Here is a 55781-nt window from a genome sequence, read left to right as displayed (position 1 = left end):
GCGCCTGGCCCTGGCCAGGCAACTCAACGACGCACCGCTGCTGCAGGACCCGCAGTTCGCCGCGCGCGTGGCGGATATCGAAATCGAGTTGATGGCACTGGAAATGACGGCCTTGTCGCTGGTCGCCGAAGGGGCCAGCAGCAAGATCGGCCCCGAAGCTTCGCTGCTCAAGGTCAAGGGCACCGAGATTTCACAGGCCATCAGCGAAATGCTGCTCGAAGCCAGCGGCCCCTCGGGCCTGGCGTTCGATCCCGACTATCTGCATAACCGCAAACCCGCGCCCGACTCGGGCGAGGACGCGATCGCGGCGCTCGCTGCGCATTACTTCAACCTGCGCAAGATCACCATCTTCGGTGGCTCCAACGAAGTGCAGCGCAACGTGATTTCCAAAATGATTCTGGGACTGTAAGGAGAACACCATGGACTTTCGTCTTTCCGAAGAACAGCAGCAATTCTCCGAATCCCTGCAGCGCTGGATCGAACGCGATTACTCCTTTGAAGAGCGCAGGAAGATCATCTATTCCGATGCCGGCGTATCGAGCCAGGGCTTCAACGCGCTCGGTGATCTCGGCGCGATTGCGCTGGCCATTCCCGAAGACGCCGGCGGCCTGGGCGGTAACTCCGAAGACCTGATGATCGTCATGAAGGAGCTCGGCCGCGGCCTGGTCATCGAGCCCTACTTCGCGACGATTCTGGCCTGCGACTTCCTGCGCCGAGGCGGTCAGAGCGCCGTGCTGCAAGAGGTCGCAACAGGCAGCGTCACGCTGGCCTGCGCGCTCAATGAGAAGGAAGCAGGCCACGAACTCTTCAACATCACCACGCCGGCAAGGAAGGACGGTGACGCCTATGTGATCAATGGCGCCAAATGCGCCGTAATCCACGGCGCACAGGCCAGCGGCTGGGTGGTCTCGACACGCACCAGCGGCGCTGCGCGTGACGAGGAAGGCATCACGCTGTTCTACGTGCCGGCCAACCTTGAAGGCAGCAAGGCTGTCGACTACCGCACCTTCGACGGGCAACGTGCGGCAAACATCGAATTCAACAATCTGCGCGTACCGGCGTCTTCGATGATCGGCGAGGAGGGCAAGGGCTGGGAGATCCTGGACGCGGCCGCCGATTTCGGCGTGACCATGCTCTGCGCCGAGGCCGTGGGCGCAATGGAAGCCGCGAATGCGCAGACGCTCGAATATCTCAAGACGCGCAAGCAGTTCGGCGTGCCCATCGGCACCTTCCAGGTGCTGCAGCATCGCATGGCGGACATGTTCATCCACGCCGAGCAAGCCAAGTCGATCACCGTGCTGGCAGCGGTCAAAGTCAACACCGCGCCTGCCGAGGGGCGCAGAAAACTGGTGTCCGCGGCCAAGGTGCGCGTGGGCAAGGCATTGCAATTCGTGGGCCAACAGGCCATACAAATGCACGGAGGCATGGGCATGACCAACGAAATGCCCATTTCACACTATTTCAAGCGGCTCACCGCCATTGAAATGACGTTGGGAAACACTGACTTCCACCGGAGTCGATTCATCCGTCAGCCCGATTTCATGGCTGCCTGATTCCTGCGCCTCGTCACTAGATCCAGTCCGTTTCGGTTGCAAGCCAGGTCTTGCAGCCTGGACTGGATTTTTTTATTCGGTCTATTCCTTTTCCAGGGGTTCTGAAATGAAAAAGTTCGTAGTGAGTTCAATGGTTTTAGCAGTGAGCACAGGAGCAGTCCATGCGCAGTCCTACCTCACATTGTCCGGCTCGGTATATGGCGGCCTGGGGTTCAACTCGGGAGGATCCGCGCTGCGCACGGCTTTGGCCGGCACCTCGTCTTTCATGATCAGCGGCAAGGAGGACATGGGCGGCGGGCTTTCCGCCCTGGTCAAGCTCGAAAATGGCTTCAATGCCGACACCGGTACGACCGCCAGCAGCACTTTCTTCGACAAGCAAGCGTTCCTCGGCCTGCAGGGCACATGGGGCACGGTGCGCATGGGCCGACTCTATACGCCCTCCTTCGCCACCCTGGCGCTGGTCGGCGACCCGACCGCAACCTACGGCGTATTCACCGCGACCAATCTGATGGAAACCCATGGCGTGCGCCTGAACAACGGCATCATCTATAACAGCCCGGGCTTCAACCCCTGGACCTATGCACGCAAAGGGTTCTATGGGGCATTGGCCCACTATTTTGGCGAATCGCCAACGGGAGGTGCGTCACGGAACAGCGCGACGGGTTTCAGCCTCGGCTATGGGCAAGCTGGGCTGAGCGTTGAAATATCCCACCATCAAAGCAATCTGTACACCAATGCCACGCTCGATGTCGATGCCAAAAGCACGATTTTTGCGGCCAACTACAAGTGGGCCCAGGCCAGACTTTTCTTCGCCTACTCCGACAACTCGGCGCGCAACGTGATCACCCAGGCAAAAACCAAGGACAACACCGATATATTGCTCGGCATCTCCTACCCCTTGAGCAGCGGAACGCTGTCGGCATCCTACATCCGCAAGGACAACCAGTTGCTGCCCGGAAATGACGCTTACCAGATCGGTGCGATGTATGAGCATTTCCTGTCGAAACGATCGAAAGTGACGCTGGGTTTCGCAAGAATCCACAACCGCAATCCTGCACGGCCGCACCGTATCAGCAATGGCTATGCGGGAACCACGGCCGTGACCGCCGGAACCACCGCGATCACCCTGGGGATGACCCACCGGTTCTGATCATGGGTCAACATGGGCAGATTCATCTGGCCATGTTGCGCGAATATTCAACCGCTCAACAATCCATAATAAAGCGGCCGGATATAAAGACTGTCCACGTTGACATTCTCTGAACCAGGCACCCATTTATCCAGTGTCAACGATCCGTTGATCATTCCGACGATCATCATCGACGCCACGGATTGATGGGTCACCCGGACCGACCCATCCATCATTCCCACGGCCAGGAAATCGGTGAGATTCTGGAGCAGCTTGCGCAACGGCTTGATCTTTTCATGGAAGTTGCTGTAGTCGGATATTTCGCTCCAAGCCGAGACCCGCAGTAATGGACCCTGCTCGGAGAAATGGTATCTGAGCAATGCGCGGGAAATCCCGCCAAGTTTCTCTAGGCCATTGCCCTGGTGCTGGTGCACGGTTTCCTGAAATCCTTCCAGCACGGCATGCGTGCGCTCCATGCACTCGGCGAAAAGATCTTCCTTGCTTGGAATATGGTGGTAAAAAGACCCCTTGGTGACACTCAATCGCGCCGATATCCGGTCGATGGACGCGCCGTTATAGCCCGCTTCATTGATCAGATGGATAGCGGCCACCAGAAATCCATGATTGGGTGATTCGGGTATCTTGAACTCCGACAGCTTACGATCAATGGCATTGTTCTGCCACGGCGCATCATGGACCGCGAGACCATTGAGCATCACGTCTGTGATATAGAACTGGATTCTTTCGTAATTTTCCAGGCTGTAGCTTCCCATCCATATACGTGACCATTGGATCTGCGCAAGAAACAAGTGCGTCCTCAGGGTCAATATCATCCGGTTTTCGGAATTTATCTCTCCCTCGGCAAGCAGTCCCCGCACCCTACGGAACATGTTTTTATAACCGTCAAAAATAATCTTTGTATAAGAGCTGTCCAATTCTGCAGCATCGCGAAATGTCATGATCGCGGGGTAATTTCCTTTCGCGCAGTCGGACAGCTTCTTGATAAATTCTTGAATGAAGCGCTTAACTCTTTCAACCGGCGTTTTTTCACTTTCCGCCATTTCGGTAATCATGTCGAATGTCTTGACCGTATGCATCAGACATTCAAATACGAGATCTTCCTTTTTTTTGAAATAATAAGTGATGCTATTCGTGCTCAAGCCAACCTGCTTTGCCACCTCAGACAGCATTGCACCTTTTATCCCATTTTCATCAAAAAGCTTGGACGCAACATTGATGATCGCCTCACGCTTTTTCATATAGCGTCCGGTATTGCGCTCCGCGGTGCCGCCTGATTCAATATTCATAATATTCTCGATAAAACCACATGAAAACATGCCGGGAAAGAGACAGCTTCTTATGAAAGCGCTTTTCCATGGAATCGTACCGGGGCGTGATTTTCCATTGTGTCGTGAAAGCCCCTTTGCACCAGCCAGCAGCACTGAGGCGCTGCGCCACCGGAAAAAACATGGAGCCAGGATGGATGCGCGGCCCGGGCCGCCGGGCAACGGGACATGCTCCTCTTGCGCGCCAGCACTGCTCCCTTGCCCGCTATCGCCCTATTTTAGTTTTTTGGGTATTTGTTTTCGTCATTTTTTTCAAACATCCACCAGAAAAAATTACAAATTTTTGTCAAAACGTATATTTTTTAGAGTGACGGCAATGGATGTGGTGGGCCTTGAAAAAGAGCGCAAGAAAAACGAGGTGGACATTACGGCGCTGCCCGGTACATGTGCAGCGCGATATCGTTCTGCCGCCGGCACAATTTCCCGCTGGCGTTGTCGGTGACGGGGTGCGATACCACGTCGGCACGCGGGTGTACCTGTGATCGCCAAGGCCCACAGCGCGCACCTGGGCACTTCCGAACTCGTTGGTCGTGCGATCCAGCAGGCGGTCCAGGACCTCGGCCTTGCCGAAAGTGTGTTTTCCTTGCTGATCGGCGCCGGGCGCAAGCTGGGCGAGGCGCTGATGGCGCAGATCAACCCGACGGACTACGCCGACGCACGGCGCCTGATCCCGGTACTCGAACGCAAGGCGGGTCACATCCTGGCCAACGGCTTCCCAACCGGCGTGGAAGTGTGCCATGCCATGGTGCACGGCGGGCCCTTCCCCTCGACGTTGAACACCCTATTCACTTCCGTGGGTGCGACCGAGACCAATCGTTTCCTGCGCCCGACGAACTGCTGTCGGCGGCAGTGCAAGAAGCGAATCCGCAGGGGCTTTCCGGGGTCGTCAACGGCGCGCTTGAGAAGGCCTGAGCGCGCCAGGCGGCACTGCGAACCTGCCTGCGGGGCCACTCAAGGGCCCCGCGTGCCGCACCTTGGCATCATAAAAAAACCCTGTAAGTCAATGACTTACAGGGTTTCAATTGGTGGGTGATGCAGGGTTTGAACCTGCGACCCCTGCCGTGTGAAGGCAGTGCTCTACCGCTGAGCTAATCACCCGAAATCTGTCGTTGCTGGCGGCTTGCCAGTCGATTCCAAAATTCTACCAGCGCCGCGCAGGGCGGCCGGGAAAAAACCGCATATTTTTGCATCTGCGAGCGCTTTGGCCATGGATTGGCCCCTGCGCAGGCGCGCAAGGCCGCGCCCTGCAGCGGGCGGACAGCCTGGTCAGAGCGGCATTCTGCTCCTGTCCAGCGGCTCCAGCGCCGGCCGGTCGAACGCCGTCACCGGCGGCAGCTCACCGGTAAAACGCTCGAGCTGCACCAGGCAGGTCTGCGCGGCGCAGCCCTGGGACAGGCGCGAAGCGCCTTGGTCGCAGGTCAGCACATTGGGATTGCCGTGCTTGTCCAGAGCAAGCGCTTCACCCACCGCCACCGGATCCCACCAGGCCCCGGTAGCCATGCGGACCACACCGGGCATCACCGTCTCGTTCACCACTGCTCCCGCCAGACAGGCCCCGCGGGCATTGAAGACCCGCACCACGTCTCCCGCAGAAATGCCGCGTGTCTTGGCGTCGTCCGGATGCAGCACGATGGGCTCGCGCCCCTGCACCTTGTTGGCCAGGCTGTAGACGGAAAAATCCAGCTGGCTGTGCAGCTTGGTGTGGGGCTGGTCGGAAATCAGGTGCAGCGGATGAAGGGCTGCGGCGGCCGCGCCCAGCCACTCGCGCGGCGCCTGCCACACCGCATGGCCGGGACAGTCGTCATAGGCAAAGCCCGCGATCTGCGCGCAGGCGATCTCTATGCGACCGCTGGGCGTCCTGAGCGCATGGGCGACGGGGTCTGCGCGGAAGGCTTCGAGCATGACGACAGGCCGCTGCGCCGCAGGCAGCCGGAACTCGCCGGCGCTCCAGAAGGCATCGAACGACGGCAACTCCACACCCAGGGGCCGGGCGCGCTCGGCCGACTCCTCGTACATATGACGCAGCCATTGCGCCGCGCTGCGGCCTTCGGTGAATGCCTGCCCGGCGCCCAGGCGCCGGGCCAGCGCCGCAAAGATCGCATAGTCGTCCCGCGCCTGGCCCGGCGGCGGCATCACGGCCTTCATGGCCACCATCAGCGGCTCGCGCGTGGCAAAGCCGATGTCGTCGCGCTCCAGCGTGGACGTGGCCGGCAGCACGATGTCGGCCATCTTGGCATGCGCATTCCAGACCTGCTCGTGCACGACGATGGTCGACGGCTTGCGCCACGCGCGCGCCAGCCGGTTCAAGTCCTGGTGGTGGTGAAAAGGGTTGCCGCCAGCCCAGTAGATCAGGTCGATGTCGGGATAGACATGGCTTGCGCCGTTGTAATCGAAGCGGGCTCCGGGGTGCAGCAGCATGTCCGCGATACGCGCCACGGGAATGAACACCGACACCGCATTGCGGCCTTGCGAAAGCGTAGGCCCGGGGAACTTCGGATGCGGGCTGCCCATGAGATTGGCCGGCCCATAGGCCACGCCCAGGCCTCCCCCGGGCAGGCCGATCTGGCCCAGCACCGCGGCCAGCGACAGCGCCGCCCAGTAGGGTTGTTCGCCATGGTCGGCCCGCTGCAGGGACCAGGCAATATTGACGAACGAGCGGGTGCCAGCCATGTCCAGCGCCAGCTGGCGCAGCACCGGCGCGGGAATGCTGGTAATGCCTTCGGCCCATTCGGCGTTCTTGGCCACGCCATCGCTTTGGCCGCTCAGATACGCCCACCATGCATCAAAGCCCACGCAGTGGCTTTGCAGGAACGATGCCGCATGGCGCTGCGCATGCACCACTTCGAAGGCCATGGCCAGCAACGCCGCCGCGTCGGTATTGGGACGGATGGGAATCCATTCAACACTGCCTGCAGGCGCATCGAAATTGTCGCTGACCGGGCTGATGTTGACCATGCGGCAGCCGGCGCGGGCCAGGCCCGCAAGGCCAGGCCGCACGCGGTGTTCCGCGGCCCCGCCAGCGCTGACCTGCGCGTTCTTCGCGGGTATGCCGCCAAACGCCACCAGCAGCCGGGTGTTCGCCTGCATCACGTCCCAGCCATGGTGCATGGCCATCAATTCATCCATGGGTGCGATGACATGCGGCATCAGCACGCGGGCCGCACCCAGGCTGTAGCTGTCCACGCTGCGCACGTAGCCCCCCACCGCGTTGAGCATGCGATGGACCTGGCTCTGGGCATGGTGAAAGCGCCCGGCGCTGGACCAGCCGTAGGAGCCGCCGAAGATCGCCTGGTTGCCATGGCTGTCGCGCACCCGCTGGATTTCGCCGGCCACCAGGTCCAGCGCATGCTCCCACTCGAGTTCGACAAAAGGCTCGCGTCCGCGCAACTCGGGCCGCGCCCCCGGGCCGTCATACAGCCAGCTGAGGCGAACCGCGGGCCGGCGCACCCGCAGCGGCGAACGGTAGGCATCCCACATCGCCAAGCCTATGGGAGAAGGATCGGGGTCTTCAGGCAGCGCCTTAAGCCCCCGGACCTGGCCCTCGCGCCGGTCCACCTCATACACGCCCCAGTGGGCAGAAGTCAGCTCGCGTCGTTGTGTCATCGTCTGTGCTCCGGACACTGCATGTGCCGCGCCGCATCCTATAACGATTCCACATTTCGAAATAAATGTTCTATATCATAGAACTATAGAGCACACCGTCGCTGCGCCTAGCGCCACAGGGGAACCGCATACCGTGCGCCCAATCGCTCCGATATCTGCGCCGCGGCTTCCACGACCAACGGCGCAAATTCCTTGATCTGCGCGGCCTTGAAGCGCTCCTTCGGCCCGGACAAGCCCAGGGCGGCGACCACATGGCCGCTGACATCGGTCACCGCAGAAGCGATGCCGCAGACGTTCTCGTTCCACTCGCCCCTGTTCACGGCATAGCCCTGGGTGCGCACGCGCGCCATCTCCTGCAGGAACTTGTCCGTATCGACAATGGACTGGGGCGTATGCGCCACCAGGGTCCGCGCCATGGCTTGCAATGCCTCGGCGGAACGGAACGCCAGCATGGCCTTGCCCGTGGCCACGCAGGACGCGCTCGCCCGGCCGCCGATCTGCGTATAGGCGCGCACCGGGTTGGGACTGTCGAGCTTGTGCACGTAGACCACCTCGTCGCCGTCGAGCACCGAAAGATGGACCGTCTCCCGGGTCTGCGTCAGCAGCCGTTCCATCACCTGCTCGGCGTGCACGCGCAGATCCAGCTTGGATAGAACGGCCGACCCCAGCTCCCAGAGCTTGATGGCCGCGGTGTAGCGCCCGCTGGTTTCATCGCGCACGATGTAGCGCGTTTGCGTCAACGCCTGCAGCAGGCGGTGCACATTGCTCTTGGCCAGACTCAGCTGCGCAGCAATTTCCGTCAGCCCCAGCGCGCGATCGCTATGCGCCAGCAGCTCGATGATGGACAGTCCCTTGACGAGGGTGTTGTTCATGAAAGTCACCCCAATTGAATCGCCACAAAGCCACCCTCTCAGGACTATTCCCGATGAATGTTCATAGCATTTTCAAATTATAAAACGTCGGTTCTACATTTTGGAATACTCCGACTGATCGTTCCTTGGCGGCTGCCTGCCCGGGCCGCCATGCGATGGCCATGCGCCCCGGTCCCAACGACACCGCCGCCCCTCGAGGAATCGGCGATTGCCTCCATCAACAGTTCCACATTACAGAACTGTTGTTGCCAATTAAAGAACTACATAAGATGGCCTTCACGAGCAATGCGAAAGCCTTGCAGACCATTCTTGACTTCTTTTGGCCGCCTCATATCTCATGAAAAACAACGGAAATGCTGTCCTGCCCCTGTCCGGAGTGCGCGTCGTCGAGTTCTGTTCGACCGCCTCCGGACCCTTCTCGACCATGCTCCTGTCGGACATGGGCGCCGATGTGGTCAAGATCGAGCCGCCCGCAGGCGACGGCCTGCGCCAGTGGCCGCCGCTCAACGCGGGCTATAGCGAGAACTTCGCCGCGCTCAACCGCAACAAGCGCTCCGTGGTGCTCAATCTGAAAAACCCCGACGATCTGGCCCTGGCGCGCCAGTTGATCCTCGAAGCCGACGTGGTCGTCGAAAACAACCGCCCTGGCGTGATGGACCGGCTGGGTCTGGGCTATGCGAGCTTTGCCGAAGCCAGGCCGCAACTGCTGTTCTGCTCGATTTCAGCCTACGGGCAGAGCGGCCCGCGTTCGGGCGAAGGCGGCTTCGACCTCACCATCCAGGCGGCCGCGGGCGTGATGAGCATCACCGGCGAGCCCGGCGGCGCCCCCGTCAAATGCGGCGTGCCGCTGTCCGACTTCGCGTCCGGCCTGTATGCGGCGTTTTCCATTGCGGCCATGCTGGCCCAGGTGCGCGCCGGCGGCAAGGGCGCGCACATCGACATCCCCATGTTCGGCTGCACGCTGGGCATCGCGGCGCTGCAGACCAGCGAGTTCTTCGGCAACCAGCGCAGCCCCGTCAAGCTCGGCTCCGCCCATCCGCGCAACGCCCCCTACCAGGCGTTTCGTGCAGCCGATGGCTATTTCGCGATTGCCGCGGGCAACCACAAACTGTGGCTGGACGTCTGCCGCGTGGTGGATCTGCCCGAACTGCCCCAGGACCCGCGCTTTGGCAGCACCACCGATCGCGCCCAGCACCAGGAAGCGCTCAAGGACATCCTGGAGCAGGTATTCACGCTGCAGCCCGTGGCGCACTGGATCGAAGCCTTCAATGCGGCCGGCGTACCCCACGCCCGCATCAACGACTATGCGGCGGCGCTGGCCGACGCGCAAACCGAGTACATGCAATGGGTGCAGCCACTGGAGCTGCCCAATGGCCGCAGGACGCAGACCTTCGCCTCGCCCGTGCGGCTCAACGGCCAGGGCTTTCCCATCCGCAGCATGCCGCCCGAACTGGGCCAGCACACCGAGGAAGTGCGTGCGCAATTTGCCGGGGTGTCCGTCTGATGGCCCGCAACCGTTTGCTTCATTTTGTGGCGGCCATGACGCGTCTGGTCGAGGCCCATCCCGGCAATGAAGCGCTGCTGATGGCGGGCGCCCTGCCGCTGATGCGCGATCTCGTGTCCGCCGACGACTGGCTGCCCGAGGCCATGGCCGCGGCCCATCCCCGGTACTACCAGCAGCATCTGCTCTACGGTGACCCGCTGGACCGTTTTTCCCTGGTCAGCTTCGTCTGGGGTCCGGGCCAGAAAACCCCGGTCCACGACCATACCGTCTGGGGCCTCATCGGCATGCTGCGCGGCAGCGAATGCGGCCAGGCCTATGCGCGCAGCGCCGACGGCACGCTGGCGCCCTGCGGGCCCGAACTGCGCCTTTTACCCGGCGACATCGACCAGGTCTCGCCCACCTTCGGGGACATCCACGTCGTGCGCAACGCCCATGACGACCGCTGCTCCATCAGCATCCACCTGTACGGCGGCAACATCGGCCGCATCGCGCGCCATGTTTTCATTCCCGACACCGGGGAAGTCAAGCCCTTTGTCTCAGGCTACTCCAACCAGCTCGTACCCAATCTCTGGGCCGGGGAGCCGGCATGAGCGATCCCACCTTGCTCCATGCCACACGCAGTGGCGCCACGCTGCATCTGAAGCTGAACCGCCCCGACAAAGGCAACGCGCTGTCCGCCGAACTGGTGGGCGCGCTGACCGAAGCCTTGCAGACGGCCTGCGCCGACGATAGCCTGCGCCTGCTGGTACTGGCCGGCGAAGGGCGGCACTTTTGCACCGGCTTCGACCTGTCCGGCCTGGACAGTGAAACCGACGATAGCCTGCTGGCCCGCTTCACCCGCGTCGAGCTGCTGCTGCAGATGGTGCATGCCGCGCCATTCACCACGCTCGCCCTGGCCCATGGCCGCACCATGGGCGCCGGCGCCGACCTGTTTGCCGCCTGCAGCGAGCGCTGGGTCGTGGGCGAAGCACAGTTCGCGTTTCCCGGCACGGGCTTTGGCCTGGTGCTGGGCACTTCCCGCCTGGGCGACCTCGTCGGTGCTGCGCAGGCCGCGCAGTGGCTGCAAGGCGGCACGGCCGTCGATCACCACGCCGCACTGCAGGCGCAGCTGGCTACCCGCCTGGTGTCTGCCGAAGGTCTGGGCGGCGCCCTGAACGCCTTGCAGGAACGCGTCCAGCGGCTGGATACCGCCACCCAACACGCCATCCATGCGGCCCTGGCCCCCGCGCGCAGACCCCGCGGCGATGCGGGCGATGCACAGGACCTCGCGCGCCTGGTGCAGTCCGCCGCGCGCGCCGGCCTGCACGAACGCATCGTTTCCTACCGTGCCGCCCAGCGCAAAAGCTGAACGCTGTTTCCCCCCGTTCTTTCCAGGAGCATCACCTTGAACGCCCCCCTGTTTCCCACCCCTCTCAAGACCCTGCTCAACCCACGCTCCGTCGCCGTGATCGGTGCCTCGGAAGACCAGAGCAAATTCGGCGGCCGCCTGTACAAGACGCTGCTGCAGCATCGCTACGCGGGTACGGTCTACCCGATCAACCCCGGCCGGGACACGCTGTTCGGGCTCAAGACCTTCCCCAACGTCGCCGCGACGCCCGACGCTCCCGACATGGTCATCATGGCCTTGCCCCGCGACAAGGTCAAAGACGAGATTGCCGCCTGCGCCGCGCGCGGCGCCAAGGCCGGCATCATCATCACCTCCAAGTTCTCCGATTCCGGCCCCGAGGGCCTGGCACTGGAGCAGGACATCGTGGCCACGGCCGCCGAATACGGCATGCGCCTGATCGGCCCCAACTGCCTGGGTCTGATCAGCCCGGTCAACAAGCTGGTGCTGTGCTCCTCGCCAGCGCTCAATGTGGAACAGCTGATCGAAGCGCCAATCGGCTTTGTCAGCCAGAGCGGTGCGCTGATGGGCACGCTGTTCGATCGCGCCCACGGCATGGGCATCGGCTTCTCGCATTGCGTGTCCGTCGGCAACCAGGCCGACCTGGAACTCAACGACTTTGCCGAGTTCCTGATCGAGGACGAGCGCACGCAGGTGATCTGCAGCTATGTCGAAGGCATCAAGTCGCCCGAGCGCTTCGTGGCCCTGGCCCGGCGCGCGCACGCGGCCGGCAAACCCTGGCTGATGGTCAAGGCCGGCGCCACCGACGACGGCAGCCGCGCGGCCTACTCCCACACCGCGAGCATGGCGGGCGACTATGCGGCGCTCCAAGCCATCTGCGAGCGGGAAAACGTGGTTCTGATGGACGACCCGCTGAACATGCTGAGCCTGGCGCGCGCCATGGTGCGCTACCCGCGTCGCCGCGTGCGCGGCGTCGCCCTGATCACCACGTCCGGCGGTGGCGGCGCGATCACGGCCGATCAGCTCTCCCATGCCGGCATCGGCCTGGCACGCTTCAACGAAGCCACGCGCGCCGGTCTGGCCGAGCATTACGCCGAAGGCCAGGCTGCCAATCCCATCGACATCGGCGGGCGCAAGCACGACGGCACCGAGGCGCTGGGCGTGGTCACGGCAGAAATCGCGCTGAGTGACCCGTCGGCCGACCTGGGCCTGATGGTGCTGACCACAGCGCCCGATGTTCCCGGCCTGACCCGCCAGCTGGCCGACGGCGCCGAGCGCCCTGCCGCAGGCGGCAAGCCCACGCTGTATGTGATGCTGCCCGGCCGCGTGGCCGCGCCTGCGCGCGCCATGCTGATCGAGCGCGGTCTGCCCTATGTGGACACACTGGCCGAAGCCATGGACATGCTCAAGGCCTGGAAATCCTGGTCCAACCACCAGCCGGCCGACACACCGCTGCGCCCGGCAGGCATGGCCGTGACCCAGGCCTGCGCGCAGGGAGCACTGGGCGAGGCTGCAAGCAAGGCCCTGCTGGCCGAGGCGGGCATTCCCGTGAACCAGGAGCGCCTGGTGCGCAACGCCGAGGAAGCCGTGGCCGCCGCTGCAGTCATCGGCTTTCCGCTGGTACTCAAAGTCGCTTCGCCCGACATCGCCCACAAATCCGACGTGGGCGGCGTGGCCCTGAACATTGCGGATGCCGACGATCTGCGCGCCCGGCTGGCACGCATGCAGGCCAGCGTGGCCCAGGCCGCGCCCCGGGCCCGCATTGACGGCTACTCCCTGCAGGCCCAGGAAAGCGGCGAGCTGGAGCTGATCGTCGGCGCCCGGCGCGACGCCCAGTTCGGGCCCCAGGTGGTGGTCGGTGCGGGCGGCGTGCTGGTCGAGCTGCTCAAGGACATTGCCGTGCTGCCCGCGCCCGTGGACGCCGAAAGCGCGCGCCGCGCCGTGCAGGCACTGAAAGTCGCGCCCCTGCTCGGCGCCTACCGTGGCCGCGGGGCGCTGGATGTCGACGCCATCGTCGATGCCATTGTTCGCCTGGGCTGGCTGGCCCACGACCTGGACAAGGCAACGCAGGGCAGAGACTTCGAGATCGAAGTCAATCCGCTCAAGGTACGCCTGCAAGGCCAGGGCGTGGTTGCCGTGGACGCACGCGCGCGCATCGGCCAGGACTGACCCCTTTTCCATTCCGCAAAAAATTTCATCCAGGAGACAAGCAACATGCCCCAAATCACCATCGAACACCACGGCAAGGTCACGCTGTTCACGATCAACCGCCCCGGACGCAAGAACGCAATCTGCAAGGACACGGCGCTGGAGTTGCAAGCCGGTTTCGCCGAATTCGACGCGTCCGAACAGCGCGTGGCCGTCATCACCGGCGCAGGCGATGACGCGTTCTCGTCGGGCGCCGACGTCAGCAACCTGCCTGAGCTGTGGCGCTGCATTCCCGGCTCGGGCTTCACCACCGACAAACCCATCATTGCCGCGACCGCGGGCTGGGTCGTGGGCGGCGCCATGGTGCTGACCATGATGTGCGATCTGCTGGTGGCCGCGGAGAACACCCGGTTTTCCTATCCCGAAGCCAAGCTGGGCTTCACCGGCGGCATGATCGCCGGGCTGGCCGCGCGCATTCCGCACAAGGTGGCCATGGACCTGATGCTGCTGGGCCGCCCCGTGGGCGCGCAGCGCGCGTATGACGTCGGTCTGGCCAGCGAGATCGCTCCCGTGGGCAAGCAGGTCGAAGTCGCCATGCAGCAGGCCCAGACGCTGGCCCAGTCCGCGCCCCTGGTGCTGACCACCATCAAGCGCTTCGTCAACCAGCATGTGCTGCCCAAGAGCCCGTCGGAAGCCATGGCCGAGACCATGCGCCAGCTCAACGTCGTGCGCGAGAGCAGCGACACCCGGGAAGGCATGGCCGCATTCCGCGAAAAACGCACACCTGCCTATACCGGCCGCTGATCCCCCTTCACAGAAGCATCGGAGCCTGTCCATGAATTTTGCATTGCGTACTTTCATCACTCCCCTGGGGGCCGCTTTGGCACTGCTCTGCAGCCCCACCGCCTGGGCCCAGCCCGCGGCCTGGCCGAACAAGCCCATTCGCGTCATCGTTCCCTACCCGGCCGGCGGCAACTCCGATGCCATCGCCCGCTACGTTGCCGAGAAGCTGGGCCGAGCGGTAGGCCAGTCCATGGTGGTGGAAAACAAGGGCGGCGCGGGAGCGACCATAGGCGCCGAACTGGCCGCCCGCGCGCCCGGCGACGGCTACACGCTGCTGATCGCGCCCACGGCCGTCTTCGCCATCACACCCCATCTGCGCAGAGTGAACTACCAGCCGTTCACAGACTTCGTGCCCATCGCGCAGCTGTCGGGCAGCTACTCCATCGCCACGGCCAGCAAGGACGCGCCCTTCAACGACATCAACGGCCTGATTGCCGCGGCACGCCAGGCGCCGGGCAAGCTCACCTTCGGCTCGGCGGGCCCGGCCACGGCCACCCATCTGGCCGGTGAAATGGTCAAGAACAAGGCCGGCATCGACATGCTGCACATCCCCTACAAGGGGTCCGCAGAAGCGCTGGGCGACCTCATGGGCGGGCGCATCGACATGATGTATGACCCCGTCAGCCTGGTCCAGGTCAAGGCCGGCAAGGTCAAGGCCATCGCGGTGATGAGCAAGACCCGCCACCCCGATCTGCCCAACATCCCCACGATACGCGAGCAAGGTCTGGACATCGATACCCGCAGCTGGTTTGGCCTGTTTGCCCCCAAGGGCACGCCCCAACCCATCGCGGACCGTCTGGCAGCGGAAACGCAGAAGATCATGGCCACCGATGAGACGCACCAGTTGCTGCTCAAGATGAGCCAGTACCCCGAGTTTGTCGGCCCTGCGGCCTTTGCCAAGCAGATCCAGGACGACAGCGCCTTCTTCAAGGCGCTGATAGCGCGCGCCAACATCCACGTCGACTGAAAAGAAGCCCCCTGTGCGGCCCTTGCTCGGTGCCCCTGGGCCGGGGCACGCCAATGGCGTGGGCTGCAGGCGGTGCGCTGCAGGCGGTGCGCTGCACCATGGATCACCGAGAAGGAAAGAACAGCATGCACAAAAGACTCTTCCTGTCTTCCCTGCTGGCCGCCAGCGGCGCAGCGCTCACGCATGCGGCCCAGGGGGCGCCTGCCACCGACGCCTGGCCGGCACGGCCCATCCGCCTGATCGTGCCCTACCCGCCCGGCGGCACGAGCGACAACCTGGGCCGCCTGGTGGCGGAGCGGCTGGGCGCCAACCTCCACGCAAACGTGATCGTGGAAAACAAGCCCGGCGGCACCACGCAGATCGGCACCGAGCTGGCGGCCCGCTCCGCGCCCGACGGCTATACCGTGCTGCTCGGGGCCGTGACGGCATTCACCGTGCTGCCGCATCTGCGGCGCAGGCTGCCGTACGACCCCAAAACCAGTTTCGACGCCATCGGCGGCATTGCCGAGTACCTGTCCATCGTGGCGGTGCGCAAGGACCTGGGCGTTGGCACGCTGGCGCAGTTGGTGAAGCTGGCCAGGGCACAGCCCGGCCAACTGACCTACGGCTCGGCCGGACTGGCCTCCTTTGGCCATATCGCGGGCGAAATCATCCAGCGCGAAACCGGTATCAGCCTGCTGCACGTGCCTTTCAAAGGTTCGGCCGACGCTGTTGCGGCCCTGGCTGGCGCGCAGGTGGACATGGTCATAGACGGCGCCGCCGTCCCATTGATCAAGGCCGGGCGTGTCGTGCCGCTGGCCACCTTCGGCAACGTCCGCCACCCCGAGCTGCCGAACGTCCCCAGCCTGCCCGATACCGGCTTTCAGATCGAACGCCCGACAGGCCCGAGCTGGGCACTGCTGACGCCCCGGGGCACGCCGGCATCCATCAATGCCCGCCTGTCCCTGGCGCTGCAAGCCCTGCTGCAGGAGCCCGAAACCCATGCCCGGCTGCGCCGCATCAGCACCCTGCCCGATTGGCGCCCGCCGGGCGAATTGCAGCAGGCCATCCTGGACGACTACCGGTTCTACGCGCAATTGCTGCCCAGGATAGGGCTCCAGCCGGAAAACTGAGCCTCCACCTGAATGCGGCTCAGTTCAGCCGTGCGTGGTGAGCCTGTCGCACCATGATCGGCATGCTGGCGCCGAAAAGGCCTGATGTGCTGCAGGTTCACAATGAACCAGGATTCGCGCGTTGGCTTCCGATGCGCCAACGTGCGCCGCTCGCCGCGCACCCCTGCCCCCTTCACAGGCAGTGGACGAAAAAAAACCTCTTGAATCCATGATTCAAGAGGTTTCTTGTCTGGTGGGTAATACATGGTTCGAACATGTGACCCCTGCCGTGTGAAGGCAGTGCTCTACCACTGAGCTAATCACCCCAATACTGTTCAACGTGACAAGCACACTGTGCTGTCTGTCGATCCATCGATTCTAGCACCATCGCGCAGACCACCAAAGCGAATCGGCTGTCTTTTTTGCAGCGCTGGCGCATGTGCATGGCCGTGCAATCCCGGGGCATTCCTGCACCAGCTTGCTGCAAGCCCGGCGGGCTCAGGCCCCCCCGAGCGCGGGTGCCGACAGATAGCCCTCGCCCTCGGCCTGCAGGCGATCGAAATGCCATTGCACTGCCGCGATCTCTGCGGCGTCCTCGACGGCGTCCAGTCCGGGATACGGCTGGCCGTAATAGTCGCCCCGCCAGGTCAGCACATCCTGCAGCGCGCCGCGTTGCGCATGGATCTCACGGATCGTCAGGCATTCGGCGTCGTCGGCGGCATCGGGATGGTGCAGCGCATAGTGCACCGCCAGGGCGGCCCCGAAGGCCAGCCCCGGCGCGGCGATGCCCTGGGCCCGCGCCATGGCGAGGCTGCCAAGCACGCGCTCGTCGCGCTGGAGTTTGCGCAAGGGGTCGCGGCCGACGCGCGCGCACGGATCCTTGAAGGCATGCTCGCAGCGGCGGCGAAACGTATTGATGAACTCCGGCAGGCGCGACTCCATTGCCGGGAACGCCGCTTGCAGCGCGGGTGCCAGCTCGGCGTCAAGCAAGCGGTCCATCAGCGCCTGCACGCGCGCATCCCCCATGGAATGGCCGATGCTCGGATGGCCCAGCAGCGCGGCATACCAGGCAATGATGGCGTGCGTGCCGTTCCACAACCGGTTCTTGAGCGTCTGGATTTCACCGATGTCGTCGACGGTGTCGATCTGGCACAGATGCTCCAGCAGGCTTCCGCCACGCTGGGCATAGAGCGGCATGTCCGTCTCGCCATTGAACAGGATCAGGTGCAGCGGGGCCAGCGCACTCGCGGGCTCGCCCGCATCGCGCAAGGTATTGACGATGGGCGTGATCGCCTCCATGTCCCCGTCGCCCAGGTCATCGCCCCACCCCACGTTGTCTACGGCCGCCTCGCGCACGGCGGCGACGTTCTTCTCGTAGAGGTCGCGCTTGATGCGCAGTTGCCGCATGAGCGCCTCTTCGGAGAGCTTGGAGACCATCCGGGTGACCACGGTTTCACAGAAGTGCGTGCGCGCCAGTATCTCTTCGCAATCGCTTGCCGATGCCTTCAGCTCCAGCGCTGCGGCCACGTGATCGCGCACGAACTGCGCGCCGCCCACCTTGTTGAGCACGACCAGCACGGTCAGCGCACGGCCGTGCGCCGCAAGGCGATCCGCCAGGCCCTGGGCAATCACGCCGGCCTGCGTCGCCATGGCCTGCTCCGGCAGGCACAGCGCAACGATCTCGCAATCGCGGTACATGCCGGCGACGGCCGGCACGTCTGCCGCGTCCACCACGCGCATCTGCTCTATGGTCTGGTCGAACGACAGGCTTCCGTAGCGCACGCTGAACCTGCCAAACGCATTGACGGCTTCGCGCAGCAGCGCATTGCCCGTGGAGGCAATGATTTCGCAGGGCCGCGTATACCCGTCCCAGTGCGAAAACACCTGCGCCAGATAGCCGCCGCCCATGGCGCCGAAGCCATGGATTCCCGCCTTGAGCTGGTTCACGGCCTGGGGAAAGGGGTCGGTCACGGCCGGCATGGCCATCTTCGGCGTCCAGTCCGACAGATCGGCCAGGAAGCTGCGCAGGTCGCTGTAGCGGGCGAAGGCGCGCGCGGCCACTTCGGGGCTGGGCACCTTGATGTCCTCGATCAGAATGGCCACCCCGCCGGCGTCGGCGGCCGAGCGCAGTCCGTTTTCGGAATCCTCGAACATCAGGCTGCGCTCGGGCAGGCTGTTGAGCGCATCGGCTGCGCGCAGGAATATTTCCGGGTGCGGCTTGCCGTGCGTCACCTCGTCGCCGCAGACGCACAGATCGAAGTACTTGAAGATATTGGCATTGATGAGGTACTCCTCGGCAATCGCCCGGCGGCTCGATGTCGCCACCGCCATCTTCAGCCCCGACTTGCGCAGGCGCTCGAGCACCGGCAGCAGGCCCGGCTTGATGGGCACGCCATGGGTGCGCACGTGCGCCAGCTCCAGCTCGTCCGCACGCAGGCGTATGGCGGCATAGGGAAATGCATCTCCGTAGTGCTGTTTGGCAAGCTCTTCAGCCTTGGTGGCGCTCAGACCCAGCGAGCCCATGAGCACGGCTTCGGTGAAAGGCTTGTCAAACAGTTCTTGGGACGCCTGAGAGAGGGTTTTGAACCGCAGTCGTTCGGTGTCGAACATGGTTCCGTCCATGTCGAAAATTGCGGTGTCGATTTGCTTGTCCTTGAATTGAAGCATCCAGATCCTTTCCTTTGATTGCTGCAGTGCAATAGGACATTTTGGCGCCAAACGTTGCAAAACGAAAATCCGGCGCCAAAAATTCCGGAAGGCCTGGAACTTTTCGGGGTACTTGCCAGGCAGCTACTGGCATCGACACGCCTTCTCAAGCGGCCGATCAGAATGTCGTGGTCGACACGATCAAAGAATTTGCCCAAGTCCACGTCCACCAACACGCGCCGGCCCGATTGCACGTAGCCCCGTGGGCCCGTGGGCCCGTGGGCCCGTCTGCCCGGGAGCAACCCGTAGCTGTGTTCGCTGAAGCCGGGGTCGATCAGGAATTGCAGCACTGCCTGCTGGATACAGTCTGTCCAGCTTTTTGGGGTCAGTTCATGCTGGGCGCACAAAAGAAAAAACCCTCTCGAGCCTGAACTCAAGAGGGTTTTCAAATTGGTGGGCGATACATGGTTCGAACATGTGACCCCTGCCGTGTGAAGGCAGTGCTCTACCGCTGAGCTAATCGCCCTTGTCTGCTGCGACAAGACCGCTATTATGGCACAGATTTCCGGACTACCCGGGCAAACTGCGCCAGATTGTCTTGCCGCTGCAGGCCTTGTCGATCTGGGCCAGGACCGCTTCGTGCGCCGCGCATTCCTGTTCGCTGGCCTGGATGACGGGCAAGATGATGCTGCGCAGATCGAGGGCGACGATGGGCAGGCCAGACGCGTCTTCCTGCGGCTCGTCGCTGATCAAGAGCGCGTCCTGGCCGCGCGTGAGGTTGATGTAGACGTCGGCCAGCAGTTCCGCATCCAGCAACGCGCCGTGCAGCGTGCGGCCCGAATTGTCGACGCCCAGGCGATCGCACAGCGAGTCAAGCGAATTGCGCTTGCCCGGGTAGCGCTCCTTGGCCATGGCCAGGGTGTCGATCACGCCTTCGACCCAGCTCTTGAGCGGCGGCTTGCCCACGCGCTGGAGCTCCTTGTTCAGGAAGCCAACGTCGAACGGCGCGTTGTGGATGATGATCTCGGCGCCCTGCAGGTAGGCCAGGATCTGGTCGACCTGCTGCTCGAAGCGCGGCTTGTCCTTGAGGAACTCGGTGGTGATGCCGTGCACCCGCAATGCGTCTTCGTGGCTGTCACGGCCCGCATTGAAATACATGTGCAGGTTGTTGCCGGTGAGCTTGCGGTTGAGCAGCTCCACGCAACCGAGCTCGATGATACGGTCGCCGTTCTCGGCGGACAGGCCCGTGGTTTCGGTATCAAGGACAATCAGGCGCGACATCTCAGTGGTTTTCCTTGGCGTGGTTGATCGAGTACTTGGGGATTTCGACGGTCACGTCTTCCTGCGCCAGGATGGCCTGGCAGCTCAGGCGCGACAGCGGCTCCAGGCCCCAGGCGCGGTCCAGCAGGTCTTCTTCCTCTTCCTCGGCTTCGTTGAGCGAGTTGAAGCCCGCGCGCACGATCACGTGGCAGGTGGTGCAGGCACAGACCATGTCGCAGGCGTGCTCGATCTTGATGTTGTTGTCCAGCAGGGCTTCGCAGATCGACGTGCCGGCGGGCACCTGCAGCTCGGCGCCCTGGGGACAGTATTCGGCGTGGGGCAGTATTTTGATGACAGGCATGGGGTCTCTTCTATAGCAATCAGGAAATGCTGTGTACGTTCTTGCCCGCCAGGGCCTGGACGATGCCGCGGTTCATGCGCTGGGCCGCGAAAGCTTCGGTGCCCTTGGCCAGGGCCTGGGTCGCGGCTTCGACCACGGCCGGGTCGGTCGAGGTCTGCTGCTCGCGCAGCGTGGCCATCAGTGCATCGACGGCCTCGCGCTCGGGCGCCGTGAGCAGATCGCCATCGGCGTCCAGCGCGCTTTGCGTGGCAATCAGCATGCGGTCGGCGTCCACGCGCGCCTCGACCAGCGCCCGCGCCTGCATGTCCTGCGCCGCGGTGGCGAAGCCGTCCTGCAGCATGCGCGCGATCTGCTCGTCCGACAGGCCGTACGACGGCTTGACGTCGATGTGCGCCTCGACGCCGCTGATCTGCTCCTTCGCGCCCACGGACAGCAGGCCGTCGGCGTCCACAGTGAACGTCACGCGTATGCGCGCCGCGCCCGCGGCCCTGGGCGGAATGCCGCGCAGCTCGAAGCGCGCGAGGCTGCGGCAGTCGGCGACCAGGTCGCGCTCGCCCTGCACCACGTGGATGGCCAGCGCCGTCTGGCCGTCGACATAGGTCGTGAAGTCCTGGGCGCGCGCCGTGGGAATGGTTTCGTTGCGCGCGACGATGCGCTCGACCAGCCCGCCCATGGTCTCCACGCCCAGCGACAGCGGAATCACGTCCAGCAGCAGCAGGTCGTCGGCCGAGCTGTTGCCGGCCAGCTGGTTGGCCTGTATGGCCGCGCCCAGCGCCACGACTTCGTCGGGGTTCAGGTTGGTGAGCGGCGTCTGGCCGAAGAATTCGCCCACGGCCGCCTGCACCTGGGGCATGCGCGTGGAGCCGCCGACCATGACCACGCCCTGGACTTCGTCCTTGGCAAGATCCGCGTCGCGCAGCGCACGGCGCACGGCGGCCAGCGAGCGCGCCGTGAGCGCCTGCGTCGCGGTGTTGAACTGCTCGCGCGTGACTTCGAGCGCCACGGCGCCCGTGCCCAGCTCGGCGCGGAATGTCGCGCTCGCCGCGTCCGTCAGCGCCTCCTTGCAGCGGCGCGCGGCCAGGCGCACTGCGGCCTTGTCTTCGGCCGTAGGCGCCTGCGCGCCGGTTTGCGCCAGCACCCATTGCGCCAGCGCCGCGTCGTAGTCGTCACCGCCCAGGGCCGAGTCGCCGCCCGTGGCAATCACTTCGAACACGCCTTGCGTCAGGCGCAGGATGGAGATGTCGAACGTGCCGCCGCCCAGGTCATAGACCGCATAGACGCCTTCGCTGGCATTGTCCAGACCGTAGGCGATGGCTGCCGCGGTCGGCTCGTTGATCAGGCGCAGCAGGTTGATGCCGGCCAGTTGGGCCGCATCCTTGGTCGCCTGGCGCTGGGCGTCGTCAAAGTACGCGGGCACGGTGATCACCGCGCCATAGAGTTCGTCGTCGAAGCTGTCTTCGGCGCGAAAGCGCAGCGTGGCGAGGATTTCGGCGCTGATTTCCACCGGCGTCTTGACGCCGGCGCGGGTCTGCAGCGAAACCATGCCGCCCTGGCCTTCTTGCTGCACGAACACATAGGGCAGGCTTTGCGCATCGGCGACGTCATTGAGGCCGCGGCCCATGAAGCGCTTGACCGAGACAATGGTGTTTTGCGGATCGGTGCTCTGGGCCGCAACGGCGGCGTCGCCAATCAGGCGCTTGCCCTGCTCGGCGTAATTCACGATCGACGGCAGCAGCACGCGGCCCTGGTCATCGGGCAGGCATTCGGCCACGCCATTGCGCACCGCGGCCACCAGGGAATGGGTCGTGCCCAGGTCAATGCCGACGGCGATGCGCCGCTGGTGCGGATCGGGGGACTGACCGGGTTCGGAAATCTGCAAAAGCGCCATGGGAACTCTCGAAAAATGGGGTGCAGGCGCCTGCCCGAGCAGTTCGCGCCTTCCTGGAAAACATGGGGTGCTTCAGAGCCGCCCGCAGAGGAGTCTATTGTTGCAGTTGCTCTCGCCGGGCCTCGATGTCGCGCGCAAAACGTGCAACAAACATAAGGGCTCTCACCTGCTGGGCCGCGCCCGCGGGATCCCGGGCGTCGTCGAGCAGCCGCGCGCATTCGGCCAGCAGGCTGCGGCGGGCTTGCGACACTTCGTCATCGAGCCGGTCGACATCGGCTTCGGCCTGCGCCTCTTCCAGCGCTTCGCGCCACTCCATCTGCTGCATCAGGAACGCCACCGGCATGGCCGTGTTGTCCTCGGCGCGCAAGGGCGCGCCGCGCATCTCGCACAGGTAGGCCGCGCGCTTGAGTGGGTCCTTGAGGCGCTGGTAGGCCTCGTTGATGCGCACCGACCACTGCATGGCCACGCGCTGGGCCGCCGCGCCCTGTGCCGCAAAGCGGTCGGGGTGGGCTTCGCGCTGCAGCTCCTTCCAGCGGCTGTCAATGTGCGCACGGTCCTGCGCGAACTGCGCGGGCACGGCAAATAGCTCGAAGTCGTCGGATTGAAGATTCATATCAATAAAAAACCGCCAGCACGCAAGGCGGTGGCGGTTGTTGGGTGCGGGGGAAAACGCAGGCAGGAACCCTGCACGCAAAGCGTCCTCAGACGCGGAAGCTCTCTCCACAACCACAACGATCGCGTTCGTTCGGGTTGTTGAACTTGAAGCCCTCGTTCAGGCCTTCGCGCACGAAGTCCAGCTCGGTGCCGTCGATATAGGCCAGGCTCTTGGGATCGATGATGATCTTCACGCCGTGGTTCTCGAATACCATGTCTTCGGGCGCCTGATCGTCGACATACTCGAGCTTGTAGGCCAGGCCCGAGCAGCCCGTGGTCTTCACACCCAGACGCACGCCCAGCCCCTTGCCCCGGCGGGACAAGTAGCGGCTCACATGCCGGGCCGCCGCATCAGTGAGCGTGATGGCCATCTCAGGCGGCCACCACCGCTGCGTGCTTGGCACGGTAGTCGTTGACTGCTGCCTTGATGGCATCTTCTGCCAGGATGGAGCAGTGCACCTTGACCGGCGGCAATGCCAGTTCCTCGGCAATTTCGCTGTTCTTCAGCGCGGCGGCCTGGTCCAGGGTCTTGCCCTTGACCCATTCGGTCACCAGCGACGACGAAGCGATCGCCGAGCCGCAGCCGTAGGTCTTGAAGCGTGCGTCTTCGATCACCCCGGTCTCGGGGTTGACCTTGATCTGCAGCTTCATCACGTCGCCGCAGGCGGGCGCGCCCACCATGCCGGTGCCGACCGAGCCGTCACCCTTGTCGAACGAACCCACATTGCGGGGGTTTTCATAGTGGTCTACCACTTTTTCGGAATAAGCCATGATGTCTACCTCTTCAAATCTTCAGACCGTGGATCTCTGGACCAAGCTCAGCGGGATATACGTCTAGTGCGCAGCCCACTGGATGCTGCTGATGTCGATGCCATCCTTGTACATTTCCCACAAGGGGCTCAGTTCGCGCAGCTTCTCGACATTCGCCCGGATGGTGCCGATCGCATAGTCGATTTCCTCTTCGGTCGTGAAACGACCGATGGTCATGCGCAGACTGCTGTGTGCCAGCTCGTCGCTGCGGCCCAGGGCGCGCAGCACATAGCTGGGCTCCAGGCTGGCCGACGTGCAGGCCGAACCCGACGACACCGCCAGGCCCTTGATGCCCATGATCAGCGACTCGCCTTCGACGTAGTTGAAGCTGATGTTCAGGTAATGGGGAACGCGCTGGGTCATGTCGCCATTGACGAACACCTGCTCAATGTCCTTGAGGCCGTCGAGCAGACGGGTCTGCAGCGCGCGCGCCTTGGCGATGTCCTGGTCCATTTCGAGCTTGGCGATGCGGTAGGCTTCGCCCATGCCCACGATCTGGTGCGTGGCCAGCGTGCCCGAACGCATGCCGCGCTCATGGCCACCGCCGTGCATTTGTGCTTCGAGGCGCACCCGGGGCTTGCGGCGCACGTACAGCGCGCCAATGCCCTTGGGGCCGTAGGTCTTGTGTGCCGTGAGGCTCATCAGGTCGACGGGCAGCGTCTGCATGTCGATCGTGAGCTTGCCGGTGGCCTGGGCCGCGTCCACGTGGAAGATGATGCCCTTTTCGCGGCACAGCGCGCCTATGCGCGGGATGTCCTGGACAACGCCGATCTCGTTGTTGACGAGCATGACGCTGGCCAGGATGGTGTCGGGACGGATCGCCGCCTTGAACACGTCGAAATCAAGCAGGCCGTTTTCCTGCACGTCGAGGTAGCTGACTTCAAAGCCCTGGCGCTCGAGTTCACGCATGGTGTCGAGCACGGCCTTGTGCTCGGTCTTCACCGTGATCAGGTGCTTGCCCTTGCCCTGGTAGAAGTGGGCCGCACCCTTGATCGCCAGATTGTCCGACTCGGTCGCACCGCTGGTCCAGACGATTTCGCGCGGATCGGCATTGATCAGCGCCGCCACATGGCCACGTGCCTTCTCGACCGCTTCTTCGGCTTCCCAACCCCAGGCATGGCTGCGCGACGCCGCGTTGCCGAAGTGCTCACGCAACCACGGAATCATGGCATCGACCACACGAGGGTCCACCGGCGTGGTGGCGCCGTAGTCGAGATAAATGGGGAAGTGCGGGGTCATGTCCATGGCTGGCTCAATGCAATGTCTGGCTGGCAAAAAACGAAATTTCTCTACACACCTTGCAGCGCCCCGCCCCCTGGCGCTGGCACCGTTGCTCGGCGCGGATTACGACTTGGCGAAAACGTTGCCCAAGGCAAACACCGAGTTCGGTGCATTCACGCGGATAGGCTTGACCACGGGCGCCGTGGAGATCGCGCGGCGCACCACAGGCTTGTCTTCGATCTGCACGCCCTTGGCGATTTGTTCGTCGACGAGCTTTTGCAGGGTCACGGAGTCCAGGAACTCGACCATGCGCTGGTTCAGCGCGGCCCACAGTTCGTGGGTCATGCAGCGGCCCGCTTCGCCCAGACAGTTTTCCTTGCCACCACACTGGGTCGCGTCGATGGGTTCATCCACCGAGACGATGATGTCGGCCACGGTGATGTCCGCGGCCTTGCGGGCCAGCGTGTATCCGCCGCCGGGGCCACGGGTCGATTCGACCAGTTCGTGGCGGCGCAGCTTGCCGAACAGCTGCTCCAGATAGGACAGCGAAATCTGTTGGCGCTGGCTGATCGCAGCCAGCGTGACGGGACCGTTGTTCTGGCGCAGGGCCAGGTCGATCATGGCAGTGACCGCAAAGCGGCCTTTGGTTGTGAGACGCATCGCGAGCTCCTTTGTCAGGCTTGTTCGTTACAGAAATACCCTAGGCAGGTTCTTGACCCGTCCGGGCACCGTCTCCGCCCATACTCCGCCCTACAAAAGGTCCAGAGCCCTTCTTCATCGAAGTCTTTGTTGTTATTGAATGTGGGGTCTAGTGTAGCACAAACCCCATCAATTTTGTCGGGTACCCGCGACAAACCTCTCGAGCACCCTCAAACTACTGGCGACTCGCGACCCGAAGCACCGAAAAAACGCGCTTTGAGCTGCGCCAACTGGTCGCGAACACGCGCTGCCTGCTCGAACTCCAGGCTGCGTGCATGCTCGAGCATCTGCTTTTCGAGCCGCTTGATTTCCCGGGCCACGTCCTTCTCGGACATCTCCTCCACGCGCACCCTTTGCGCGTCGGCACGCTCCAGCCGCTCGGCTTCCTTGCCACTTTTTTCGCTGTAGACACCGTCAATCAGGTCTTTCACCTGCTTGACAATGGCCTGCGGCGTGATCCCGTTGTCCAGGTTGAACTGGGTCTGCTTGGCGCGCCGGCGCTCGGTCTCGTCGATCGCCTTGCGCATCGAATCCGTGACCCGGTCGGCATAGAGAATCGCCTTGCCGTTGAGGTTGCGCGCCGCGCGGCCTATGGTCTGGATCAGGCTGCGCTCGGCGCGCAGGAAACCTTCCTTGTCGGCATCGAGAATCGCCACCAGCGAGACTTCGGGAATGTCCAGGCCTTCGCGCAGCAAGTTGATGCCGACCAGCACATCGAACAGGCCCAGGCGCAGGTCACGGATGATTTCCACGCGCTCCACGGTGTCGACATCGGAATGCAGGTAGCGCACCTTGACGCCGTTGTCGCTCAGGTAGTCGGTCAGCTGCTCGGCCATGCGCTTGGTCAGCGTGGTGATCAGCACGCGCTCATTGATCTCGGAGCGCAGCCGGATCTCCTGCAGCACGTCGTCGACCTGGTGGGTCGCGGGCCGCACTTCGATCTCGGGGTCGACCAGGCCCGTGGGCCGCACCACCTGCTCGACCACCTGGCTCGCATGGGTCTTCTCGTAATCGGCGGGCGTGGCCGAGACAAACACGATCTGGCGCATGCGCTGCTCGAACTCGGCGAACTTGAGCGGACGGTTGTCGAGCGCCGAAGGCAGGCGAAAGCCATACTCGACCAGCGTGGTCTTGCGCGCCCGGTCGCCGTTGTACATGGCGTTGAGCTGGCCTATCATCTGATGGCTTTCGTCGAGGAACATCAGCGCATCGGCAGGCATGTAGTCGGTCAGCGTGCTCGGCGGGTCGCCCGGCGCCGCGCCCGACAGATGGCGCGTGTAGTTCTCGATGCCCTTGCAGTGCCCTACTTCGCTGAGCATCTCGAGGTCGAAGCGCGTGCGCTGCTCGAGCCGCTGGGCCTCGACCAGCTTGCCCTGCGACACCAGCTCGCTCAGGCGCTCGGACAGCTCGAGCTTGATGGTCTCCACAGCCGCGAGCACCTTGTCGCGCGGCGTGACGTAATGGCTGCTCGGGTAGACCGTGAAGCGCGCAATCTTCTGCTTGACCCGGCCCGTGAGCGGATCGAACAGCTGCAGGGTCTCAATCTCGTCATCGAACAGCTCGATGCGGATCGCAAGCTCCGAATGCTCGGCCGGAAACACATCGATGGTATCGCCGCGCACGCGGAACTTGCCGCGGCTGAAATCCTGGTCGTTGCGCTGGTACTGCATGCGTATCAGCTGGGCGATCACGTCGCGCTGGCCCATGCGCGCACCCGTGCGCAGCGTCATGACCATGCGGTGGTAGCTTTCGGGCTCGCCTATGCCGTAGATCGCCGAGACCGTGGCGACGATCACCACGTCGCGCCGCTCCATCAGGCTCTTGGTGCACGACAGGCGCATCTGCTCGATGTGCTCGTTGATCGCGCTGTCCTTTTCGATGAACAGGTCGCGCTGCGGCACATAGGCTTCGGGCTGGTAGTAGTCGTAGTAGCTGACGAAGTACTCGACGGCGTTCTTCGGGAAGAACTCGCGGAACTCGCTGTAGAGCTGGGCGGCAAGCGTCTTGTTGGGCGCGAAGACGATGGCCGGGCGCCCCATCCGGGCGATCACGTTGGCCATGGTGAAGGTCTTGCCCGAGCCCGTGACGCCCAGCAGCGTCTGGAACACTTCGCCGTCGTTCAGGCCCTCGACCAGCTTTTCGATCGCCTGCGGCTGATCGCCGGCCGGCGGATACGGCTGGTAGAGCTCGAAAGGCGAGCCTTCATACGAAACAAATTGGCCAGTCAATGGCAGATCAGTAGCTTGGTGCATAACGTGGTGATACTAGCCTGCCCCGCAGGCCGCTAAAATTCCGGGGCTAACCCGAATGACTATTGCAGCTTGGGGCTGGCAGCCATATTTTCATCCTCCGAGGATTTTTTTCATGTCTTTGTTTACCGCCGTCGAAATGGCCCCCCGCGACCCCATTCTGGGTCTGAACGAGCAATTCGCCTCTGACACCAACCCCAACAAGGTCAACCTGGGCGTGGGCGTGTACTTCGATGACAACGGCAAGCTGCCCTTGCTGCAATGCGTGCAGACCGCGGAAAAGGCCATGATGGCCCAGCCCACGGCGCGCGGCTACCTGCCCATCGACGGCATCGTCGCCTATGACAACGCCGTCAAGGGCCTGGTCTTTGGTGCCGACAGCGACGTTGTCACTTCGGGCCGCGTGTCCACGATCCAGGCCATCGGCGGCACGGGCGGCCTGAAGATCGGCGCCGACTTCCTGAAAAAGGTCAGCCCCGACGCCAAGGTGCTGATTTCCGACCCGAGTTGGGAAAACCACCGCGCGATCTTCCAGAACGCCGGTTTTGAGGTCGACAGCTACGCCTACTACGACGCCGAAAAGCGCGGCGTCAACTTCGACGGCATGCTCGCCAGCCTGAACGCCGCCGCGCCCGGCACCATCGTCGTGCTGCACGCCTGCTGCCACAACCCCACGGGCTACGACATCACTGCCGCCCAGTGGGACCAGGTGATTGCCGCCGTCAAGGCCAGGCAACTCACGGCCTTCCTCGACATGGCCTACCAGGGCTTTGGCGAAGGCATTGCCGAAGACGGCGCCGTGATCGGCAAGTTCGTCGCCGCCGGCCTGGACATCCTGGTCTCGACCTCGTTCTCCAAGAGCTTCAGCCTCTACGGCGAACGCGTGGGCGCGCTGTCGGTGGTCGCCAAGGACGCCGAGGAAGCCAAGCGCGTGCTGAGCCAGCTCAAGATCGCGATCCGCACCAACTACTCCAACCCACCGATCCACGGCGGCGCCGTGGTCGCGGCCGTGCTCAACAACCCCGAGTTGCGCGCCCTGTGGGAAAAGGAACTGGGCGAAATGCGCGTGCGCATCAAGGCCATGCGCCAGAAGCTCGTCGACGGCCTCAAGGCCGCGGGCGTGCAGCAGGACATGTCGTTCATCACCCAGCAGGTCGGCATGTTCAGCTACTCGGGCCTGTCCAAGGACCAGATGGTGCGCCTGCGCAGCGAATTCGGCGTCTACGGCACCGACACCGGCCGCATGTGCGTCGCTGCCTTGAACAGCAAGAACATCGATTACGTCTGCCAGGCCATCGCCAAAGTGATCTGATCGCGTCCTGGGGGCTGCACGCCCCTGGAATGCAAAAACCCGCACACCTTACGGTCTGCGGGTTTTTTCTTGGGAACTACAACCACAGGGCGTGGCCTAGCGAAACTGGCGTGCCCCAGCAGGGGGACACCGAGCAAGGGCCGCCCCGCAGCGATGCTGCCGTCCCCCTCAGGGGGAAGCCGCGAAGCGGCTCAGGGGGAGCTTAATCCGCGATCGCACCCGACTCGCGCACGACCTTGCCCCACTTGACGCTTTCCTTCTGGATGAAGGCCGCGAATTCGGCAGGCGTTTCGCTGTAGGCTTCGGCGCCCTGGTCGTTGATCTTCTTCTTGGTGTCGGGCTGGGCCAGCACCTTGACCAGCGCGGCGTTGAGCTTGGCGATGACGGGTGCGGGCGTGGCGGCTGGCGCCAGCATGCCGAACCACGAGGTCGCTTCATAGCCGGGAACGCCGGCTTCGGCGATGGTCGGCACATTCGGCAGTTCGGGCGAGCGCTTGGCGGTGGTCACGGCCAGCGGCACCAGCTTGCCCGAGCGCACATGCTGGATGGCAGACGGCATGTTGTCGAACATGATGCCGATCTGGTTGCCCAGCAGGTCGGTCACGGCCGGCGCGCTGCCCTTGTAGGGCACGTGCACCATGTCGACCTTGGCCATCGAATTGAACAGCTCGCCCGACAGGTGGATGGAGCTGCCGCTGCCCGACGAACCGTAGTTCACCCGGCCCGGATTGGCCTTGGCGTAGGCGATCAGCTCCTTGACGCTCTTGTAGGGCTGGTTGGGGTTGGCGACCAGCAGGTTGGGCACATTGGCCACGCGCGTGAGCGGTGCGAAGTCCTTGACCGGGTCGAAGGCCATCTTCTTGTAGAGCGACGCGTTGATGGCATGCGTGCCCACGGTGCCCATGAACAGCGTGTAGCCGTCGGCCGGCGCCTTGGAAGCCAGCAGGCCGCCGATGTTGCCACCGGCGCCGGGGCGGTTGTCGATCACCACCGATTGGCCCAGCTCGGCCGTCAGGCCCTGGGCGACGATGCGCGCCAGGATGTCGGTCGTGCCACCGGCCGAGAACGGCACGATGATGGTGATCAGCTTGCTGGGGTAGGCAGCCTGCGCCAGCGCGCTGGTCGGCAGCGCTGCAGCGCCGACCGCCAGGGTAGCCAAGGTGGCCAGTGCCGCGCGGCGGCTCGAAATCTTGGCAATGCGGGGGGTGAATGTCTTCATCATTGTCTTCTCTGTCTCTCTAGTGGTTTGCGCCTGTGGCCTCATGGGCCGCAGGCAGGGTCAAGGCCTGTAGGGCCTGTCGGATGGCGTGCGACTCAGACGCCGGCCACGCCCACGGTCATGCCGCCGCAGACATACAGCACCTGGCCGGTGACAAAGCCGCTGCGCTCGTCGAGCAGGTAGCTCGCGGCATGGGCCACGTCATCGGCCGTGCCTATGCGCTTGACAGGCACCGCTTCGACGATGGCGCGCGTGCGCGGCGCATCGGGCGGGTTGGCGCGGTCGAACAGCTCGGTGCGTATGGGGCCCGGGCCGATCGCGTTGGCGGTGATGCCGTGGCGGCCGAGCTCGAGCGCCCAGACGCGCGTCATGCCGATCAGGCCGGCCTTGGTCGCCGAGTAGGCGGTGCGCAATTCCTTGCCCAGCGCGGCGCGCGAGGACATGTTGACGATGCGGCCAAAGCCCGCTTCCTTCATGCCCGGCAGCAGCGCCTGCATGCACTGGAACGCGCAGCGCAGGTTCAGCGAAACAGCGAGGTCGAACTCGGCCAGCGTCTGGTGCTCGGCATCGGCGGGCACCACGATACCCACGTTGTTCACGAGGCGCGTGATAGGGCCGCCGGCCAGGGCTTCGCGCAGCGCGCGCTCGGTGTCGGCCGCATCGGACAGGTCGGCACGGATGCCGTCGCCCAGGCGGTCGATGACCACGGGCTCGAAACCTTCGGCGCGGCAGCGCTGGGCAATCGCCGCGCCTATGCCGCTGGCGCCGCCGGTGATCAGCACGCGTTCGCGCGCGCCGTCAGGGCGGGTGTTCTGGGGTGCAGTATTCATGAAAACTCCGAAAGAAAGACGCGCTGCCCAGGCACCACCTGGGCCAGCGTCTTCAGCGTGGCATGCGCGCTGTGTGCGCACCCGCCTGACCTCTTGAAGGACCAGGCGGGATTCCGATTGGATGGCATCTGCGCGCCGCGAGTTCCAGCCTGCGCGCGCAGAATGAAAGCGAATGCAAGCGCAGGCCGCTGTCGCGGTGCCGGTATCAGACGCGTTCGATGATCACCGCGATGCCCTGGCCCACGCCTATGCACATCGTGCACAGTGCGTAGCGGCCGCCGGTGGCGTGCAGGCGGTTGACGGCCGTCGTGGCCAGTCGCGCGCCGCTGGCGCCCAGCGGGTGGCCCAGGGCGATCGCGCCGCCCCAGGCGTTCACGCGCGCATCGTCGTCCTTGAGACCCAATGCGCGCAGCACGGCCAGGCCTTGCGCCGCAAAGGCTTCGTTGAGTTCGATCACGTCCATCTGATCGAGCGTCAGGCCGGTCTGGGCCAGCACCTTGAGCGTCGCGGGCGTGGGACCGAAGCCCATGATGCGCGGCGCGACGCCGGCCGTGGCCATGCCGACCACGCGGGCACGCGGCGTCAGGCCGTACTTGGCGGCGTTGGCTTCGTCGGCGAGCAGCAGCGCGCAGGCGCCGTCGTTGACGCCCGAGGCATTGCCCGCGGTGACGGTGCCGTCGGCACGCACCACGCCCTTGAGCCTGGCCAGCGCTTCGATGGTCGTCGCGCGCGGGTGCTCGTCCTGGCTCACGATGATCGCGTCACCCTTTTTCTGGGCAATCGACACCGGCACGATTTCGCGCGCCAGGTGACCGGCGGCGATCGCTGCGGCGGCGTTGATCTGGCTGGCCAGGGCCATGCGGTCCTGGGCTTCGCGCTCGATCTTGAAGTCGTCGGCGACGTTTTCCGCGGTTTCGGGCATGGAGTCCACGCCGTACTGCGCCTTCATGAGCTTGTTGACGAAGCGCCAGCCTATGGTCGTGTCATACACGGCGTTGTTGCGGCTGAACGCGCTTTCGGCCTTGGGCATGACGAAAGGCGCACGGCTCATGCTTTCGACGCCGCCGGCGATCATCAGGCCGGTTTCGCCCGACTTGATCGCACGCGCTGCGCTGCCGACCGCGTCCAGGCCCGAGCCGCACAGGCGGTTGATGGTCGCGCCCGGCACTTCCAGCGGCAGGCCCGCGAGCAGGCCCGACATGCGTGCCACGTTGCGGTTGTCCTCACCGGCCTGGTTGGCGCAGCCATAGAGCACGTCGCCCACGGCGGCCCAATCCACACCGGGATTGCGCTCCATCAGCGCCTTGATCGGCAGCGCGCCCAGATCGTCGGCGCGCAGGCTAGACAATGCGCCGCCGTAGCGTCCGAAGGGCGTGCGGATTGCATCGCAAATAAAGGCCTGGTTCATGGTGTCTCCTGAATGGGTCGAATCAAAGAAAAAAGGGGTTGTACCGCCGCACAGGCCGCTCTTGGCAGGCGGCTGCGGATGGGGGCGGCACGACATCAAGCCTGGATGGGCAGGCCTACGAGTTGCTCGAGCTCGGCATGGGTCAGGCCGGGCACCATATCGACCAGCTTGAGGCCGTCGGGCGTGCATTCGAGCGTCGCCAGGTCGGTGTAGATGCGCTTGACGCAGCCAATGCCCGTGAGCGGGTAGGTGCACTGCGGGACGATCTTGCTTTCGCCCTTCTTGGTCAGCAGGTCCATCATCAGCCAGGTCTGCTTGGCGCCGATCGCCAGGTCCATCGCGCCGCCCACGGCGGGAATCGCGCCGGGTTCGCCCGTGCTCCAGTTCGCGAGGTCGCCCGTGGCCGAGACCTGGAACGCGCCGAGCACGCAGATGTCGAGATGGCCGCCGCGCATCATCGCGAAGCTGTCGGCATGGTGGAAGTAGGCACCGCCGGGCAGCAGCGTCACGGGCTGCTTGCCGGCGTTGATCAGGTCGTAGTCTTCCTGACCCGCGGCCGGCGCCGGGCCCATGCCCAGGATGCCGTTCTCGCTTTGCAGGATGACTTCGCGGCCCGCGGGAATGTGGTTGGCGACCAGCGTAGGCTGGCCAATGCCCAGGTTCACATAGGCGCCGTCATGGATGTCTTCGGCCACGCGCTTGGCAAGCTCGTCTTTGCTGCGTTTTTGATAGCTGCTCATGTTCTTCTTTCCTTGTCGCACGCCGCTCAGGCGGCTTTCTTGATGCCGCCGGCCTGGGTCGCGACGCGCTCGACGCGCACGATCTGGCTGACAAAGATGCCGGGCGTGACGATGCTTTCGGGGTCCATCTGGCCCAGCTCGACGATGTCATGCACCGTGGCCACGGTGTGGCGTGCGGCCATGGCCATCACCGGGCCGAAGTTGCGCGCCGACATGCGGAAGTTCAGGTTGCCCCAGCGGTCGCCCTGCTCGGCCTTGATCAGCGCCACGTCGCCGTGGATCGGGTACTCGAGCACATAGTGCTTGCCGTTGATCTCGCGCGTTTCCTTGCCCGCGGCCAGCTCGGTGCCATAGGCCGTGGGGCAGAAGAAGGCGCCGATGCCGGCACCGGCGGCGCGCAGGCGCTCGGCCAGATTGCCCTGGGGCACGAGTTCGAGCTCGAGCTGGCCGCTGCGGTACAGGCCGTCGAACACATGGCTGTCGACCTGGCGCGGGAAGCTGCAGATGATCTTGCGCACGCGGCCGGTCTTGAGCAGCGCCGCCAGGCCTTCGTCGCCATTGCCGGCGTTGTTGTTGACCACGGTGAGGTCGCGCGCGCCCTGCTCTATCAAACCGTCGATCAGCTCGTTGGGAATACCGGCCGTGCCAAAGCCACCAATCAGTACCGTGGCGCCGTCTTTCACACCGGACAGCGCCTGGGCCACCGAGTCGGCAATCTTGTTGATCATGTAATGCGTCTCCTGGGGATCGAAAATCCTGGCAAATGTTCGCCTAAAGAACAAATGTTCGTATAATGAATTATAGAGAGGCAACCCATGACCGTCCAGCCCCCCACCCAAGACCCCAAGCCCGGTGACAGCTATGTGCAATCGTTTGCGCGCGGCCTGGGCGTGATCCATTCGTTCAGCGCCGAGGCGCCGCAGCAGACGCTCAGCGAAGTCGCGGCGCGCACGGGCCTGACGCGCGCGGGCGCACGCCGCATCCTGCTGACGCTGCAGACGCTGGGCTATGTCGAGAGCGACGGCCGGCTGTTTCGCCTCACGCCGCGCATCCTGGAGCTGGGCTTTGCCTATCTGTCCTCCATGCCGCTGTGGAACCTTGCCGAGCCGGTGATGGAAGCCCTGGTCGACCAGGTGCGCGAGTCGTGCTCGGCCGCCGTGCTCGACGGCCTGGACGTGGTCTATGTGATGCGCGTGCACACGCACAAGATCATGCGCACCCACCTGGGCGTGGGCTCGCGCCTGCCCGCCTGCTGGACGTCTATGGGGCGGGTGCTGCTCGCAGCGCTGCCCGACGAGGCACTGGAAGCACGCCTGCAGGCGCTGGAAATGGAGCGCTACACGCAGCACACCATCGTCGATGTGCCCGCGCTGATCGCACGCATACGCCAGGCGCGCAGCCAGGGCTGGTGCCTGGTGAACCAGGAGCTGGAAGAAGGCCTGATCTCGCTGGCCGCGCCGCTCACCAACCGCGCCGGCCAGACCGTGGCCGCGCTCAACATCAGCGGCCAGGCCAACCGCACCAGCGCCGAAGTCATGCAGGCGCAGATGCTGCCCGCGCTGCTGCAGGCCGCGCGCGCGATTTCGCAGCGCCTGGGCGCGGCGCTCGACTGATGTAACAGAACACAGGCAATAGCCACCAGGCCGCAAGAGGGCTTGCACCGAGGGCGGGGGGCCACGCATCTGCGTATAAAGACATGAACCCGACATATTGGCATGGCGCCAATGCGGTCCACGAACGCCGCACTTATGAGGTCATGACGATGCAAACTCCCTCTTCCTGGTCGGCCCTGCCCCTGCAACCGCTGCGCAGCGTGCGCATTCTGAGCCTGGCATTGAACCTGCCCGGCCCGGCCGCGCTGCGCCGCTGCGCGGCAATGGGCGCGCAATGCACCAAGCTCGAACCCCTGGCCGCAGCCGGCGCCGAAAGCGCCGACCCGCTGCACACCTACTGCCCCAATGCCTACAACGATCTGCACACAGGCGTGCAACGCCTGCAGGCCGATCTCAAGTCGCCCGAAGGCCAGGCACAGCTGCACGCCGAACTCGCGCGCGCCGATGTTCTGTTGACCTCGTTTCGGCCCGCGGCCCTGCACAAGCTGGGGCTCGACTGGGACACGCTGCAAAAGCGCTATCCGCAGCTGTCGATGGTGCGCATTTTTGGTGCGACCGGCGACGGCGCCGACACCCCCGGCCATGACATCACCTACCAGGCCGAAGCCGGGCTGCTGCACACCGGGCAGATGCCGGCGTCGCTGATGGCCGACATGACCGGTGCGCTGATGGCCAGCGAAGCCGTCTTGCAGACGCAGATGCACAGGCTGCGCTCGGGCGCGGGCGCGCTGCTGGACATCGGCCTGTTCGAAGCCGCGCAATGGCTGGCCCAGCCGCTGCACTGGGGCCTGTCCGCGCCCCAGGGCGATGTCGGCGGCGCGCATGCGGGCTACCGCACCTACCGCTGCCAGGACGGCATGGTCGCGATCGCCGCGCTCGAGCCGCATTTCGCCGCACGGCTGTGCGCGGCCGCGGGCCTGCCCGCGCGCGGCGACGTGGCGACGATGCGCGAAGCCACGACGCATGAGGCGATCACCCGCTTTGTCGGCGAACGTTCAGTGGCCCATCTGCGCGAGATGGCGGTGCAGCAGGATATTCCGCTGCACGTGATTCCGGCCTGATGTCGATCCGAGGCCGGCACCGGCCTCGGCGCGCTCAGCGCCCGCTGCGCTTGCCCGCTGCGGGGCGCGCATTGCCCGTGGCCGGACGCGCGTTCCCTGGACGGGCCGTGGGCTTGGCGCCGGGTTTGGCCCCCGTGCCCGCGCGCGGCGGCAGGCCGGTGTGCTGTGTCAGCAGTTGACCCTTGACCGGCGCCGCGGCGCTGCGCCCGCCCGTGGCCGCGGCCTGGGGGCGCGCCATGGCCTTTTCGGGCGCGGTGCTGTTCTTGCGGCGCGCGCTCTGGTAGGTGCCATCCGTCATCGGCTGGAAGGTCGGGATCAGATGGTGCTTGCCGTTGCCTATCAGGTCGGCGCGGCCCATGGTCTTGAGTGCTTCGCGCAGCAGCGGCCAGTTGTTCGGGTCGTGGTAGCGCAGGAAGGCCTTGTGCAGGCGGCGGCGCTTCTCGCCGCGCACGATGTCGACCGACTCGTCGTCATTGAGCACATTGCGGCGCACGCGCTTGAGCGTGTTGCGGCCCGAGTGGTACATCGCCGTGGCCGTGGCCATGGGGCTGGGGTAGAAGGTCTGCACCTGGTCGGCGCGAAAACCATTCTTCTTGAGCCAGATGGCCAGGTTCATCATGTCGTCATCGCTGGTGCCCGGGTGGGCAGCAATGAAGTACGGAATCAGGAACTGCTTCTTGCCGGCCTCTTCGCTGAACTGTTCAAACATCTTCTTGAACTTGTCGTAGCTGCCGATGCCCGGCTTCATCATCTTGGTCAGCGGCCCCTGCTCGGTGTGCTCGGGCGCGATCTTCAGGTAGCCGCCCACATGGTGCTGTACCAGCTCCTTGACGTACTCGGGCGACTGCACCGCGAGGTCGTAGCGCAGGCCAGAGCCTATCAGTATCTTCTTGATGCCCTTGAGCGCGCGGCCACGGCGGTAGATCTTGATCAGCGGGTCGTGATTGGTGGTCAGGTTCTGGCAGATGCCCGGATAGACGCAGCTGGGCTTGCGGCAGGCGGCCTCGATTTCGGGCGTGCGGCAGCCCAGGCGGTACATGTTGGCCGTGGGGCCGCCCAGATCGGAAATGGTGCCGGTGAAGCCCGCGACCTTGTCGCGGATGTCCTCGATCTCATGGATGATCGAATCTTCCGAGCGGCTCTGGATGATGCGGCCTTCGTGCTCGGTGATCGAGCAGAAGGTGCAGCCACCAAAGCAGCCGCGCATGATGTTGACCGAAAAGCGGATCATTTCCCAGGCTGGAATCTTGGTCGCGCCGTCGTGGCTGCCGTTTTCATCGGCATAGCTCGGATGGGGCGAACGCGCATACGGCAGATCGAACACATAGTCCATCTCGGCCGTGGTCAGCGGAATCGGCGGCGGGTTGATCCAGACGTCGCGCGCCGTCGTGCCTTCGCCATGCGCCTGCACCAGGGCCCGCGCATTGCCCGGGTTGGTCTCGAGGTGCAGCACGCGGTTGGCGTGGGCATAGAGAATCGGGTCGCTCCTGACCTGCTCGTAGCTCGGCAGGCGGATCACCGAATGGTCGCGCGGCGGCACCTTGAGCTTGCTGCGCAGCGCGGGGTTGGCGACGAACTGTATGGGCTGTACCGAGTCACCCTCTTCCACGCCCGCGACCAGCGGGGAATCGTACTGGCGCCGGGCCGGAACGTTCTTGCCCGTGCCGCAGCTCGGGCCCGCGATTTCGGGAATCGCGGACGCAGCGGCCGCTTCCCCATCTTCCTTGCTGCAGGTGCTGCCCTGGGCCGCGGCCTGCTCGCTGGTGGTCTGGTAGGGGTTGATATGGGCTTCGACGCGGCCAGGTTCGTCCACGGTGGTCGAGTCGATCTCGAACCAGCCGGCCTCGGACGCGCGGCGCACGAACGCCGTGCCGCGCACGTCGGTGATGGTGTCAACGGGCTCGCGCGCGGCCAGGCGGTGGGCGACTTCGACCAGCGCGCGCTCGGCGTTGCCGTAGAGCAGCAGATCGCACTTGGAGTCGACGACGACCGAGCGGCGTACCTTGTCGCTCCAGTAATCGTAATGCGCGATGCGGCGCAGGCTGCCTTCGATGCCGCCGAGCACCAGCGGCACGTCCTTGTAGGCTTCTCGGCAGCGCTGGCTGTAGACGATGGCCGCACGGTCGGGACGCTTGCCCGCGACGTCGCCCGGCGTGTAGGCGTCATCCGAGCGGATCTTGCGGTCCGCCGTGTAGCGGTTGATCATTGAATCCATGTTGCCCGAGGTCACGCCCCAGAACAGGTTCGGCTTGCCCAGCGCCTTGAACGCCTCGGCGCTTTGCCAGTCGGGCTGGGCAATGATGCCCACGCGAAAGCCCTGGCCTTCGAGCACGCGGCCTATCACCGCCATGCCGAAGCTCGGGTGGTCGACATAGGCGTCGCCCGTGACCAGCACCACGTCGCAACTGTCCCAGCCGAGCTGTTCCATTTCCTGGCGCGTGGTGGGCAGGAACTTGGCCGTGCCGAAGCGCTTGGCCCAGTACGGGCGGTAGCTGGTCAGCGGCTTGGCGGCGCGGGCAAAAAAGGAAACGTCAACGGGGGCGTTCATGGCGGTGCGATCGTGGGGACTGGAACCTGCCAGTGTACTTTTGCACAGGTAGCTTTGCTGCAGCAGGGTCTTGCGCGCCCTGCTGCGCCCAGGGTAAACGCTCAGAGGTCTTTCTGCGCGTTCGCCACCAGCGTGGCCATGACCTGCGCGTCGCCGATACGCTGCGCGCACAGCAGCGCCAGCTTGGCGAGGAACAGCTCGCTTTTATCACGCCCGACGGCGTCCACGGCCGAGGCCAGGGTTTCGTAGACCGACTCGAGGCCGGCGATATCGAGTGCGGGCGCAGCCGCCGGTTGGGAGTTCAGAGTGTGAGGCATCAGCGGCTTTCAATAGGGGCAGAAATGGCCAGCGCGCAGTCGAGCGCCGACTGCAGCTGGGCGGCGTCAAGCGCGAGCCAGCGCGCGCAGACATGCTGGTCGGGGCGCAGCAGATAGGCCGCGCCCGGGGCCGGCACGCCGTAGCGCGCGCGGCAGCGGCCTGCGCCGTCATGCAAAACCAGGTCGGCGCCCGCGACCGTCACATTGCCGCTGCTTACGGCAACGATGCGCAGCGGCACGCCGCACGCCCGCGCGGCCTGGGCCGTGGCCTGCAACTCCAGCGGGATGGCCGCGCCATCGGTGAAATACAGCAGATCGAAATGGCCGCCTACATGGTCGAGCAGATAGTTGCCTTCCCCCAGGCGCACGTTCTGCGGCGGCGCGCCGTGTCCGGGCCCGGCCTCGAACAGCGCATTATCGTCTGCCGCACTGTTGAGCGGCGACTGCGCATAGGCATGCGGGCGCGATGTGCGCCAGTGGTAGAGCGGTCCGACAAACGGCTCGCTCAACGACAGTGACAGCACGGCGTCGCGCAGCAGCCGGTAGCCGCGCGTGGGCGGCGCCATGAAGCGCGTGCTCTTGCCGGCCTCCTCGACGATTTCGCGCGCCGCGCCCACGCGCTCGCTGCTGTAGGTGGCGAGCAGCGCCCGGGGCGCGACGCCGCGCGCCACCAGCGCCAGCCGCCAGGCCAGCGCCTGCGCGTCCTGGAAGCCGGTGTTGGCGCCGCGCACGCCGAAGATCGGCAGCATATGGGCCGCATCGCCGCAAAAGACCACGCTGCCATGCACATAGTCGGGCAGCGTCAGCGCGCGCGCCGAATAGACCGAGCTCCAGTCCATGCGCCAGGGCAGTCCGCCGCAACCTATCATTTCAAGCTGGGCGTCGATGCGTGCCTTGAGCGACTCGGGCCGCAGCGCCTCCTGCGGATCTTCGTCCAGCGGCAACTGGTAGTCGACGCGCCAGATGCCGTGCGGCTCGCGGTGCATGAGAATGGTGTTGCCCGGGTTCCACTCAGGGTCGAAATAGGCCAGGCGCTCGGTTGGCAGCGGCAAGTCGATGCGGATGTCGGCGATCACGAAACGGCCTTCGTACGACGCGCCTTCCATCTGCAATCCCATGGCCGAGCGTATGCCCGAACGCGCACCGTCGCAGGCCACCAGCCAGCCGGCTTCGAGCGCATAGATGCCTTCGGGCGTATCGACCTGCAGGCGCGCAAAGCCCTCTTCCTGCACGACTTCGGCAACGCGGTTGCCCCAGCGAAAATCGATCAGCGGATGGGCCAGCGCGGCGTCGATCAGGTACTCCTCGAGGTATTGCTGCTGCAGGTTGATCATCGGGAAGAAGCGGTCGTCCTCGTCATGCGGCGCTTCCATGCGGTAGACGCGCTGGCCGCGGTAGAACGAGTTGCCGAAACGCCAGGGCAGACCGTTGTCGCTGACGCGCCTGGACACGCCGACCTGCTGCAGGATTTCCATGGAACGGCGCGTGAACACGATCGCCCGGCTGCCTTCGCTGACCTGCAGCTCGGACTCCAGCACCACGCAGGCCACGCCCTGGCGCGCGAGCTCGAGCGCGGCCGTCAGGCCGACCGGGCCGGCGCCCGCGATGACCACCGCATGGCGCGGCTGGGCCGGGTGCCCGGATGCCAGCCAGGGCGCATGCACCTGGTAGGGGTAGTAGATCGATGGCCGCGGTTGGGCATGGGGCTGGTGCATGGGGCTTGTCTCCTGGGCAGGCGCGAAAATCGGGTTTTGTGGCGCCAGTGTAGGAAGCAGGAGGCCGCGCAATGTCCCCATATGGGAACATTGCTTCGAATATCAGGGCCGGCGCTCGCCAGGCTCCATCAGCAGCGCGAACAGTTCGCGCTGGCCCTGCACGCCGAGCTTGCGGCACACGCGCTTGAGGTAGGTGCGCGCGCTCTCGAGCGTGAGGCCCAGGCGCTGCGCGAGCGCGGCGGTGTCAAGCCCTTCGAGCACGCCGCGCACGACATCGAGGTCGCGCTGCGTCAGCTGGGCAAAGCGCCTGTGCAGGCGCGCGATCACCCAGCCCGCGAGGTCATCCTGCAGCGTCTGGCCCGCGTAATGCAGCCGCATGACGTCGATGACCATGGGTGCAAAAGCTTCAATGGCCGCGATCGCCGCCGCATCGAACGGCCCATGCTCTTCGCCGCGGTAGAGGTTCACCGACAGCCAGCGTGCACCCTGCTGGCGGCTGAGCAACGAAAGCCGCTCGACCACCTGGGGCTGCTCATAGCAGACGGCGCGGTATTCGGGGTGAAGCACTTCGCCGCGCGCCTGCAGATGCAGCCAGATACGGGGTCTGGCGGGCGTTGCGGCCAGCGCGCCCCGCTGGGCATTGACCCAGGCCAGTTCCTCGGCAAGCACGCGCTGGGCACCATCGAGCAGGTAGAAGCGCTGCGCATAGTCCTGGGAAATCGCGGCCAGCGCGCCGGTGCGCGCGCGGTCACCCAAGCCGACGACCTGGGGCCGGCCCTGGCCCTGGAACGAAAAAATCGCGCATTGCGCGAGCGGGACGTCACGGACCAGCAGTTGCAGCAAGGCTTCGGCGACTTCATCGCTGCCCGCGCCCCCAAGGCGTTCAAGCAGGCGGCCGACATCGGCGAGAGCCATCTGGCGGGAAGGGGCTGCAGCGGATTGGAGCAACCAGTATCGAGGCATAGGAGGCGCACTTTAGCATTGCCCTGTGCCGCACAAGCGGCCGGCCAAAGCGCTCAGGCCGGTGCAATCCATCCGGGTTCAGGGTTTTCAGGCCCTGAAACAGCACCGCCGGCAGCAATGCCGGCGGGGGCCTGATTTCACCATTCACCCACGTCGCGTATGCGCTGATCGAGGTCCGGGACGGGAGCGCAAGACTGGTCCTGGCCTCCAGCGAGCGCGCCCACGGTGGACGCACGCTCGAGACTTTCCGGCAACGGCGGCGGGCTGAACTGGTGGCGCCCGAATGTGTGCGCGGCCAGATCGTGGGTTGGGGGTAGGCTGCTGGACATGGTCGGTCACTCCTATGCCCTCAAGCATAGACACTGACCACAATGATCCGTGTAGGACAAATTCCAGCAATGACGTCACCTGCCTGCCATCCCGGTTGCGCCTTGCGTTAAGCTCGGCAGCCCCATGCCACAGACTCTCGCCGCGCCCGCACGGAGCGAACTCCTGATCAAGAAAAGCCGTTTCATCGGCTGCGTGCAACCCATGACCGATCGCGCCAGCGCCCAGCAGGTGGTCGACAGCCTGCGGCGCGAGCACCCGGGCGCGGCCCATGTCTGCTGGGCCCTGCTCGCGGGCGGCCAGTCGGCCGCCGTCGACGACGGCGAGCCCAGCGGCACCGCGGGCCGGCCCATGCTCGACGTGCTGCGCCACCAGGAACTCGAAGGCGTGCTCGCGACCGTGGTGCGCTATTTCGGCGGCGTCAAGCTGGGCGCGGGCGGACTGGTGCGCGCCTACACCGACTGCGTCGCCCAGGCGCTGCTGAGCGCCCCCAAGGTCCGGCTGCAGCGCATGGCCGCGCTGCGCTGCAGCGTGCCCTATTCCCTCGAAGGCCTGCTGCGCCGCGAAATCGCCGCGGCGCAGGCCGAGTTGCTCGACGTGGCGCACGGCAGCCTGGTCACGCTGCATTGGCGCATGCCCGAGGAAGCCGGCGCGGCGTTTGTCCAGCACCTCAACGACATCGGCCAGGGACGGCTGGGCTGGCTCGACGCCTGAAGCGGCGCACAGGCCGCGGCGTGCTGTCCGGCCCGGGCGATGCATGTCCGCCTACAGGCCGCGCCATGGGGGCCATGCAAAGTGGGTGCATGAATCAGGCTGCTGCATACGATTACGACGTTCTCATCATTGGCGCCGGCTCGGCCGGTCTCGCCGCCTTGCGCGCCGTGCGCCGGCATACGCAGCGCTTTGCCTTGATCGACGCCGGCCCGGGCGGCACGACCTGCGCGCGCGTGGGCTGCATGCCGTCCAAGCTGCTGCTCGAAGCAGCCCATGCCTTCCATCGCCGCCACCAGTTCGAGGCCTTTGGCCTGCGCGGCGCCGCGCAACTGCATGCCGACATTCCCGCCGTGCTGCAGCGCGTGCGCGCCGAACGCGACCGCTTTGTCGCGGGCGTGCTGCAGACCACGGCCGATCTGGGAACGCGCGCCATCACCGGCCGCGCGCGCATCCTCGACCCGCATACCGTGGAAATCGACGGCCAGCGCCGCCTGAGCACGCGCAGCCTGATCATCGCCACCGGCTCCACGCCCCATGTCCCCGACGAATGGCAGGTGCTGGGCCCGCGTGTGCTGACCACCGATACGCTGTTCGAGCAGACCGACCTGCCGCGGCGCATGGCGGTGCTCGGCCTGGGCCCGCTGGGCACGGAAATGGCGCAGGCACTCGCGCATCTGGGCCTTGAAGTGACCGCATTCCACACCAACCACCACCTGGCCGGGCTCGCCGACCCCAAGGTCAACGCGGCGCTCGAACAGAGCCTGTCAGGCAGCATGCATTTGCAGCTGGGTCGGATGCCGCAGCTCAAAGCCTTCGATGCGCGCGCGATCACCGTGGGCGCGGGTGACTTTTCTACGCAGGTGGACGCCGTGCTGGCCGCAACGGGACGGCGCCCGTCGGTCTGTGGCCTGGGCCTGGAAAATCTCGGAGTGGCGCTCGATGACCGCGGCCTGCCCGACGTCGACCCCCACACCTTGCAGCTCGAGCAGCTCTCGGTATTTTGGGCCGGCGACATCAACCCCGACCGCGCCTTGCTGCACGAGGCCGCCGACGAAGGCGAAATCGCGGGCAGCAATGCAGTCGCCGATCACCCGCGCGCATACGCGCGGCGCACGCCGCTGGCCATCACGTTCACTGAGCCGTCGGTCGCATCCATCGGCCTGCCTTATGACCCGCACTGGACGGATGAAGTCGCGATAGGCGGCGTGGATTTCGCCAACCAGGGCCGCGCGCGCACGGGCCTGCGCAACCAGGGGGCGCTGCGGCTGTATGCCAAGGCCAATGGCGGCGAACTGCTCGGCGCCCAGCTGTGCGCGCCCGCGGGCGAGCACCTGGCCCACCTGATCGCCTGGGCGATTGCGCGGCGCAGCACCGTGGCCGAGCTGCTCGACATGCCGTTCTATCACCCGGTGATCGAGGAAGGCCTGCGCACCGCGCTGCGCGATCTCCAGGCGCATGTGCATGAGCCACGCGACACACCCGGCCCCCACTATTGCCGGCAAAACAGCCTCGACTGCCTGGACTGATCGCCCGGAAAGCATGGTCTGCCGGGCGTTTTTCCGGCCATGGCAGCGCTGCGCGCGCAGCTAAAGTCAAGGCACTTCCACCATTCGCCTCGAAGCTTCCCGCCACCATGGACATCACCTACCAACGCGCTCTCGACAACGCCAGCCGGGCCTGGTCACAGCAGCGCGTGGTCGATGCCCAGAGCCTGGCGGCACTGCGCCGCGGGGAACAGGCTGCCGCGCAAAGCGTGGCGCCGCCCGCTGCCGCGCAGCAGGCCTTGCTGCAGCCCGAACTGGCACGTTTCGGGCTGCTGGGAACCAGGCTTAATCTGTTTGCTTGAGTCGTCCGACGGGGTGCTTGGGGGGCTTTGCCCCCCCAACGCAGCTACGCGAAGCGAGCGAGCGTGGGGGTAACCGCCGCCGCCGGGCCGCCCCAAGGCGGCGGACGGCCCCCTCTGGGGGCAGCGAGCCACACGCAGTGGGCGAGCGTGGGGGTTAATATCCCGGCCATGACCCATCCCCTGATAGAACAACTCACCCAGGCGCGCAAGGCCGCGCAGATGACCCAGGCCGATCTGGCCGAGCGCGCGGGACTGTCGCGCATGACGGTGCAGCGCCTCGAAAGCGGCGGCCTGGACCCGCGCCTGTCGACGCTCAGCGAAATGGCCCACGTGCTGGGCCTGCAGTTCCACGCCAGCGCGCGCAACGAAGACGACGCGGTTACCGGCTAGCCGCTCACCGGCGTGTTTGCATAATGGAACGATACGCAATGCAAAGGACACGCCCATGACCACTGCCCCGTCTTCCTCCCCGCCCCCGCTTCGACGCCTTGGCCGCTCGGGCCTGCAGGTTTCGCCGCTGTGCTTTGGCGGCAATGTCTTTGGCTGGACCGTGGACGAAGCCACGGCGTTTTCACTGCTCGATGCCTGGCTGGACGCGGGCTTCAATTTCATCGACACCGCCGACGTCTATTCGCGCTGGGTGCCCGGCCACACGGGCGGCGAATCCGAGCGCATCCTGGGCAAGTGGCTCCAGCGCAGCGGCCGGCGCCAGCAGGTGGTGATCGCCACCAAGGTCGGCAAGGACATGGGCGATGGCAAGGCAGGCCTGCGCCCGGCCTATATCCGGCAGGCCGTCGACGCTTCGTTGCAGCGCCTGCAGACCGACTATATCGACCTTTACCAGTCGCACGATGACGACGCCGACGTGCCGCTGGCCGACACGCTGGGCGCCTATGCGGATCTGATCGCCGCGGGCAAGGTCCGCGCCATAGGGGCTTCGAATTACAGCGCGGTGCGCTTCAAGGAAGCACTGCTGACCAGCGAGCGCCTGGGCCTGCCGCGCTATGAGAGCCTGCAGCCGCTGTACAACCTCTGCGACCGCGCGGTGTTCGAGCGCGAGCTCGCACCGCTGTGCGTTGCGCAGGAGATCGGCGTGATCAATTTCTACGCGCTGGCCGCGGGTTTTCTCACCGGCAAGTACCGCAGCGAAGCCGATGCCAGCAAAAGCCCGCGCGGCCCCAAGACCGTGAGCACCTACCTGAATCCGCGCGGCCTGGCGGTTTTGCAGGCGCTCGACGCCGTCGCGCAGCGCCTGGGCGCGCAGCCCGGCCAGGTGGCGCTGGCCTGGCAGATGCAGCGCCCGGCGATCACCGCGCCTATCGCCAGCGCAAGCTCGCTGGAGCAGTTGCAGCAGCTGATGGCGGCCGCGCGGCTGCAGCTTTCAGGGGAAGACCTGGCGCTGCTCAATGCCGCCAGCGCCGAGCCCGGCGCGCGCGACTGAGAGCGCCTCACAAAACCCTTGAGACGTCGTTGCGCTGCCTTACCGTGCTACTCACACTGTCTGCGGCAACGCGCCTAGCCTCAACCGCAAATCTTCGATTTGCTGGGTTGTGTTATGCGCTCCAGGCAAGCCGTCTTCAGACGGCGGCCAGCCGCTGGCGCACGGCCTCGAACAGGCACACGCCGCTGGCCACCGACACGTTCAGGCTCTCGACCGCGCCCTGCATGGGAATGCTGACCAGCTCGTCGCAGGTCTTGCGCGTGAGCTGGCGCATGCCGTCGCCTTCGGCGCCCAGCACCAGCGCGACCGGGCCCTTGAGGTCCATCTGGTAGATGTTCTTGTCGGCATCGCCGCTGGTGCCGATGATCCAGATGTTGCGCTCCTTGAGCTCATTGAGCGTGCGCGCCAGGTTGGTGACCATGAAATACGGCACGGTCTCGGCCGCGCCGCTGGCCACCTTGGCGACGGTGGCATTGATGCCGGCCGCATGGTCCTTGGGCGCGATCACCGCGTGCGCACCCGCGCCGTCGGCCACGCGCAGGCAGGCGCCGAGGTTGTGCGGATCGGTCACGCCGTCGAGCACCAGCAGCAGCGGGTTCCTGACGCCGCTTTCCTCGAGGTTTTCGAGCAGCTCGTCGAGCGAAGTGATCTGCTTGGTGGGCTCGACACGCGCGGCCACGCCCTGGTGGCCGTGGCTGCCGGCGAGCTTGGCCAGGCGTTCGCCGTCGGCCTCTATCAGGCGGGCCCCGGCGGCGCGTGCACGGTCCAGGAACTGGCGCATGCGGGCGTCGCGGCGCGAAGCCTCGTAGTAGATTTCGACGATGGATTGCGGCGCGGTCTTCAGACGCACGCCTACGGCGTGGAAGCCGAAGAGAACTTTGGGGGACGACATAGCCCGCGATTATCGACGCAAGCCCATGCCCGGCGGATTCCCGGTGGCATCGAAAGCGACAAATGGCGGCAAATGCAGTCACTGACTTCGCTGCCAAGCGGCATGCCGCCCAGGGGGTTTTATCCCCAGCGCTTAAACTCCCGGCTCCCGCAGCGCGGGCCGGGTGCCTGCGCCCCGCCTGCCAGGCCCCGAGGCCGCGCGCTGCCCGGCCGGATTGTGTGCCGCGCCCCTACCACCGCCTTATTCGAATTTCGCTTTTCCCATGATCTTCAAGCCATTGCTGCACTGGATGCAGCGCACCAGCCTTGTGACACAAATCGTGATGGCCTTGATCGCCGGCATCGCCTTCGCTTTCCTCTGGCCCTCGGCCACCCCGGGCGTGGCGCTGCTGGGCACGCTGTTCATTTCGGCGCTCAAGGCCGTCGCCCCGGTGCTGGTGCTGATCCTCGTGATGGCGTCGATCAGCAACCACCGTCCCGGCGATTCGACGCTGATCCGGCCCGTTCTTTTCCTGTATGTGATCGGCACGCTGGCCGCTGCCATCGTGGGCGTGTTCGCGAGCATGCTGTTTCCCTCGACGCTGGTGCTGCAGACCGCGGCCACCACGAGCATCACCCCACCGGGCAATGTGCAGGAAGTGCTGATGGCCCTGGTGCTCAGCGCCGTCGACAACCCGGTCAATGCGCTGCTGAACGCGAACTACATCGGCATTCTGGTCTGGGCCGTGGGCATGGGCGTGGCGCTGCGCCATGCGGGCGAAGGCACGCGCAAGCTGCTGGGCGACCTGTCGAACGCGATCACCGTCATCATCCAGGGCGTGATCCGCTGCGCGCCGCTGGGCATTTTCGGCCTGGTCGCGGCAACGTTTGCCGACGCCGGCACGGCCGCGCTGCTGGGCTATGCCCACCTGCTGACGGTGCTCGTGGGCTGCATGCTGTTTGTCGCGCTGGTCGTCAACCCGCTGATCGTGTTCGCCAAGATCCGCCGCAACCCCTATCCGCTGGTGCTGATGTGCCTGCGCGAAAGCGCCGTGACGGCCTTCTTCACGCGCAGCTCGGCCGCGAACATCCCGATCAACCTGGCGCTGGCCAGGCGCCTGCAGCTGGACGAAGACACCTACAGCATCGCGATTCCGCTGGGCGCGACCATCAACATGGCCGGCGCGGCGATCACCATCAGCGTGCTGTCGCTGGCCGCCGCCCATACACTGGGCATCGTGGTCGACATTCCCACGGCCATCCTGCTGTGCGTGGTGGCCTCGGTCTGCGCCTGCGGCGCCGCGGGCGTGGCCGGCGGCTCGCTGCTCCTGATTCCGCTGGCCTGCAGCCTGTTCGGCATCTCCAGCGACGTGTCCATGCAGGTCGTGGCGATAGGCTTCATCATCGGCATCGTTCAGGACTCGGCCGAAACCGCGCTCAACTCCTCCACCGACATCATTTTCACCGCCGCGGCCTGCCAGGCCGAGGAACGCAAGAACGCGGCACCCATCTGAGATCCACCCCATGCTGTTCGCTCCCCTGAAGTACATCCACCTGCTGGCCGTGATCCTCTGGCTGGGCGGCATGGCGTTCTCCCACTTCTTCCTGCGCCCCGCGGTGCAGGCGCTGGAACCCGCGGCGCGCGTGCAGCTGATGCACGGCGTGCTGCAGCGGTTTTTCGCGGCCATGCTGGTGACGGTGGCCGTGGTGCTGCTGTCGGGGCTGGGCATGGTCGCCTCGGTCTACCAGATGGCGGCGCAGTCGGGCCTGCAGTTCCAGATGCCGCTGTCGTGGAAAGTCATGACCGTGCTGGGTCTGGTGATGGCCGCCATCTTCGGCCATATCCGCTTTGCGCTGTTCAAGCGCCTGGACCGTGCGGTGCAGGCCGGCGACTGGCCCGCAGGCGGCAAGGCGCTGGCCGGCATCCGCGTCTGGGTCGCGGCCAATCTGGCGATAGGCGTGGCCATCGTCACCGCGCTGCGCCTCGCGGTCTAGAAACGCGCTGCCATTAGAATCACCGCGTTGGTGCAGGCCCTGCAGATCTTGCAGGGCCGTTAAACGGGAAACAGGGTGGCGATGCCTTATGCATCTGCCTAGCCTGTACTGCCCCCGCAACAGTGAGTGAACAGGCCTGTAGCCACAGGCCGGCGTACACACCCAAGCCACTGGCGCAGCCTTGCGCCGGGAAGGCATTGTGCGCAGGTTCACCAGTCTGGATACCGGCCAACGAGGCGGTTTTCGCGCCTGCGAGAACCTTGTGAGCGAAGTGCCGGCGGGGTCGCTGGCGCGAACTGGTAATCCTTCATGACTATTTCCCTGCGAATCCACACCGGCGTGCCGGTGCGACTGCACGCCTGCGCGCTCGCCGCCATGACCGCGACCGGCCTGTGCTCGCTGGCCGCGGCACAACCGGCACCCGCGCTCGACACCGTGGTGGTGACGGCCGCGCGCGAAGCCCAGCCGCTGCGCACCGTCACCGCCGACATGAGCGTGATCGACCGCGCGGCCATAGAGCGCAGCGGCGCCGTCGGCGTCGCCGACCTGCTGGCCCAGGTGCCCGGCGTGCAGATCACGCGCAACGGCGGCCCCGGACAGATCACCTCGGTATCGCTGCGCGGCACCGGCAACCAGCACACGGCCGTGCTCATTGACGGCGTACGCTACAGCAGCCAGGAAATGCAAGGCGGTGCGGCCTGGGCAGCACTGCCGCTCGCGCAGATCGAGCGCATCGAAGTGCTGCGCGGCCCGGCAGCCGCCATTTACGGATCGGATGCCATGGGCGGTGTGGTGCAGATCTTCACCCGCCAGGCGGACTCGAAGCAGGGTCCGCTGCGCGCCCACGCCGAGGCCGGCCTGGGCAACCAGGGCACCTCCAAGGTTGCGACCGGCCTGCAAGGCGGTGCCAACGGCTGGAGCTATGGCCTGCATCTGGCCGACGAGCGCAGTGACGGTTTCGACGCCGGCAGCCCCTGGGCTCCCAACCCCGACCGTGACGGCTATAGCAACACGTCGCTGGGCCTGAACGCCGGCTTCAAGCATGGCATGCACCAGATCGACACGCGCCTGCAGCACAACCGCCTCAAGGCCCAGTACGACCAGAGCACCGCACCGTTCGACGATTACGACAGCGTGAAGAACACCACGGGCACGCTGCGCTGGCAGGCCGCCTGGAGCGATACCTACCAGAGCGTGGTGCAGCTGGGCCATGCGCGCAGCGACATCCAGCGCTTCACGGATTCTCCCGAGGGCACCGACGGCACCAGCACCAACTATCTGCTGCAAAACCAGTGGAAACTCGGCGCGCACCGGCTGAACCTCGATCTCGAGCGGCGCGAAGACCGGCTGACCACCGACTACGCCTGGACGCAGAACACCGACAGCCGCCGCGTGCAGGACTCGCTGGCGGCCGGCTGGCGCTATGCCAGCGGTGCACACCAGTTCGACGCCAATGCACGCCACGACCGCGTGCGCGACCAGCAAAACAAGAACACGGGCGGCCTGGGCTACGGCCTGCAGCTCCATGACAGCCTGCGCTGGGTGGTTTCGGCGGGCACGGCGTTTCGCACGCCCACGCTGTACGAGCGCTTCACGGGCCAGGCCGCGGCCGACCTCAAGCCCGAGAGCAGCACCAATGTCGAGACCGGCCTGCACTACAGCGCCGGCGGCCAGCAGCTGTCGGCCGTGGCCTATCGCAACAGGATCAAGAACCAGATCACCTACGACTGGACCAGTTCGCCGGCCTGCAATTGCTACCGCAACTGGGAAAGCGTGGAGCTCAAGGGCCTGACCTTGACCGGCGCTACGCGCATGGACCGCATGAACCTGGGCCTGTCGCTGGACTTCCTCCATCCTAAGAACCTGGAAAACGGCAAGCTCGTGCCCTATCGCTCCAAGCGCATGCTCAAGCTCTCGGCCGACACCCAGGTCGCGGGCTGGACGCTGGGCACCGAAGCCCAGCTCTACAGCGCGCGCTTCACCGATGCAGACAACACCGACAGCCTGGGTGGCTATGGCGTGGTCAACCTCTATGCCCAGCACAAGCTGGCCAGGGACTGGTCGCTGCTGGCGCGCGTCAACAACCTCGCCGACCGCGACTATGCGCCGACCAAGGGCTATGCCAACGCCGGCCGCACCTTGTTTGTCAGTGTGAAATGGGCACCCTCCAACTGACCGCCCGCCTGGCACCATGGCTGCTCGCGGCATGCGCGCTGCTGGGCGCGCTCTCGCCAGCGCTCGCCTATGGCGTGCGCGACAGCCAGGGCCGCACGGTCGAAATCGCCCGCGTGCCGCAGCGCATCGTTTCGCTGCTGCCTTCGGTCACGGAGTCGCTGTGCGCACTCGGCGCCTGCGAGCGGCTGGTCGGGGTCGATGCACTCTCCAACCACCCGCCCGAAATCGCGGCCCTGCCGCGCCTGGGCAAGGCTTCCGCGCCGTCGGTCGAGGCCATCGTGCGCCTGCGCCCCGATGTCGTGCTCCTGCCCTATTCACCGCCGCTGATGGCCCAGCTCGCGCAGTTCGGCATTCCGGCGCTCGCGCTAGACGCCCATGATTTCGCGGGCATACGCGCACAATGGCATGCGCTCGATGCCTTGCTGCAGCAACAGCGCGCCGACGCGCTGATCGCGCGCCTGCAGGCCGGCGTCGACCGCGTCGCGCGCCCGGCCCGGGCGGGGCCCAGCGTGTACTTCGAGGTCGACGCCACGCCGTATGCGGCCGGAGCAAACTCCTTCATCGGCGAGCTGCTGACGACGCTGGGCGCGCGCAATATCGTCGCGCCCGCGTTCGGGCCCTTCCCGCGCCTGTCGCCCGAATACATCGTGCGCCAGAACCCGCAGCTCATCATCCATACGCCCGAAACACCCGCGGCCGCGTTCGCGCAGCGCCCGGGCTGGGGCGCGATGGACGCGGTGCGCAGCGGCCGCATCTGCACGCTGAACGCGGCCGAAGTCGATCTGGTCTCGCGCCCCGGCCCGCGCCTGGACCAGGCAGCGGCGGTGCTCGCGCGCTGCCTGGCTCTTGCGGCCGGACCATAAACCGGCTGGACAGTGCGTGCAACTGCTGGCACGCTACACGAAACTTTTGCCGCTGACGCCGCCGGGCGTCGGCGCGCCCCTGTCTTTCGTAAAGGGATGCGCGCATGAACTTCGCCGATATCACCGCCCCCCGCATGGACGCCGCCTGGCTCGATGCCCACTGGATGCCGTTCACCGGCAACCGCAACTTCAAGGCCAATCCGCGCATGGTGGTCGGCGCGCAGGGCGCCTACCTGCGCGACGCGCAGGGCCGCGAGATCTTTGACGGGCTCTCGGGCCTGTGGTGCTCGGGCCTGGGCCATGGATGCAGGGAAATCGCCGAGGCCGTGGGCCAGGCCGCGCTGCAGCTCGACTACGCGCCGGCCTTCCAGTTCGGCCACCCCGCAGCCTTCGCGCTGGCCAACCGCATCAAGGAGTTGATGCCGCAAGGCCTGGACCATGTGTTCTTCACCGGCTCGGGCTCCGAAGCCGCCGACACTTCGCTCAAGATGGCGCGCGCCTACTGGCGCGCCAAGGGCCAGGCCGGCAAGACGCGGCTGATAGGCCGCGAAAAGGGCTACCATGGCGTGAACTACGGCGGCATTTCGGTCGGCGGCATCGCGGGCAACCGCAAGCTGTTCGGCCAGGGCATCGAGGCCGACCACCTGCCCCACACGCAGCCGCCACTGGGCGGCTTCCACAAGGGCATGCCCGCGATCGACGGCCGCGCGCTCGCCGACCGCCTGCTCGACATCATCGCGCTGCACGATGCAAGCACCATCGCGGCCGTGATCGTCGAGCCGTTCTCGGGCTCGGCGGGCGTGGTGATTCCGCCCGCAGGCTACCTGCAGCGCCTGCGCGAAATCTGCACGCAGCACGGCATCCTGCTGATCTTCGATGAAGTCATCACCGGCTTTGGCCGCTGCGGCGGCTGGACGGGCGCCGAGGTGTTCGGCGTCACGCCCGACATCCTGAACTTCGCCAAGCAGGTGACCAATGGCGTGCAGCCCCTGGGCGGCTGCGTCGCGAGCCGGGAAATCTACGACACCTTCATGGCCGCGGGCGGCCCCGAATACCTGGTCGAATTCGCCCACGGCTACACCTATTCTGCCCATCCCGTGGCCTGTGCGGCCGCGCTCGCCGCGCTCGACCTGCTGCAGCGCGAAGACCTGCCCGCGCGCGTCAAGGCGCTCGCGCCCTACTTCGAGAATGCGGTCCACGGCCTGCGCGGCGCCAGGCATGTGCTCGACATCCGCAACTTCGGCCTGGCCGCGGGCTTTTCCATAGCCCCTCTGCCCGGCGAGCCGGCACGGCGCCCCTACGAAATCGCGATGAAGTGCTGGGAAATGGGTTTTTACGTGCGCTACGGCGCAGACACCATTCAGCTCGCACCGCCCTTCATCAGCAGCGAAGCCGAAATCGATCGCCTGGTCGGCGCGCTCGGTGACGCGCTCCAGGCCTGCGACTGAAAAAAAGCGCCCGAAGGCGCTTTTGCGTAAGCTCGGTGCAGTAGCGCTTACTTGTAGAAGGCTTCGACCTTGCCCTTGATCTTGATCAGCAGCGGGCGGCCCTTGCGGTCCAGCGTCTTGCCTGCGGGCACGCGGACCCAGCCTTCGCTGATGCAGTATTCCTCGACGTCAAAGCGCTCCTTGTCATTGAAGCGGATGCCTATGTCGTGCTCGAACACGGCCGCGACATGGTGCGGGCTGCTGGGATCGATGGACAGGTGGTCGGGCAGCGCGGGGGCTTGGGCTTTGTCGTTCATGAAAACCTTTCTGGTGCATTGAAGAATGCGTTCAACCCGCGATTTTCGCGGATTTTCGCGCGCTCAGTGCCCACGGGCGTCATTCTCCAGTACCACGGCCGTGCCGCTGGCCGAGACCATCAGCATGCCATTGCCCTGGCCCAGCACCTCGAAGTCCAGATCGACGCCGACCACGGCGTTCGCTCCCAGCTTTTGCGCCTGGTCCTGCATCTCCTGCAGCGCCATTGCACGCGCCTTTTGCAGCTCCTTTTCGTAGGTGGCCGAACGGCCGCCTACGATGTCGCGGATGCCTGCAAGCAAGTCCTTGAACACGTTGGCGCCCAGGATGGCTTCGCCTGCGACGATGCCCAGATAGCGGGTGATGCGCTGGCCTTCAACGTTGGGAGTGGTGGTCACAAGCATGCGGGCACCTTGGTAGACATGAACAGGGCCTGATTGTGCCTGCGCGCCACGGCCGCGCCAAGGCGCGGCTCAGTCCATGGGCTTTGGCAGCGCACTGCCCGCCGCGAGGCTGGGCGCGCGGTTGCGGCCCTCGTTCTCGTGGTTGATCTGCGCGACCATCTGCATGAACAGCGCGCGCTGCTCGGCGGGCAAGGGGTCAAGCATGCGCTGCTGGGCGCGCATGACCGCGGGCTGGGCTTGCCTGAGCAGGTCGACGCCGGCCGCGGTCACGGTGAGCAGGCGCACGCGCTTGTCGGTCTTGCTCGCGTTGCGCACCATGAAGCCGCGCGCTTCGAGCCGGTCGATCACGCTGCCTATGGTCGAGGTATCGAAGCCGATGAAGCGCGCCAGCGAGCGCTGGTCCATCTCGGGCTGGCGCAGCACCGCCGACAGCGCCGCGAACTGCACGGGCGTGACCGCGAAGTCCTGGGTTTCCTCCATGAAGACCGCCACGGCAATCTGCTGCAGACGGCGGATATGGAAACCAGGCAGCAATTCAAGTTCTTCAGGGCTGAAAGTTGTCATAGCGGCAAGTTTAGGGGAGCCGCACCGCATTGCCGCATGCCAGCGTCGGATTAGACACACCAGGGTTTTCCCGAATTTCTTCAAAACAAACATCAACATTACACTGATTATCAGCATACTGTTGATTAACTGCAGCACTCCCGCCCCACAAAAGCATTCACGCCCGGCGGGAGCCATGCAAGCTTCGTAGAAAGAGTGGCCCATGACGACAAAATCATCCCCCGCCCTGCCCGTCCTGGTGGTCGGCGGCGGCATCGGCGGCGTTGCGGCGGCGCTGGCCCTCGCCCGCCAGGGCTATACCGTCCAGGTGCTTGAGCAGGCACCACAGCTCGGTGAAATCGGCGCCGGCATCCAGCTCGGGCCGAACGCGTTTGCGGCCTTCGACGCACTGGGCATTGGCGAGCGCGCGCGCAGCCGGGCCGTATACACCGACGAAATGGTGATGCATGACGCGCTCGACGAAACCCTGGTCGGACGCATTCCCACCGGTGAAGCGTTTCGCGCGCGCTTCGGCAACCCCTACGCGGTGATCCACCGCGCCGACATCCACACTTCGCTGCTCGAAGGCGCGCGCGAGCAGTCGGCGATCGAGACGTTCACCGGCACGCATATCACGCGCGTCGAGCAAAACGAGGGCAGCGTCACCGTCCACGACCAGAACGGCCGCAGCTTCACGGGCCAGGCGCTGATAGCCGCCGATGGCGTCAAGTCGGTGGTGCGCCAGCAGTACGTGGGCGACAACGCGCGCGTCTCGGGCCATGTGGTCTACCGCGCCGTGGTCGAGAAGGAAGATTTTCCCGAAGACCTGCGCTGGAACGCGGCCAGCATCTGGGTCGGCCCCAACTACCACCTGGTGCACTACCCGCTGCGCGGCGGCGAGCAATACAACGTGGTCGTGACTTTCCACAGCCGCGAGAACGAGGAA

At 65.4% G+C, this 55781-nt stretch carries 53 protein-coding genes, 3 tRNA genes and 1 riboswitch (2 of these 57 cut by a window edge); of the genes, 26 read left to right on the top strand and 30 right to left on the bottom strand.

All coding sequences use genetic code 11. The features are described from left to right. From GVL12_RS10425 to GVL12_RS10415, 3 genes are all read left to right on the top strand, one after another. Positions 1–409: the 3' portion of an acyl-CoA dehydrogenase family protein gene (locus GVL12_RS10425; RefSeq protein WP_159913561.1), read on the top strand. It extends 785 nt beyond the left edge of the window; only the last 409 of its 1194 coding nucleotides appear in the window; the start codon falls outside the window, past its left edge; its stop codon occupies positions 407–409. 10 nt (positions 410–419) lie between these two features. After that, positions 420–1553: an acyl-CoA dehydrogenase family protein gene (locus tag GVL12_RS10420; protein WP_159913559.1), complete on the top strand. Its 1134-nt coding sequence runs from the start codon at positions 420–422 to the stop codon at positions 1551–1553. A gap of 106 nt (positions 1554–1659) precedes the next feature. After that, positions 1660–2703 carry a porin gene (locus tag GVL12_RS10415; RefSeq protein ID WP_159913557.1) on the top strand — a complete coding sequence of 348 codons (1044 nt, stop codon included), beginning with the start codon at positions 1660–1662 and terminating at the stop codon, positions 2701–2703. A 47-nt stretch (positions 2704–2750) separates the two neighbouring features. Here GVL12_RS10415 and GVL12_RS10410 read toward each other — a convergent pair whose 3' ends face one another. Beyond that, the gene (locus tag GVL12_RS10410) at positions 2751–3989 is read right to left on the bottom strand and encodes a TetR/AcrR family transcriptional regulator (protein ID WP_159913555.1); all 1239 of its coding nucleotides are present in this window, start codon (positions 3987–3989) and stop codon (positions 2751–2753) included. Positions 3990–4041: 52 nt separating this feature from the next. On the opposite strand from GVL12_RS10410, the gene GVL12_RS10405 reads away from it, so the two are divergent. Together GVL12_RS10405 and GVL12_RS10400 are read left to right on the top strand one after the other, a co-directional pair. Further along, on the top strand, positions 4042–4470 hold the full coding sequence (locus GVL12_RS10405; protein ID WP_159913553.1) for a hypothetical protein: 429 nt from the start codon (positions 4042–4044) through the stop codon (positions 4468–4470). Between the two features lie 36 nt (positions 4471–4506). Continuing rightward, positions 4507–5061: a hypothetical protein gene (locus GVL12_RS10400; RefSeq protein WP_200843659.1), complete on the top strand. Its 555-nt coding sequence runs from the start codon at positions 4507–4509 to the stop codon at positions 5059–5061. Here the strand turns inward: GVL12_RS10400 and GVL12_RS10395 are convergent. The 3 genes from GVL12_RS10395 to GVL12_RS10385 all read right to left on the bottom strand — a co-directional run bounded on the left by GVL12_RS10395 (position 5052) and on the right by GVL12_RS10385 (position 8503). Continuing rightward, positions 5052–5126: transfer RNA gene (locus GVL12_RS10395), tRNA-Val, on the bottom strand. The genes GVL12_RS10400 and GVL12_RS10395 overlap by 10 nt on opposite strands. A gap of 168 nt (positions 5127–5294) precedes the next feature. Further along, positions 5295–7631, bottom strand: a complete 2337-nt coding sequence (locus GVL12_RS10390; protein WP_159913551.1) for a molybdopterin guanine dinucleotide-containing S/N-oxide reductase — start codon at positions 7629–7631, stop codon at positions 5295–5297. 107 nt (positions 7632–7738) lie between these two features. Next, positions 7739–8503 carry an IclR family transcriptional regulator gene (locus GVL12_RS10385; RefSeq protein ID WP_159913549.1) on the bottom strand — a complete coding sequence of 255 codons (765 nt, stop codon included), beginning with the start codon at positions 8501–8503 and terminating at the stop codon, positions 7739–7741. A 337-nt stretch (positions 8504–8840) separates the two neighbouring features. Between GVL12_RS10385 and GVL12_RS10380 the strand changes: the two genes are divergently transcribed. The 7 genes from GVL12_RS10380 to GVL12_RS10350 all read left to right on the top strand — a co-directional run bounded on the left by GVL12_RS10380 (position 8841) and on the right by GVL12_RS10350 (position 16422). Further along, positions 8841–10007 carry a CaiB/BaiF CoA-transferase family protein gene (locus tag GVL12_RS10380; RefSeq protein WP_159913547.1) on the top strand — a complete coding sequence of 389 codons (1167 nt, stop codon included), beginning with the start codon at positions 8841–8843 and terminating at the stop codon, positions 10005–10007. 35 nt (positions 10008–10042) lie between these two features. After that, positions 10043–10597: a cysteine dioxygenase gene (locus GVL12_RS10375; RefSeq protein ID WP_235033845.1), complete on the top strand. Its 555-nt coding sequence runs from the start codon at positions 10043–10045 to the stop codon at positions 10595–10597. Then, positions 10594–11355, top strand: coding sequence for an enoyl-CoA hydratase/isomerase family protein (locus GVL12_RS10370; protein ID WP_159913543.1), 762 nt, complete (start codon positions 10594–10596; stop codon positions 11353–11355). The genes GVL12_RS10375 and GVL12_RS10370 overlap by 4 nt, the downstream gene beginning before the upstream one ends. A gap of 36 nt (positions 11356–11391) precedes the next feature. Further along, positions 11392–13521 (top strand): acetate--CoA ligase family protein, encoded by a 2130-nt coding sequence (locus tag GVL12_RS10365; RefSeq protein ID WP_200843658.1) that lies wholly within the window; start codon positions 11392–11394, stop codon positions 13519–13521. A 45-nt stretch (positions 13522–13566) separates the two neighbouring features. Continuing rightward, positions 13567–14304, top strand: coding sequence for an enoyl-CoA hydratase/isomerase family protein (locus GVL12_RS10360; RefSeq protein ID WP_159913541.1), 738 nt, complete (start codon positions 13567–13569; stop codon positions 14302–14304). 31 nt (positions 14305–14335) lie between these two features. Then, positions 14336–15310 (top strand): tripartite tricarboxylate transporter substrate binding protein, encoded by a 975-nt coding sequence (locus GVL12_RS10355; protein ID WP_159913539.1) that lies wholly within the window; start codon positions 14336–14338, stop codon positions 15308–15310. A gap of 125 nt (positions 15311–15435) precedes the next feature. Continuing rightward, positions 15436–16422 carry a tripartite tricarboxylate transporter substrate binding protein gene (locus tag GVL12_RS10350; RefSeq protein ID WP_159913537.1) on the top strand — a complete coding sequence of 329 codons (987 nt, stop codon included), beginning with the start codon at positions 15436–15438 and terminating at the stop codon, positions 16420–16422. Between the two features lie 230 nt (positions 16423–16652). Here GVL12_RS10350 and GVL12_RS10345 read toward each other — a convergent pair. From GVL12_RS10345 to uvrB, 12 genes are all read right to left on the bottom strand, one after another. After that, positions 16653–16727, bottom strand: a tRNA-Val gene (locus GVL12_RS10345). Between the two features lie 172 nt (positions 16728–16899). After that, positions 16900–19068 (bottom strand): bifunctional mannitol-1-phosphate dehydrogenase/phosphatase, encoded by a 2169-nt coding sequence (gene mtlD, locus GVL12_RS10340; protein ID WP_159913535.1) that lies wholly within the window; start codon positions 19066–19068, stop codon positions 16900–16902. 430 nt (positions 19069–19498) lie between these two features. Next, positions 19499–19573, bottom strand: a tRNA-Val gene (locus tag GVL12_RS10335). A 44-nt stretch (positions 19574–19617) separates the two neighbouring features. After that, positions 19618–20328, bottom strand: coding sequence for a DNA polymerase III subunit epsilon (gene dnaQ, locus GVL12_RS10330; protein ID WP_159913533.1), 711 nt, complete (start codon positions 20326–20328; stop codon positions 19618–19620). Position 20329: 1 nt separating this feature from the next. After that, a complete protein-coding gene (fdx, locus tag GVL12_RS10325) occupies positions 20330–20668 on the bottom strand; it encodes an ISC system 2Fe-2S type ferredoxin (protein ID WP_159913531.1) in 339 nt (112 codons plus the stop codon). Between the two features lie 19 nt (positions 20669–20687). After that, the gene (hscA, locus tag GVL12_RS10320; RefSeq protein ID WP_159913529.1) at positions 20688–22556 is read right to left on the bottom strand and encodes a Fe-S protein assembly chaperone HscA; all 1869 of its coding nucleotides are present in this window, start codon (positions 22554–22556) and stop codon (positions 20688–20690) included. A gap of 94 nt (positions 22557–22650) precedes the next feature. Continuing rightward, positions 22651–23169 carry a Fe-S protein assembly co-chaperone HscB gene (hscB, locus tag GVL12_RS10315; protein ID WP_159913527.1) on the bottom strand — a complete coding sequence of 173 codons (519 nt, stop codon included), beginning with the start codon at positions 23167–23169 and terminating at the stop codon, positions 22651–22653. 88 nt (positions 23170–23257) lie between these two features. Beyond that, positions 23258–23581 carry an iron-sulfur cluster assembly protein IscA gene (gene iscA, locus GVL12_RS10310; RefSeq protein WP_159913525.1) on the bottom strand — a complete coding sequence of 108 codons (324 nt, stop codon included), beginning with the start codon at positions 23579–23581 and terminating at the stop codon, positions 23258–23260. A 1-nt stretch (position 23582) separates the two neighbouring features. Further along, positions 23583–23981, bottom strand: a complete 399-nt coding sequence (iscU, locus tag GVL12_RS10305; RefSeq protein ID WP_159913523.1) for a Fe-S cluster assembly scaffold IscU — start codon at positions 23979–23981, stop codon at positions 23583–23585. Positions 23982–24044: 63 nt separating this feature from the next. Continuing rightward, positions 24045–25259, bottom strand: coding sequence for an IscS subfamily cysteine desulfurase (locus GVL12_RS10300; protein WP_200843665.1), 1215 nt, complete (start codon positions 25257–25259; stop codon positions 24045–24047). 105 nt (positions 25260–25364) lie between these two features. Further along, on the bottom strand, positions 25365–25901 hold the full coding sequence (gene iscR, locus GVL12_RS10295) for a Fe-S cluster assembly transcriptional regulator IscR (protein ID WP_159913519.1): 537 nt from the start codon (positions 25899–25901) through the stop codon (positions 25365–25367). Positions 25902–26110: 209 nt separating this feature from the next. Further along, positions 26111–28168, bottom strand: a complete 2058-nt coding sequence (gene uvrB / locus GVL12_RS10290; protein WP_235033844.1) for an excinuclease ABC subunit UvrB — start codon at positions 28166–28168, stop codon at positions 26111–26113. 136 nt (positions 28169–28304) lie between these two features. Between uvrB and GVL12_RS10285 the strand changes: the two genes are divergently transcribed. After that, positions 28305–29501 carry an amino acid aminotransferase gene (locus tag GVL12_RS10285; RefSeq protein ID WP_159913515.1) on the top strand — a complete coding sequence of 399 codons (1197 nt, stop codon included), beginning with the start codon at positions 28305–28307 and terminating at the stop codon, positions 29499–29501. Between the two features lie 202 nt (positions 29502–29703). On the opposite strand, the gene GVL12_RS10280 is transcribed toward GVL12_RS10285, so the two are convergent. From GVL12_RS10280 to GVL12_RS10260, 5 genes are all read right to left on the bottom strand, one after another. Further along, entirely contained in the window at positions 29704–30720 is a 1017-nt protein-coding gene (locus GVL12_RS10280; RefSeq protein ID WP_159913513.1) for a tripartite tricarboxylate transporter substrate binding protein, read from the bottom strand. Between the two features lie 95 nt (positions 30721–30815). Next, a complete protein-coding gene (locus GVL12_RS10275; RefSeq protein WP_159913511.1) occupies positions 30816–31550 on the bottom strand; it encodes an SDR family NAD(P)-dependent oxidoreductase in 735 nt (244 codons plus the stop codon). Between the two features lie 205 nt (positions 31551–31755). Next, on the bottom strand, positions 31756–32958 hold the full coding sequence (gene pcaF / locus GVL12_RS10270) for a 3-oxoadipyl-CoA thiolase (protein WP_159913509.1): 1203 nt from the start codon (positions 32956–32958) through the stop codon (positions 31756–31758). A 95-nt stretch (positions 32959–33053) separates the two neighbouring features. After that, entirely contained in the window at positions 33054–33698 is a 645-nt protein-coding gene (locus GVL12_RS10265; RefSeq protein ID WP_159913507.1) for a 3-oxoacid CoA-transferase subunit B, read from the bottom strand. Between the two features lie 26 nt (positions 33699–33724). Then, positions 33725–34426 (bottom strand): 3-oxoacid CoA-transferase subunit A, encoded by a 702-nt coding sequence (locus GVL12_RS10260; protein WP_159913505.1) that lies wholly within the window; start codon positions 34424–34426, stop codon positions 33725–33727. Positions 34427–34513: 87 nt separating this feature from the next. On the opposite strand from GVL12_RS10260, the gene GVL12_RS10255 reads away from it, so the two are divergent. Together GVL12_RS10255 and GVL12_RS10250 are read left to right on the top strand one after the other, a co-directional pair. Further along, complete coding sequence (locus tag GVL12_RS10255) at positions 34514–35311, top strand: IclR family transcriptional regulator C-terminal domain-containing protein (protein ID WP_159913503.1); 798 nt, start codon at positions 34514–34516, stop codon at positions 35309–35311. 83 nt (positions 35312–35394) lie between these two features. Further along, positions 35395–36372, top strand: a complete 978-nt coding sequence (locus GVL12_RS10250; protein WP_200843657.1) for a CoA transferase — start codon at positions 35395–35397, stop codon at positions 36370–36372. A gap of 34 nt (positions 36373–36406) precedes the next feature. Here the strand turns inward: GVL12_RS10250 and GVL12_RS10245 are convergent, their stop codons facing one another. The 5 genes from GVL12_RS10245 to GVL12_RS10225 all read right to left on the bottom strand — a co-directional run bounded on the left by GVL12_RS10245 (position 36407) and on the right by GVL12_RS10225 (position 42244). Then, positions 36407–38920 (bottom strand): YgiQ family radical SAM protein, encoded by a 2514-nt coding sequence (locus tag GVL12_RS10245; RefSeq protein WP_159913501.1) that lies wholly within the window; start codon positions 38918–38920, stop codon positions 36407–36409. A gap of 101 nt (positions 38921–39021) precedes the next feature. Then, entirely contained in the window at positions 39022–39237 is a 216-nt protein-coding gene (locus GVL12_RS10240; RefSeq protein ID WP_159913499.1) for a DUF2783 domain-containing protein, read from the bottom strand. After that, on the bottom strand, positions 39237–40952 hold the full coding sequence (locus tag GVL12_RS10235; RefSeq protein WP_159913497.1) for an FAD-dependent monooxygenase: 1716 nt from the start codon (positions 40950–40952) through the stop codon (positions 39237–39239). Before GVL12_RS10235 ends, GVL12_RS10240 begins: the two co-directional genes overlap by 1 nt. A 102-nt stretch (positions 40953–41054) precedes the next feature. Further along, on the bottom strand, positions 41055–41867 hold the full coding sequence (locus GVL12_RS10230; protein WP_200843656.1) for a helix-turn-helix transcriptional regulator: 813 nt from the start codon (positions 41865–41867) through the stop codon (positions 41055–41057). Between the two features lie 185 nt (positions 41868–42052). Continuing rightward, positions 42053–42244 carry a hypothetical protein gene (locus tag GVL12_RS10225; protein WP_159913493.1) on the bottom strand — a complete coding sequence of 64 codons (192 nt, stop codon included), beginning with the start codon at positions 42242–42244 and terminating at the stop codon, positions 42053–42055. Positions 42245–42368: 124 nt separating this feature from the next. On the opposite strand from GVL12_RS10225, the gene GVL12_RS10220 reads away from it, so the two are divergent. The 5 genes from GVL12_RS10220 (at position 42369) to GVL12_RS10200 (ending at position 46243) form a co-directional block, all read left to right on the top strand. Beyond that, positions 42369–42956, top strand: a complete 588-nt coding sequence (locus tag GVL12_RS10220; protein WP_159913491.1) for a YigZ family protein — start codon at positions 42369–42371, stop codon at positions 42954–42956. Positions 42957–43045: 89 nt separating this feature from the next. Then, entirely contained in the window at positions 43046–44482 is a 1437-nt protein-coding gene (locus GVL12_RS10215; protein WP_159913489.1) for a dihydrolipoyl dehydrogenase, read from the top strand. Between the two features lie 107 nt (positions 44483–44589). Then, positions 44590–44802: a hypothetical protein gene (locus GVL12_RS10210; RefSeq protein WP_159913487.1), complete on the top strand. Its 213-nt coding sequence runs from the start codon at positions 44590–44592 to the stop codon at positions 44800–44802. A 168-nt stretch (positions 44803–44970) separates the two neighbouring features. After that, complete coding sequence (locus GVL12_RS10205) at positions 44971–45192, top strand: helix-turn-helix transcriptional regulator (protein WP_159913485.1); 222 nt, start codon at positions 44971–44973, stop codon at positions 45190–45192. A 55-nt stretch (positions 45193–45247) separates the two neighbouring features. Then, on the top strand, positions 45248–46243 hold the full coding sequence (locus GVL12_RS10200) for an aldo/keto reductase (protein ID WP_159913483.1): 996 nt from the start codon (positions 45248–45250) through the stop codon (positions 46241–46243). 136 nt (positions 46244–46379) lie between these two features. On the opposite strand, the gene rlmB is transcribed toward GVL12_RS10200, so the two are convergent. Continuing rightward, the gene (gene rlmB, locus GVL12_RS10195; RefSeq protein WP_159913481.1) at positions 46380–47135 is read right to left on the bottom strand and encodes a 23S rRNA (guanosine(2251)-2'-O)-methyltransferase RlmB; all 756 of its coding nucleotides are present in this window, start codon (positions 47133–47135) and stop codon (positions 46380–46382) included. 262 nt (positions 47136–47397) lie between these two features. Between rlmB and sstT the strand changes: the two genes are divergently transcribed. From sstT to GVL12_RS10170, 5 genes are all read left to right on the top strand, one after another. Then, positions 47398–48627, top strand: coding sequence for a serine/threonine transporter SstT (gene sstT, locus GVL12_RS10190; protein WP_200843655.1), 1230 nt, complete (start codon positions 47398–47400; stop codon positions 48625–48627). 10 nt (positions 48628–48637) lie between these two features. Next, complete coding sequence (locus tag GVL12_RS10185) at positions 48638–49108, top strand: CopD family protein (RefSeq protein WP_159913479.1); 471 nt, start codon at positions 48638–48640, stop codon at positions 49106–49108. Positions 49109–49119: 11 nt separating this feature from the next. Then, positions 49120–49356: riboswitch (cobalamin riboswitch) on the top strand. A 61-nt stretch (positions 49357–49417) separates the two neighbouring features. After that, positions 49418–51283: a TonB-dependent receptor gene (locus GVL12_RS10180; RefSeq protein ID WP_159913477.1), complete on the top strand. Its 1866-nt coding sequence runs from the start codon at positions 49418–49420 to the stop codon at positions 51281–51283. After that, a complete protein-coding gene (locus GVL12_RS10175; RefSeq protein ID WP_159913475.1) occupies positions 51265–52146 on the top strand; it encodes an ABC transporter substrate-binding protein in 882 nt (293 codons plus the stop codon). The genes GVL12_RS10180 and GVL12_RS10175 overlap by 19 nt, the downstream gene beginning before the upstream one ends. A gap of 104 nt (positions 52147–52250) precedes the next feature. Then, positions 52251–53594 (top strand): aspartate aminotransferase family protein, encoded by a 1344-nt coding sequence (locus GVL12_RS10170; protein ID WP_159913473.1) that lies wholly within the window; start codon positions 52251–52253, stop codon positions 53592–53594. A gap of 47 nt (positions 53595–53641) precedes the next feature. On the opposite strand, the gene GVL12_RS10165 is transcribed toward GVL12_RS10170, so the two are convergent. The 3 genes from GVL12_RS10165 to GVL12_RS10155 all read right to left on the bottom strand — a co-directional run bounded on the left by GVL12_RS10165 (position 53642) and on the right by GVL12_RS10155 (position 54856). Next, entirely contained in the window at positions 53642–53890 is a 249-nt protein-coding gene (locus GVL12_RS10165) for a DUF3297 family protein (RefSeq protein WP_159913471.1), read from the bottom strand. A 63-nt stretch (positions 53891–53953) separates the two neighbouring features. Continuing rightward, positions 53954–54292 carry a heavy metal-binding domain-containing protein gene (locus GVL12_RS10160; protein ID WP_159913469.1) on the bottom strand — a complete coding sequence of 113 codons (339 nt, stop codon included), beginning with the start codon at positions 54290–54292 and terminating at the stop codon, positions 53954–53956. 69 nt (positions 54293–54361) lie between these two features. Next, complete coding sequence (locus GVL12_RS10155; RefSeq protein WP_200843654.1) at positions 54362–54856, bottom strand: MarR family winged helix-turn-helix transcriptional regulator; 495 nt, start codon at positions 54854–54856, stop codon at positions 54362–54364. A 202-nt stretch (positions 54857–55058) separates the two neighbouring features. On the opposite strand from GVL12_RS10155, the gene GVL12_RS10150 reads away from it, so the two are divergent. Continuing rightward, positions 55059–55781, top strand: partial view of a 3-hydroxybenzoate 6-monooxygenase gene (locus tag GVL12_RS10150; RefSeq protein ID WP_159913465.1) — the 5' portion only. 480 nt of this gene lie beyond the right edge of the window; 723 of the gene's 1203 nt are visible here — the first part of the coding sequence; it begins with the start codon at positions 55059–55061; the stop codon falls past the right edge of the window.

Origin of the sequence: Pantoea sp. 18069 (assembly GCF_902706035.1) — a bacterium.
In the GTDB taxonomy this organism is placed as follows: Bacteria; Pseudomonadota; Gammaproteobacteria; order Burkholderiales; family Burkholderiaceae_C; genus Comamonas.
This window is presented reverse-complemented; position numbering and strand designations above follow the sequence as displayed.

What these genes read in the sequence shown, in the direction of transcription:
- GVL12_RS10420 (WP_159913559.1), top strand. Translation starts at nt 420, where the DNA reads ATGGACTTTCGTCTTTCCGAAGAACAGCAGCAATTCTCCGAATCCCTG.
- GVL12_RS10415 (WP_159913557.1), top strand. Translation starts at nt 1,660, where the DNA reads ATGAAAAAGTTCGTAGTGAGTTCAATGGTTTTAGCAGTGAGCACAGGA.
- GVL12_RS10410 (WP_159913555.1), bottom strand. Translation starts at nt 3,989, where the DNA reads ATGAATATTGAATCAGGCGGCACCGCGGAGCGCAATACCGGACGCTAT.
- GVL12_RS10405 (WP_159913553.1), top strand. Translation starts at nt 4,042, where the DNA reads ATGAAAGCGCTTTTCCATGGAATCGTACCGGGGCGTGATTTTCCATTG.
- GVL12_RS10390 (WP_159913551.1), bottom strand. Translation starts at nt 7,631, where the DNA reads ATGACACAACGACGCGAGCTGACTTCTGCCCACTGGGGCGTGTATGAG.
- GVL12_RS10385 (WP_159913549.1), bottom strand. Translation starts at nt 8,503, where the DNA reads ATGAACAACACCCTCGTCAAGGGACTGTCCATCATCGAGCTGCTGGCG.
- GVL12_RS10380 (WP_159913547.1), top strand. Translation starts at nt 8,841, where the DNA reads ATGAAAAACAACGGAAATGCTGTCCTGCCCCTGTCCGGAGTGCGCGTC.
- GVL12_RS10375 (WP_235033845.1), top strand. Translation starts at nt 10,043, where the DNA reads ATGACGCGTCTGGTCGAGGCCCATCCCGGCAATGAAGCGCTGCTGATG.
- GVL12_RS10370 (WP_159913543.1), top strand. Translation starts at nt 10,594, where the DNA reads ATGAGCGATCCCACCTTGCTCCATGCCACACGCAGTGGCGCCACGCTG.
- GVL12_RS10360 (WP_159913541.1), top strand. Translation starts at nt 13,567, where the DNA reads ATGCCCCAAATCACCATCGAACACCACGGCAAGGTCACGCTGTTCACG.
- GVL12_RS10355 (WP_159913539.1), top strand. Translation starts at nt 14,336, where the DNA reads ATGAATTTTGCATTGCGTACTTTCATCACTCCCCTGGGGGCCGCTTTG.
- GVL12_RS10350 (WP_159913537.1), top strand. Translation starts at nt 15,436, where the DNA reads ATGCACAAAAGACTCTTCCTGTCTTCCCTGCTGGCCGCCAGCGGCGCA.
- mtlD (WP_159913535.1), bottom strand. Translation starts at nt 19,068, where the DNA reads ATGCTTCAATTCAAGGACAAGCAAATCGACACCGCAATTTTCGACATG.
- dnaQ (WP_159913533.1), bottom strand. Translation starts at nt 20,328, where the DNA reads ATGTCGCGCCTGATTGTCCTTGATACCGAAACCACGGGCCTGTCCGCC.
- fdx (WP_159913531.1), bottom strand. Translation starts at nt 20,668, where the DNA reads ATGCCTGTCATCAAAATACTGCCCCACGCCGAATACTGTCCCCAGGGC.
- hscA (WP_159913529.1), bottom strand. Translation starts at nt 22,556, where the DNA reads ATGGCGCTTTTGCAGATTTCCGAACCCGGTCAGTCCCCCGATCCGCAC.
- hscB (WP_159913527.1), bottom strand. Translation starts at nt 23,169, where the DNA reads ATGAATCTTCAATCCGACGACTTCGAGCTATTTGCCGTGCCCGCGCAG.
- iscA (WP_159913525.1), bottom strand. Translation starts at nt 23,581, where the DNA reads ATGGCCATCACGCTCACTGATGCGGCGGCCCGGCATGTGAGCCGCTAC.
- iscU (WP_159913523.1), bottom strand. Translation starts at nt 23,981, where the DNA reads ATGGCTTATTCCGAAAAAGTGGTAGACCACTATGAAAACCCCCGCAAT.
- GVL12_RS10300 (WP_200843665.1), bottom strand. Translation starts at nt 25,259, where the DNA reads ATGACCCCGCACTTCCCCATTTATCTCGACTACGGCGCCACCACGCCG.
- iscR (WP_159913519.1), bottom strand. Translation starts at nt 25,901, where the DNA reads ATGCGTCTCACAACCAAAGGCCGCTTTGCGGTCACTGCCATGATCGAC.
- GVL12_RS10285 (WP_159913515.1), top strand. Translation starts at nt 28,305, where the DNA reads ATGTCTTTGTTTACCGCCGTCGAAATGGCCCCCCGCGACCCCATTCTG.
- GVL12_RS10280 (WP_159913513.1), bottom strand. Translation starts at nt 30,720, where the DNA reads ATGAAGACATTCACCCCCCGCATTGCCAAGATTTCGAGCCGCCGCGCG.
- GVL12_RS10275 (WP_159913511.1), bottom strand. Translation starts at nt 31,550, where the DNA reads ATGAATACTGCACCCCAGAACACCCGCCCTGACGGCGCGCGCGAACGC.
- pcaF (WP_159913509.1), bottom strand. Translation starts at nt 32,958, where the DNA reads ATGAACCAGGCCTTTATTTGCGATGCAATCCGCACGCCCTTCGGACGC.
- GVL12_RS10265 (WP_159913507.1), bottom strand. Translation starts at nt 33,698, where the DNA reads ATGAGCAGCTATCAAAAACGCAGCAAAGACGAGCTTGCCAAGCGCGTG.
- GVL12_RS10260 (WP_159913505.1), bottom strand. Translation starts at nt 34,426, where the DNA reads ATGATCAACAAGATTGCCGACTCGGTGGCCCAGGCGCTGTCCGGTGTG.
- GVL12_RS10255 (WP_159913503.1), top strand. Translation starts at nt 34,514, where the DNA reads ATGACCGTCCAGCCCCCCACCCAAGACCCCAAGCCCGGTGACAGCTAT.
- GVL12_RS10250 (WP_200843657.1), top strand. Translation starts at nt 35,395, where the DNA reads ATGAACCCGACATATTGGCATGGCGCCAATGCGGTCCACGAACGCCGC.
- GVL12_RS10245 (WP_159913501.1), bottom strand. Translation starts at nt 38,920, where the DNA reads ATGAACGCCCCCGTTGACGTTTCCTTTTTTGCCCGCGCCGCCAAGCCG.
- GVL12_RS10240 (WP_159913499.1), bottom strand. Translation starts at nt 39,237, where the DNA reads ATGCCTCACACTCTGAACTCCCAACCGGCGGCTGCGCCCGCACTCGAT.
- GVL12_RS10235 (WP_159913497.1), bottom strand. Translation starts at nt 40,952, where the DNA reads ATGCACCAGCCCCATGCCCAACCGCGGCCATCGATCTACTACCCCTAC.
- GVL12_RS10230 (WP_200843656.1), bottom strand. Translation starts at nt 41,867, where the DNA reads ATGGCTCTCGCCGATGTCGGCCGCCTGCTTGAACGCCTTGGGGGCGCG.
- GVL12_RS10225 (WP_159913493.1), bottom strand. Translation starts at nt 42,244, where the DNA reads ATGTCCAGCAGCCTACCCCCAACCCACGATCTGGCCGCGCACACATTC.
- GVL12_RS10220 (WP_159913491.1), top strand. Translation starts at nt 42,369, where the DNA reads ATGCCACAGACTCTCGCCGCGCCCGCACGGAGCGAACTCCTGATCAAG.
- GVL12_RS10215 (WP_159913489.1), top strand. Translation starts at nt 43,046, where the DNA reads ATGAATCAGGCTGCTGCATACGATTACGACGTTCTCATCATTGGCGCC.
- GVL12_RS10210 (WP_159913487.1), top strand. Translation starts at nt 44,590, where the DNA reads ATGGACATCACCTACCAACGCGCTCTCGACAACGCCAGCCGGGCCTGG.
- GVL12_RS10205 (WP_159913485.1), top strand. Translation starts at nt 44,971, where the DNA reads ATGACCCATCCCCTGATAGAACAACTCACCCAGGCGCGCAAGGCCGCG.
- GVL12_RS10200 (WP_159913483.1), top strand. Translation starts at nt 45,248, where the DNA reads ATGACCACTGCCCCGTCTTCCTCCCCGCCCCCGCTTCGACGCCTTGGC.
- rlmB (WP_159913481.1), bottom strand. Translation starts at nt 47,135, where the DNA reads ATGTCGTCCCCCAAAGTTCTCTTCGGCTTCCACGCCGTAGGCGTGCGT.
- sstT (WP_200843655.1), top strand. Translation starts at nt 47,398, where the DNA reads ATGATCTTCAAGCCATTGCTGCACTGGATGCAGCGCACCAGCCTTGTG.
- GVL12_RS10185 (WP_159913479.1), top strand. Translation starts at nt 48,638, where the DNA reads ATGCTGTTCGCTCCCCTGAAGTACATCCACCTGCTGGCCGTGATCCTC.
- GVL12_RS10180 (WP_159913477.1), top strand. Translation starts at nt 49,418, where the DNA reads ATGACTATTTCCCTGCGAATCCACACCGGCGTGCCGGTGCGACTGCAC.
- GVL12_RS10175 (WP_159913475.1), top strand. Translation starts at nt 51,265, where the DNA reads ATGGGCACCCTCCAACTGACCGCCCGCCTGGCACCATGGCTGCTCGCG.
- GVL12_RS10170 (WP_159913473.1), top strand. Translation starts at nt 52,251, where the DNA reads ATGAACTTCGCCGATATCACCGCCCCCCGCATGGACGCCGCCTGGCTC.
- GVL12_RS10165 (WP_159913471.1), bottom strand. Translation starts at nt 53,890, where the DNA reads ATGAACGACAAAGCCCAAGCCCCCGCGCTGCCCGACCACCTGTCCATC.
- GVL12_RS10160 (WP_159913469.1), bottom strand. Translation starts at nt 54,292, where the DNA reads ATGCTTGTGACCACCACTCCCAACGTTGAAGGCCAGCGCATCACCCGC.
- GVL12_RS10155 (WP_200843654.1), bottom strand. Translation starts at nt 54,856, where the DNA reads ATGACAACTTTCAGCCCTGAAGAACTTGAATTGCTGCCTGGTTTCCAT.